Annotated in this window: 53 protein-coding genes, 1 tRNA gene and 2 pseudogenes (1 of these 56 running past the window's edge); 24 read left to right on the top strand and 32 right to left on the bottom strand. The window is 66.9% G+C overall.

The annotated features are described in order from the left end of the window. On the bottom strand, positions 1–14 hold the beginning of the coding sequence (locus AC5Y4D_RS21165; RefSeq protein WP_500038144.1) for an NAD-dependent epimerase/dehydratase family protein. 907 nt of this gene lie to the left of the window's left edge; 14 of the gene's 921 nt are visible here — the first part of the coding sequence; the start codon lies at positions 12–14; the stop codon falls past the left edge of the window. 9 nt (positions 15–23) lie between these two features. Continuing rightward, on the bottom strand, positions 24–1,010 hold the full coding sequence (locus tag AC5Y4D_RS21160; RefSeq protein ID WP_500038143.1) for an acetoacetate decarboxylase family protein: 987 nt from the start codon (positions 1,008–1,010) through the stop codon (positions 24–26). A gap of 143 nt (positions 1,011–1,153) precedes the next feature. On the opposite strand from AC5Y4D_RS21160, the gene AC5Y4D_RS21155 reads away from it, so the two are divergent. The 3 genes from AC5Y4D_RS21155 to AC5Y4D_RS21145 all read left to right on the top strand — a co-directional run bounded on the left by AC5Y4D_RS21155 (position 1,154) and on the right by AC5Y4D_RS21145 (position 3,545). Further along, positions 1,154–1,729 (top strand): TetR/AcrR family transcriptional regulator, encoded by a 576-nt coding sequence (locus AC5Y4D_RS21155; RefSeq protein WP_500038142.1) that lies wholly within the window; start codon positions 1,154–1,156, stop codon positions 1,727–1,729. Positions 1,730–1,836: 107 nt separating this feature from the next. Further along, on the top strand, positions 1,837–2,805 hold the full coding sequence (locus AC5Y4D_RS21150; RefSeq protein WP_500038141.1) for an alpha/beta hydrolase: 969 nt from the start codon (positions 1,837–1,839) through the stop codon (positions 2,803–2,805). A gap of 53 nt (positions 2,806–2,858) precedes the next feature. Continuing rightward, positions 2,859–3,545: a type 1 glutamine amidotransferase domain-containing protein gene (locus tag AC5Y4D_RS21145; protein WP_500038140.1), complete on the top strand. Its 687-nt coding sequence runs from the start codon at positions 2,859–2,861 to the stop codon at positions 3,543–3,545. Between the two features lie 131 nt (positions 3,546–3,676). Here AC5Y4D_RS21145 and AC5Y4D_RS21140 read toward each other — a convergent pair whose 3' ends face one another. Then, positions 3,677–4,240 carry a nuclear transport factor 2 family protein gene (locus AC5Y4D_RS21140; protein ID WP_500038139.1) on the bottom strand — a complete coding sequence of 188 codons (564 nt, stop codon included), beginning with the start codon at positions 4,238–4,240 and terminating at the stop codon, positions 3,677–3,679. Positions 4,241–4,354: 114 nt separating this feature from the next. On the opposite strand from AC5Y4D_RS21140, the gene AC5Y4D_RS21135 reads away from it, so the two are divergent. Then, a complete protein-coding gene (locus AC5Y4D_RS21135) occupies positions 4,355–5,002 on the top strand; it encodes a TetR/AcrR family transcriptional regulator (protein WP_500038163.1) in 648 nt (215 codons plus the stop codon). A 318-nt stretch (positions 5,003–5,320) separates the two neighbouring features. Here AC5Y4D_RS21135 and AC5Y4D_RS21130 read toward each other — a convergent pair whose 3' ends face one another. The 5 genes from AC5Y4D_RS21130 to AC5Y4D_RS21110 all read right to left on the bottom strand — a co-directional run bounded on the left by AC5Y4D_RS21130 (position 5,321) and on the right by AC5Y4D_RS21110 (position 9,479). Then, the gene (locus tag AC5Y4D_RS21130; protein WP_500038138.1) at positions 5,321–6,181 is read right to left on the bottom strand and encodes an SDR family NAD(P)-dependent oxidoreductase; all 861 of its coding nucleotides are present in this window, start codon (positions 6,179–6,181) and stop codon (positions 5,321–5,323) included. 33 nt (positions 6,182–6,214) lie between these two features. Continuing rightward, positions 6,215–7,573 (bottom strand): cytochrome P450, encoded by a 1,359-nt coding sequence (locus AC5Y4D_RS21125; RefSeq protein ID WP_500038162.1) that lies wholly within the window; start codon positions 7,571–7,573, stop codon positions 6,215–6,217. Between the two features lie 12 nt (positions 7,574–7,585). After that, the gene (locus AC5Y4D_RS21120) at positions 7,586–7,825 is read right to left on the bottom strand and encodes a ferredoxin (RefSeq protein WP_500038137.1); all 240 of its coding nucleotides are present in this window, start codon (positions 7,823–7,825) and stop codon (positions 7,586–7,588) included. Between the two features lie 42 nt (positions 7,826–7,867). Further along, positions 7,868–8,635: an SDR family NAD(P)-dependent oxidoreductase gene (locus AC5Y4D_RS21115; RefSeq protein WP_499946680.1), complete on the bottom strand. Its 768-nt coding sequence runs from the start codon at positions 8,633–8,635 to the stop codon at positions 7,868–7,870. A 73-nt stretch (positions 8,636–8,708) separates the two neighbouring features. Then, positions 8,709–9,479 carry an SDR family NAD(P)-dependent oxidoreductase gene (locus AC5Y4D_RS21110; protein WP_499946681.1) on the bottom strand — a complete coding sequence of 257 codons (771 nt, stop codon included), beginning with the start codon at positions 9,477–9,479 and terminating at the stop codon, positions 8,709–8,711. A 175-nt stretch (positions 9,480–9,654) separates the two neighbouring features. On the opposite strand from AC5Y4D_RS21110, the gene AC5Y4D_RS21105 reads away from it, so the two are divergent. Further along, a complete protein-coding gene (locus AC5Y4D_RS21105; protein ID WP_500038136.1) occupies positions 9,655–10,842 on the top strand; it encodes a cytochrome P450 in 1,188 nt (395 codons plus the stop codon). Positions 10,843–11,405: 563 nt separating this feature from the next. Here AC5Y4D_RS21105 and AC5Y4D_RS21100 read toward each other — a convergent pair. Then, positions 11,406–11,482, bottom strand: a tRNA-Met gene (locus tag AC5Y4D_RS21100). A gap of 179 nt (positions 11,483–11,661) precedes the next feature. On the opposite strand from AC5Y4D_RS21100, the gene AC5Y4D_RS21095 reads away from it, so the two are divergent. Further along, positions 11,662–12,867: an RtcB family protein gene (locus AC5Y4D_RS21095; RefSeq protein WP_499992970.1), complete on the top strand. Its 1,206-nt coding sequence runs from the start codon at positions 11,662–11,664 to the stop codon at positions 12,865–12,867. Between the two features lie 108 nt (positions 12,868–12,975). Here AC5Y4D_RS21095 and AC5Y4D_RS21090 read toward each other — a convergent pair whose 3' ends face one another. Together AC5Y4D_RS21090 and AC5Y4D_RS21085 are read right to left on the bottom strand one after the other, a co-directional pair. Continuing rightward, a complete protein-coding gene (locus tag AC5Y4D_RS21090; RefSeq protein ID WP_499992973.1) occupies positions 12,976–15,945 on the bottom strand; it encodes a UPF0182 family protein in 2,970 nt (989 codons plus the stop codon). 69 nt (positions 15,946–16,014) lie between these two features. After that, positions 16,015–17,037, bottom strand: a complete 1,023-nt coding sequence (locus AC5Y4D_RS21085; protein WP_499992974.1) for a YlbL family protein — start codon at positions 17,035–17,037, stop codon at positions 16,015–16,017. Between the two features lie 78 nt (positions 17,038–17,115). Between AC5Y4D_RS21085 and AC5Y4D_RS21080 the strand changes: the two genes are divergently transcribed. Then, a complete protein-coding gene (locus tag AC5Y4D_RS21080) occupies positions 17,116–18,501 on the top strand; it encodes a zinc-dependent metalloprotease (protein WP_499992976.1) in 1,386 nt (461 codons plus the stop codon). Between the two features lie 38 nt (positions 18,502–18,539). Here the strand turns inward: AC5Y4D_RS21080 and AC5Y4D_RS21075 are convergent. After that, positions 18,540–20,041: pseudogene (locus tag AC5Y4D_RS21075) on the bottom strand (PE family protein). Between the two features lie 219 nt (positions 20,042–20,260). On the opposite strand from AC5Y4D_RS21075, the gene AC5Y4D_RS21070 reads away from it, so the two are divergent. Further along, positions 20,261–21,091 (top strand): TOMM precursor leader peptide-binding protein, encoded by an 831-nt coding sequence (locus AC5Y4D_RS21070; RefSeq protein ID WP_499946170.1) that lies wholly within the window; start codon positions 20,261–20,263, stop codon positions 21,089–21,091. On the opposite strand, the gene AC5Y4D_RS21065 is transcribed toward AC5Y4D_RS21070, so the two are convergent. Next, positions 21,088–21,261: a hypothetical protein gene (locus tag AC5Y4D_RS21065; protein WP_499992978.1), complete on the bottom strand. Its 174-nt coding sequence runs from the start codon at positions 21,259–21,261 to the stop codon at positions 21,088–21,090. The two genes, AC5Y4D_RS21070 and AC5Y4D_RS21065, sit on opposite strands and share 4 nt — an antisense overlap. An 88-nt stretch (positions 21,262–21,349) precedes the next feature. On the opposite strand from AC5Y4D_RS21065, the gene AC5Y4D_RS21060 reads away from it, so the two are divergent. Further along, entirely contained in the window at positions 21,350–22,693 is a 1,344-nt protein-coding gene (locus tag AC5Y4D_RS21060; protein ID WP_499946172.1) for a macrolide-binding ATPase MABP-1, read from the top strand. 56 nt (positions 22,694–22,749) lie between these two features. Here the strand turns inward: AC5Y4D_RS21060 and AC5Y4D_RS21055 are convergent, their stop codons facing one another. The 3 genes and pseudogenes from AC5Y4D_RS21055 to AC5Y4D_RS21045 all read right to left on the bottom strand — a co-directional run bounded on the left by AC5Y4D_RS21055 (position 22,750) and on the right by AC5Y4D_RS21045 (position 25,505). After that, a complete protein-coding gene (locus AC5Y4D_RS21055; protein ID WP_499946173.1) occupies positions 22,750–23,013 on the bottom strand; it encodes a WhiB family transcriptional regulator in 264 nt (87 codons plus the stop codon). Further along, a pseudogene (locus tag AC5Y4D_RS21050) lies at positions 22,989–23,302 on the bottom strand (hypothetical protein). The gene AC5Y4D_RS21055 and the pseudogene AC5Y4D_RS21050 overlap by 25 nt, the downstream one beginning before the upstream one ends. A gap of 100 nt (positions 23,303–23,402) precedes the next feature. Beyond that, positions 23,403–25,505 carry an ATP-dependent DNA helicase UvrD2 gene (locus tag AC5Y4D_RS21045; RefSeq protein WP_500038135.1) on the bottom strand — a complete coding sequence of 701 codons (2,103 nt, stop codon included), beginning with the start codon at positions 25,503–25,505 and terminating at the stop codon, positions 23,403–23,405. A gap of 103 nt (positions 25,506–25,608) precedes the next feature. Between AC5Y4D_RS21045 and mrx1 the strand changes: the two genes are divergently transcribed. Continuing rightward, positions 25,609–25,851, top strand: coding sequence for a mycoredoxin Mrx1 (gene mrx1 / locus AC5Y4D_RS21040; protein WP_499946175.1), 243 nt, complete (start codon positions 25,609–25,611; stop codon positions 25,849–25,851). Positions 25,852–25,928: 77 nt separating this feature from the next. Beyond that, positions 25,929–26,567 carry a sensor domain-containing protein gene (locus tag AC5Y4D_RS21035; RefSeq protein WP_500038161.1) on the top strand — a complete coding sequence of 213 codons (639 nt, stop codon included), beginning with the start codon at positions 25,929–25,931 and terminating at the stop codon, positions 26,565–26,567. Here AC5Y4D_RS21035 and nudC read toward each other — a convergent pair. From nudC to AC5Y4D_RS21015, 4 genes are read right to left on the bottom strand one after another with little or no spacing between them, the layout of a single operon-like run. After that, positions 26,560–27,486 carry an NAD(+) diphosphatase gene (gene nudC / locus AC5Y4D_RS21030; protein WP_500038134.1) on the bottom strand — a complete coding sequence of 309 codons (927 nt, stop codon included), beginning with the start codon at positions 27,484–27,486 and terminating at the stop codon, positions 26,560–26,562. The two genes, AC5Y4D_RS21035 and nudC, sit on opposite strands and share 8 nt — an antisense overlap. Then, positions 27,486–28,553 (bottom strand): potassium channel family protein, encoded by a 1,068-nt coding sequence (locus AC5Y4D_RS21025; protein ID WP_499946178.1) that lies wholly within the window; start codon positions 28,551–28,553, stop codon positions 27,486–27,488. The genes nudC and AC5Y4D_RS21025 overlap by 1 nt, the downstream gene beginning before the upstream one ends. An 18-nt stretch (positions 28,554–28,571) precedes the next feature. Continuing rightward, positions 28,572–31,850 carry an ATP-dependent helicase gene (locus AC5Y4D_RS21020; protein WP_500038133.1) on the bottom strand — a complete coding sequence of 1,093 codons (3,279 nt, stop codon included), beginning with the start codon at positions 31,848–31,850 and terminating at the stop codon, positions 28,572–28,574. Next, positions 31,847–34,933, bottom strand: coding sequence for an ATP-dependent helicase (locus AC5Y4D_RS21015; RefSeq protein ID WP_500038132.1), 3,087 nt, complete (start codon positions 34,931–34,933; stop codon positions 31,847–31,849). Before AC5Y4D_RS21015 ends, AC5Y4D_RS21020 begins: the two co-directional genes overlap by 4 nt. Before the next feature lie 51 nt (positions 34,934–34,984). Here AC5Y4D_RS21015 and AC5Y4D_RS21010 point away from each other — a divergent pair, with 51 nt between their 5' ends. Both AC5Y4D_RS21010 and AC5Y4D_RS21005 read left to right on the top strand, forming a co-directional pair. Next, positions 34,985–35,770 (top strand): alpha/beta fold hydrolase, encoded by a 786-nt coding sequence (locus AC5Y4D_RS21010; RefSeq protein WP_500038131.1) that lies wholly within the window; start codon positions 34,985–34,987, stop codon positions 35,768–35,770. 2 nt (positions 35,771–35,772) lie between these two features. After that, entirely contained in the window at positions 35,773–36,081 is a 309-nt protein-coding gene (locus AC5Y4D_RS21005; RefSeq protein ID WP_500038130.1) for an MGMT family protein, read from the top strand. Here AC5Y4D_RS21005 and AC5Y4D_RS21000 read toward each other — a convergent pair. From AC5Y4D_RS21000 to AC5Y4D_RS20990, 3 genes are all read right to left on the bottom strand, one after another. Further along, entirely contained in the window at positions 36,078–36,932 is an 855-nt protein-coding gene (locus AC5Y4D_RS21000; RefSeq protein WP_500038129.1) for a TIGR02569 family protein, read from the bottom strand. The two genes, AC5Y4D_RS21005 and AC5Y4D_RS21000, sit on opposite strands and share 4 nt — an antisense overlap. Before the next feature lie 385 nt (positions 36,933–37,317). Further along, positions 37,318–38,484 carry an adenylyltransferase/sulfurtransferase MoeZ gene (gene moeZ / locus AC5Y4D_RS20995; protein WP_500038128.1) on the bottom strand — a complete coding sequence of 389 codons (1,167 nt, stop codon included), beginning with the start codon at positions 38,482–38,484 and terminating at the stop codon, positions 37,318–37,320. Between the two features lie 143 nt (positions 38,485–38,627). Beyond that, positions 38,628–39,653 (bottom strand): DUF3152 domain-containing protein, encoded by a 1,026-nt coding sequence (locus AC5Y4D_RS20990; protein ID WP_499946185.1) that lies wholly within the window; start codon positions 39,651–39,653, stop codon positions 38,628–38,630. A 191-nt stretch (positions 39,654–39,844) separates the two neighbouring features. On the opposite strand from AC5Y4D_RS20990, the gene fasR reads away from it, so the two are divergent. Further along, the gene (gene fasR / locus AC5Y4D_RS20985) at positions 39,845–40,531 is read left to right on the top strand and encodes an HTH-type transcriptional activator FasR (RefSeq protein ID WP_499946186.1); all 687 of its coding nucleotides are present in this window, start codon (positions 39,845–39,847) and stop codon (positions 40,529–40,531) included. Here the strand turns inward: fasR and AC5Y4D_RS20980 are convergent. Beyond that, positions 40,528–40,785, bottom strand: a complete 258-nt coding sequence (locus AC5Y4D_RS20980; RefSeq protein ID WP_499946187.1) for a DUF3107 domain-containing protein — start codon at positions 40,783–40,785, stop codon at positions 40,528–40,530. The two genes, fasR and AC5Y4D_RS20980, sit on opposite strands and share 4 nt — an antisense overlap. A 213-nt stretch (positions 40,786–40,998) precedes the next feature. On the opposite strand from AC5Y4D_RS20980, the gene AC5Y4D_RS20975 reads away from it, so the two are divergent. Then, a complete protein-coding gene (locus AC5Y4D_RS20975) occupies positions 40,999–41,694 on the top strand; it encodes an MmpS family transport accessory protein (RefSeq protein WP_500038127.1) in 696 nt (231 codons plus the stop codon). Positions 41,695–41,698: 4 nt separating this feature from the next. Here the strand turns inward: AC5Y4D_RS20975 and AC5Y4D_RS20970 are convergent, their stop codons facing one another. Continuing rightward, complete coding sequence (locus tag AC5Y4D_RS20970; protein ID WP_499946189.1) at positions 41,699–42,394, bottom strand: ferritin-like fold-containing protein; 696 nt, start codon at positions 42,392–42,394, stop codon at positions 41,699–41,701. A gap of 268 nt (positions 42,395–42,662) precedes the next feature. Here AC5Y4D_RS20970 and AC5Y4D_RS20965 point away from each other — a divergent pair, with 268 nt between their 5' ends. Next, the gene (locus AC5Y4D_RS20965) at positions 42,663–44,171 is read left to right on the top strand and encodes a DEAD/DEAH box helicase (protein ID WP_500038126.1); all 1,509 of its coding nucleotides are present in this window, start codon (positions 42,663–42,665) and stop codon (positions 44,169–44,171) included. 15 nt (positions 44,172–44,186) lie between these two features. Further along, positions 44,187–45,401, top strand: a complete 1,215-nt coding sequence (locus AC5Y4D_RS20960; protein ID WP_500038125.1) for an Rv3212 family protein — start codon at positions 44,187–44,189, stop codon at positions 45,399–45,401. 96 nt (positions 45,402–45,497) lie between these two features. On the opposite strand, the gene AC5Y4D_RS20955 is transcribed toward AC5Y4D_RS20960, so the two are convergent. Continuing rightward, positions 45,498–46,301, bottom strand: coding sequence for a ParA family protein (locus tag AC5Y4D_RS20955; RefSeq protein WP_499941851.1), 804 nt, complete (start codon positions 46,299–46,301; stop codon positions 45,498–45,500). Between the two features lie 85 nt (positions 46,302–46,386). On the opposite strand from AC5Y4D_RS20955, the gene AC5Y4D_RS20950 reads away from it, so the two are divergent. From AC5Y4D_RS20950 to AC5Y4D_RS20940, 3 genes are read left to right on the top strand one after another with little or no spacing between them, the layout of a single operon-like run. After that, positions 46,387–46,998: an acid phosphatase gene (locus tag AC5Y4D_RS20950; RefSeq protein ID WP_499941850.1), complete on the top strand. Its 612-nt coding sequence runs from the start codon at positions 46,387–46,389 to the stop codon at positions 46,996–46,998. Beyond that, positions 46,995–48,083, top strand: a complete 1,089-nt coding sequence (locus AC5Y4D_RS20945) for an isochorismate synthase (protein ID WP_500038124.1) — start codon at positions 46,995–46,997, stop codon at positions 48,081–48,083. Before AC5Y4D_RS20950 ends, AC5Y4D_RS20945 begins: the two co-directional genes overlap by 4 nt. 44 nt (positions 48,084–48,127) lie before the next feature. Continuing rightward, a complete protein-coding gene (locus AC5Y4D_RS20940) occupies positions 48,128–48,556 on the top strand; it encodes a GNAT family N-acetyltransferase (protein WP_500038160.1) in 429 nt (142 codons plus the stop codon). Here AC5Y4D_RS20940 and AC5Y4D_RS20935 read toward each other — a convergent pair. Further along, positions 48,508–48,939 carry a hypothetical protein gene (locus AC5Y4D_RS20935; protein WP_500038123.1) on the bottom strand — a complete coding sequence of 144 codons (432 nt, stop codon included), beginning with the start codon at positions 48,937–48,939 and terminating at the stop codon, positions 48,508–48,510. The genes AC5Y4D_RS20940 and AC5Y4D_RS20935 overlap by 49 nt on opposite strands. A 46-nt stretch (positions 48,940–48,985) precedes the next feature. Here AC5Y4D_RS20935 and AC5Y4D_RS20930 point away from each other — a divergent pair, with 46 nt between their 5' ends. Together AC5Y4D_RS20930 and whiB1 are read left to right on the top strand one after the other, a co-directional pair. Next, complete coding sequence (locus AC5Y4D_RS20930; RefSeq protein ID WP_500038122.1) at positions 48,986–49,951, top strand: diacylglycerol/lipid kinase family protein; 966 nt, start codon at positions 48,986–48,988, stop codon at positions 49,949–49,951. Positions 49,952–50,233: 282 nt separating this feature from the next. Further along, on the top strand, positions 50,234–50,488 hold the full coding sequence (whiB1, locus tag AC5Y4D_RS20925) for a transcriptional regulator WhiB1 (RefSeq protein WP_036353357.1): 255 nt from the start codon (positions 50,234–50,236) through the stop codon (positions 50,486–50,488). 65 nt (positions 50,489–50,553) lie between these two features. Here whiB1 and AC5Y4D_RS20920 read toward each other — a convergent pair whose 3' ends face one another. Then, complete coding sequence (locus AC5Y4D_RS20920) at positions 50,554–52,056, bottom strand: sensor histidine kinase (protein WP_499941842.1); 1,503 nt, start codon at positions 52,054–52,056, stop codon at positions 50,554–50,556. A 15-nt stretch (positions 52,057–52,071) separates the two neighbouring features. Beyond that, on the bottom strand, positions 52,072–52,287 hold the full coding sequence (locus tag AC5Y4D_RS20915; protein ID WP_499941919.1) for a biotin/lipoyl-binding carrier protein: 216 nt from the start codon (positions 52,285–52,287) through the stop codon (positions 52,072–52,074). A 184-nt stretch (positions 52,288–52,471) separates the two neighbouring features. On the opposite strand from AC5Y4D_RS20915, the gene AC5Y4D_RS20910 reads away from it, so the two are divergent. Continuing rightward, on the top strand, positions 52,472–52,546 hold the full coding sequence (locus tag AC5Y4D_RS20910; protein ID WP_089025046.1) for a 50S ribosomal protein bL37: 75 nt from the start codon (positions 52,472–52,474) through the stop codon (positions 52,544–52,546). 3 nt (positions 52,547–52,549) lie between these two features. On the opposite strand, the gene rsrA is transcribed toward AC5Y4D_RS20910, so the two are convergent. After that, positions 52,550–52,855 (bottom strand): mycothiol system anti-sigma-R factor, encoded by a 306-nt coding sequence (gene rsrA / locus AC5Y4D_RS20905; protein ID WP_499941840.1) that lies wholly within the window; start codon positions 52,853–52,855, stop codon positions 52,550–52,552. After that, a complete protein-coding gene (locus tag AC5Y4D_RS20900) occupies positions 52,852–53,502 on the bottom strand; it encodes a sigma-70 family RNA polymerase sigma factor (RefSeq protein WP_499941917.1) in 651 nt (216 codons plus the stop codon). The genes rsrA and AC5Y4D_RS20900 overlap by 4 nt, the downstream gene beginning before the upstream one ends. Positions 53,503–53,792: 290 nt before the next feature. Here AC5Y4D_RS20900 and AC5Y4D_RS20895 point away from each other — a divergent pair, with 290 nt between their 5' ends. Then, positions 53,793–54,641, top strand: coding sequence for an SDR family oxidoreductase (locus AC5Y4D_RS20895; RefSeq protein WP_499941838.1), 849 nt, complete (start codon positions 53,793–53,795; stop codon positions 54,639–54,641). On the opposite strand, the gene AC5Y4D_RS20890 is transcribed toward AC5Y4D_RS20895, so the two are convergent. Further along, positions 54,626–56,149, bottom strand: a complete 1,524-nt coding sequence (locus tag AC5Y4D_RS20890) for a long-chain-fatty-acid--CoA ligase (RefSeq protein WP_500038159.1) — start codon at positions 56,147–56,149, stop codon at positions 54,626–54,628. The genes AC5Y4D_RS20895 and AC5Y4D_RS20890 overlap by 16 nt on opposite strands. Between the last annotated feature and the right edge of the window lie 70 nt (positions 56,150–56,219).

Raw genomic sequence — 56,219 nt, 5'->3', positions numbered from 1 at the left:
AGGACGGTCTGCATTGCGTATTCCTACTGGTTCGGGTCGGGCTGCTCGACGTCGGTCGCCGAACCGGCGTGTCGTCTCGTCGCGGGAAACGACACGGGCACCGGGATGTGCAGGGCGTTTTGGCACTCGGTGAAGACGTCGAACCGGACGGGTCTGATCGGCTTGAGTGAGCGGACGTCGTCGGCCAGCCGCCCCGAGTTCAACTCCAGCGGGACGTCTCTCGGCAGCAGCATGCTGCCGACGGCAAGGGTGTTGGTCTGGCTCAGCGTCGCGTGCCAGCCGCCGTTCAATTCCGTGTACGAGATCAGCGTGGAGATCTTGGTACCGCTGGCTACCCGCTTCTGCCGGGGGGTGGCGACGTCGATCGCGATGTCGGTGCCGCCGCCGTCGTTGGCCACCCGCGCCCTGGTCCGTCGCTCGTCGATCTCGACGTCGATGTCGGTGACCCATTTCGGGAAGCCGTAGCCGTCGCGGCCGCGGACTCGGGCAATTTCGGTGTTCACCGGCAGCGACAGGACGTAGGCGTGCAGCGAGTCGTTGGCCAGGGACGAGAAAAGGTCGGCGACACCGAGGCTGCCGTGTCGCGCGGGTCGGACCGCGATGCCGACGGTGGCCTCGGTGTAGAAGTCGATGTCGCACACGTCGTAACGGAAGAACACCACGGAGAACAGCCCGATCCCCGGAGCGATCTGCAGGGGATCCAGCTCACCGGGTAGTCGGGACCGCAGCGTCTTGGTCGGAGCGAGGTAGGTGATCTGGGCCTTCGACATCGTATAGTAGAAGTTCGGCGTTCGAGTCGGTCCGATCTGGGATTGGACTTGCGTCTTGGGCAGCGTCCGGAAGAAGTCGACACTGCGCACGCGCGGATCTGCGCTGACGGCGTCCAGGTCGGTGTCCATGCGGTAGCGGTCGTACAGCCCGCCCTTGGGCACGGTGACCCTGCACTCTCCGAGATCGACTTCGACCAGGTCCTCGACCGTGCCGTCATCACGTCCTGTGCTCGACGCCATCATCACCCCTTCCCCTATGTGTGCATTGCATACATAGGAACGATAGAATCCCATGTGAGCGGTGTCAACATCGCCGTTTGGGGCGCGGCGGTACGACACGCCATGCTTGAGGTCGGGCAGGGCGAGGAGGTACGAACACAGCCATGACGACGACCGCGAAGCGCAGCTACCATCACGGCGACCTGCGCGCCGCGCTGCTGACGACGGCGATGGGCATGCTGGAGCGGGGCGAGCAGTTCTCCATTCGCGCTGTAGCCCGCGAGGCCGGCGTCTCCCCCACCGCCCCGTACCGGCACTTCCCCGATCGCGAGGCGCTGGAATCCGCACTGGCGGCGCAAGGCCTGCGCGACTTGCGGGCCGACCTGACGCGCGACCGCGAATTGCCTTGCACCACTGACGAACTGGCCGACTTAGGCGTCGCCTACGTCGAGTTCGCGATCCGCCGACCCGCACTGTTCCGGCTGATGTTCGGCAACGAGTGCGACCACGAGAGCGACGAGCGGGTGCAGGCGGCGGCCGCGGTGCACGAGCTGCTCGCGACGGCGATCACGCGCGTGTTCCCGGATTCCGATCCCATCGACCTCGCCCTGGGGGGCTGGGGACTGGTACACGGTCTGGCCTACCTCTATCTGGACCGCAAGCTCACCAGTCCGTCGATCGAGGACATCGCCGCGCAGGTTCGCTCGTCGTTCATCGCCGTACTCACTGCGCGGCCCTGATTTCGACCGGGCCTCTCGTTGACTCCCCTGCGCACCCGCGCTACCTTGATGTAAGCAATGCATACATTCGGCGTCGAACCTCGGAGCCGCAGAAGTGGAGGGACGCCGTGACTGATCTCCCGCCGTCCGTGACGCCCTACCTCGAACACGAGGCCAGGAAGCTGTGCGAGCAGACCGACCCGCACCCCCGGATCTACGAGGTTCCGCCAGAGCAGGGGCGAAAGATCCTCTCCGACTTGCAAAGTGGCGAGGGCATCGCGCGTCCCGAGGTCGATGAGGAATGGGTCGAGGTGGATGCCGGCGAGTGGGGCATCGTCCGCACCCGCATCATCCGGCCCAAGGGCGTCGAGGGCTCGCTGCCGGTCGTGTTCTACATCCACGGCGCCGGATGGGTTTTCGGCGACGAACACACCCACGACCGGATCTTCCGCGAGCTCACCGTCGGCGCGGACGCCGCCGGCGTCTTCCCGGTCTACGATCGCGCTCCGGAGAAGGGATATCCCACCCAAGTCGAGCAGAACTACGCCGTCGGCCAATGGGTCCTCGAGCACGGAGCCGACCACGGACTCGACACGTCACGCATCGCGGTCACCGGTGAATCCGTCGGCGGCTGCATGTCCGCGGTTTTCGCGCTGATGAACAAGGACCGCGGCGGCATCGACCTCAAGGCGCAGGTGCTGCTCTACCCGGTCACCAATGCGAACTTCGACACCCCTTCCTACCTGCAATTCGCCGAGGGCTACTACCTCACCCGCGATGGCATGCAGTGGTTCTGGGACGCCTACACCACCGACGAAATACAGCGTGCCGAGAAGTACGCCTCACCCCTACATGCCTCGCTCGACGACCTCAAAGGGCTGCCGACCACACTGGTCATCACCGACGAAGCCGACGTGCTACGCGACGAGGGCGAGCAGTACGCCAACAAGCTCCGCGAAGCCGGCGTCGACGTCACTTCCGTCCGCGTCGCCGGCATGGTCCACGACTTCCTGCTCCTGGACAGCCTCCGCGCCACCAAAGCCGCCATCGTCGCCCGCGGCCTGGCGATCGACGCACTGAAAAAGGCGCTGCACTAGCGAGTCCCCGATCAGAGCCAGCCGCCATCACTCCACGAGAAAGCCGCCGCTCAATGACCAAGCGCATCCTGAACGTCGTCAGCAACGTCGCCCACTACGACGACCCCGATCACCCAACGGGCCTATGGCTCTCAGAACTCACCCACGCCTGGCACATATTCGACGAGCACGGCTTCGAGCAGGATCTCGTCAGCCCCGCCGGCGGTGAGGTGCCGCTGGAACCACGAGCGCTGAAGTTTCCCAACTACGACAAGACCGCCAAAGCCTGGCGCGCCGACCCCGCCAAAATGGCGCTCTTGAGCAACACCAAGAGCCCGAGCGAGATCAACTCCTCCGACTACGACGCCATCTACTTCACCGGCGGCCACGCCGTCATGTACGACTTCCCCAATAGTGAAGGCCTGCAGCGCATCACCCGGGAAATATACGAACGCGGTGATATCGTTTCGTCGGTCTGCCACGGCTACTGCGGACTGCTCAACACCAAACTGTCCGATGGCTCCTACCTCATCGCCGGCAAGGAGATGACGGGCTTCGCCTGGAAGGAAGAAGTCCTTGCACGCGTCGACAAGCTCGTCCCCTACAACGCCGAGGAGCGCGCCAAGGAGCGAGGCGCGCTCTACAAGAAGGCCTTGATTCCCTTCGTGTCCCACACCGTCGTCGACGGCAATCTCGTCACCGGACAGAATCCAGGCTCAGCCAAGGCCACAGCCAAGAAAGTCGCTTCGCTTCTCCGCTAGACCGCCGGCAGCAAGGTGCTTCTCGGGCGGCCAGGGAGGGTCCACCGACAAATTGCTGGGGCTCATTGGGTCGGCGCCTCGATCACCGGCCCACACAACTTTCCGGGGTCCCTTCTCCCCGACCCGTGCGACTACCACCGTGCTGGTGCTGCAGTGTCCATCGACAGCGGTCGCTCGTAGGAAAGGTCTGTGCGATCGCGCGTGCCTACGAGATATCCCTTGTCAGTGAAGAACGATGACTGTAAAACCCGAGCGTCAGCCAGGAACATTCCCTCGACTGTGGATCTACGAACGGCGATGCGCCAGTTGCCTTCTCGCCGTTCCAGGCGGTCAATGTAACGGCCCGTTATGAACTGGGCGCTCTTTCCGTCTGGTCCGATCAGCACCACGAGTACGTAGCTTTCCGCATGCGCGGTAGCGCCATCAATTTCACACGTGTGGGTAGTGATGTTGTGGGTGTGCACCCGCGAAGTTTCGGCATGGGTTTTGTTGGCCCACTCACTGTAATCAGGTCCTGAGTTCACCGCGTGGCCGTGCTCGTCGACGCCATCACTGTGATAAGCCGAGGTGATCAGGTCGACGTCGTGACGGTCGCAGCCGCGGGCATGACGCGAGATGCAGTCAAGAATTTGCGTGCGATCCATCAGATAGCGAACGTCTCGTCGGAGGGTGTCGGTCTGGACATACATGGTCATGATTTACACCTCTCACGTCGTCGGACATCGACGCAGCAGACGATCCATGGCACTGTACAAGTGTACAGCACCTCGCGGGTGGGAGAATACAAGTATTCGAACGATCGGAAGCTGATGACGACATCCTCGCGGCGAGTTGGCGCCGAAACGTCCAAGACTCGGGACACCCTTCTTGACTGCGTCGAGAAGATGATGCTCGAGGAGGGTTACGCGAGCGTCACATATAGGGCGCTGGCTGCGAAGGCTGGTGTCACATCGAGCCTGGTGCAGTATTACTTCCCGAGTGTCGACGACATCTTCATCGCTGCGATTCGGCGCTACGCGGAACGCAATCTGGCATACCTCACGAGTGAGCTGCAGCGCCGCGCCGATGAACCTCTTCGCACCGTGTGGGAGTACTCGTGGGAAGAAGCCACTGGCGCTTTGATGACCGAGTTCATGGCGCTTGGCAATCACCGCAAGTCCATTCGCAACGAAATCGCCGCAGTGACAGAGGGTGTGCGCAAAGTGCAGTTGGACGCGCTAGTCGCAAAGTTTGGTCGCAAAGCCCGTCCGATCGGCGATCTTTCACTACCGGCGCTGCAATTGCTGATGTCCGGGCTGCCGAAATTCATCAACCTTGAAGAGGGCATCGGCGTGAAGTCGGCGCACCGCGAGGTTACCAAGGCGTTCGAGCGTTACATCGATTCCGTGGAACCGCGTGCTAATCCGTCGAGGAAGAAGACGCCGTCGCGACGGCGAGGGAGCGTGCGTCAGAAATAGTGTGGCCGGCGGGATCCGAGAAGGCCGGTCCGGTTTGCATGCGCCGCAGCAACTCCCAGTCATCTACCGCAAAACATGCCGCGGTACTAAGTCGTTGATCACCGAATCCGGGTGGGCAGCCACGGTGCAACCAGCCATGCTCCAACATCAGGCGCTGCCACTGGCGCGCCCATGGCGGTATGTCGGCGCTCGACCGTGGACGCGTAGCCGCCGCCTCAGCTCCCGAAGGGACATGTTCGTCCAAGAAGACCGTCAACTTGTTCCGAAAGTCTTTACTTCGGTGTCGAATTTGAGTTGCACAATTGTCCCGTCGTGCACTCAACGCATCACATGCGCGCACTGCTGCCGGGGGTGCACGTCAAAGAGGTCGCGATAGGACGGTGGCTGACGGTGACCCTCGTCGACAATGCCATACGTCGCCGCAAGTTCGGCGCCGATCAGCGTCTGGCCACTCAGCGTCATCAGTTCCGGGTCGTTGAAAAGTGCCCAGATGACGTTGCCGGTCAGTTCCGGGGTTTCCGCGGTCTCGAGAATGTGGCCGAACTTCTCAGGGTTGCTTGCAATGATCTTGCGGACCCTGTCGGTGAGCAGTGAGCCCATCCATATCGAAATAGCCGCGATGTCAAATTCTTTGAGGTCGAAGGCCATGTCAGCGGCCATCTTGTCGGTGCCGGCCTTCGGCACTCCGTAAGCGGGTCCGAACGCGTAGTGCACCGCACCCGAAGACGACGAGAACACCACCAGGCCTTTGCGCTGGGGAAGCATGAGTGGAACAGCAAGAACGGTAGCGACGTAGCTGCTGCGGAGACCGACATCGAGTGTGTCGATGACGTTGAGAGGCTCCTGCCAGAATTTCGTCCGCCCCATCATCTCGTCGCGGATGATGGCCGCGTTGTTGACCAAAATGTCGACGCGGCCCACCTCGTTGCGTATGCGTTCAAACAAGTCGCTTACTTGAGCGTCGTCACCGTGGTCGACACCGACCGCGATCCCGTTGCCGCCCGCCGCGGTGACTTGCGCTGCTGTCTCGTCAATACTGCCCCTGCGCGGCGACTCGTCACCGCTGCGGGTGCGACCTGTCACATAAACGGTGCAACCGTGGCTACCCAACGCGCGCGCGATGCCCGCGCCGGCGCCTCGGCTGGCACCCGTCACCACTGCAATCGGGTTGTCCGACATCGGATTCTCCTCTATTGAGCCGGACATCGGCCCTCAGTCCTCGATCTTTGCGGCTTCTTTGAGTTCGGTGATGGGCCGCGCCAGGCCCTGCTGGTCGCAGATACGTTGAAGCCGTTGCACCGTTTCGTCCACCCCGGGGCCGGACCGCGGACTGGGCGTGAAGGTGGCGTGCAAATGTCGCATTCCTTGAATCACGCCAATGCTGTCGTAGTGGACAGTCCCTTCAGGCACACACTGGTAGTCCGGCATTCGGTCCAGTACCGCTGTGAGCATTGACTTGAACACTGCACGCGCCACGTTGGACCCTATGCACCGATGAACGCCTAATCCGAAGCTGAAGTGACGGTTGCCTTTTCGATCCAGGACGACACTGTCGGGATCGGTGAACAATGCCGGATCACGGTTCGCCATCGCCCACGACAACCACAGGCGTTCACCCTCCTTGAGTGCGGCACCGGAGATTTCGACGTCCTGGGAGATGGTGCGGGCATCACCCGGCGCGGGGGTGAAATAGCGCAGGAACTCCTCGGTGGCGGGATTGAGCAGGGTTTCGCGGTCCCGGCTGAGTCGGGTGCGCTCGGAGGGGTGCTGCGCCAACCATTCCAGCGCGTGAGCGGTCAAAGCGGTCGTGGTATCGAAGCCACCGCCGATCAACAGGTTCAGCATGCCGAGCAACTCGATATCCGGCGGTGCTTCGCCGTCGAGCTGAATTCTGACTAGCGCATCGATGATGCCCGGTCGGGGGTTCTCTCGAATCTGCGCAAGGTTGGTGAAAAGGTCGACGCCCATTGCCATATACAGCTCACGCATGCGGGGGGCCTCTGGCGAGTCGGGCCGTGTGTAGACCAATGCATGCGCGGGTTCGTTGTAGAGAGTCCACTTCTCTAACGGAACTCCGAGCATTGCCAGGGTGAGTACTGCCGGGACTACATTGGCGAGATCGTCGACGAAGTCGATTCGTCCCGCTTCGATGTGGTCGTCGATGCAAGCGCGAGTGATCTCGTCGACGAAGGGCTCCCAGCGCTTAACCGCCGCCGGCGACAAATAGGGGTTGAGCACCGTTCGGTAGTAGCGGTGTTCGGGATCATCCATTTCGAGCATCCCGCCGCGGTAATTTTCCGCTTCGACCGTCAACGGTATTGAAATACCTTTGTATCCTCGGCGTTCGTTGTGGACGTCATGATCATTGGAGACATGCGGGCAGCGCGCAAGTTCGAAGACTTCTCGGCCCCCTGCGGCAACCCAGTGGCCGTCGTAGGTGTCCGTCCAGGCGATCGGACACCGCCGATGCATATCGTGGGTGATGTCAAGAAAGTTCTCGCGGTAATTGTCGGCGTGACGGTCGAAGTGAAACGTGGCTCCCTTGGTTGCACTGGCGGGACCCTCGTGAATTGAGCTCACTCGTCACACCCGTCGTTGGCCGTGCGCGGCGCGCGCAACGATCACGCGGTCGATCATGATCGAAATGGCTTGCTCTGGGCAGGAACTAACGGCTTCGCGTGCCGCGGCCTGCTGATCTTCTGGAACGTCCTCGACGGTGGCATGCGCGTGCCCATCGACATCATCCAGCTCGAACGATTCGGGTGCGATCATGGCGCACAGGGTGTGACCTTGGCATCGTGATGGATCGACGTGGACTCGCACGTTACCTCCTCGTATTGCGCGACAACGGTTTACGTATCTCAGTCAAATGACAGCGCCACCGTTTACTCCGATTACCTGCCCGTTGACGTAGCCGGCCCCTTCGGAGCACAGAAAGGAGCAGACCGCCGCTACTTCCTCGGCCACGCCAAGGCGACCGGCAGGGATGGCTTGTACGAGCGTCTCCGTGCCGGGAAGTTTGCCCTCATCTTGTTGCTGTCGAAGCATTGGTGAATCAATGACGAACGGTGGCACGGTGTTGGCTGTAATGCCTTTGCGGGCGTAATCCAAGGCGATCGTCTTTGTCATAGCGATGACCCCGCCCTTGGTGGCCGAATAGTGCCCTTGTCGAGGAGCGCCCTGCTGCCCTGCTGCGGAGGAAATGGTCACAATGCGGCCCCATCTGGCGGCCACCATGTCAGATAGGGCATTACGGATACACAGGAAGGTGCCGGTGAGATTGACCGCTAGGTATCGGTTCCACTCCTCGAGAGTGATCCTGTCGAAACGTGTGAAACCCGCAATCGCCGCGCTGGTCACAAGGATCTCGACCGGCCCGAGTGAGTTGCGGACGTCGGCGAACGCGGCCTCTACCGCAAGCTCATCAGACACGTCAGCATCCCGGGGAAAAGCCTTGCCTCCCAGATCATTTATCTCGATGGCGACTTTCTCAGCACTTTCTGGATTTACGTCCACCAAGCCCACACGATGCCCGTCGGCCGCTAGTTTCAGGCTGATCGACCGACCCAGCCCAGACCCCGCGCCAGTCACTATGGCTGTTCGGCTCACCGCACCACTTTCTGAAGAGATCATTACTCGATGCTGTACGAATGTATAGCGTGCCTGCCGGGAAACACAAGCGCGTGTCCGCGACGCACCCGCAGGCCTAGACGCCCGCCGGACCCGGCGCTCCGTGCATATAGAGCGTTTGACCCGAACAGAAGCTCGATGCGTCGGATGCAAAAAACAGCACCCCGTAACCGATCTCATCGGGTTCACCGAGCCGGCCCAACCCGTTGGTCATCGCGATAGCCTCCGGATCCAGGCCATAGCGCGCCGCGTCGTCGGTCAAGGTAGCGGCCCGCACCGCTCCGACCGCAATAGCGTTGACCCTTATGCCCTTCTTGGCCCAAGCGGCAGCCATTGACCCCGTCAGGTTGTTGACGGCCGCCTTTGCTGCGCCGTAGGGCGCAGCCTGCGGCATCGCCAGCAAGCTTGCCCCAGAAGAGATATTGACGATCGCTCCTTTGCCCTGAGTCATCATCTGCCCGGCGGCCGCTTTGGACAGGTGCCAGACCGCTTTGAAATTGAGGTCCAGCACTGTCTCGAAATCGTCATCGGGCCACTTCATGATCGACTTCGTTTCCGCCCCACCAGCACAATTGACCAGCACGTCAAGACGGCCAAACTCGGCTACTGCCGCATCGACCAGGCCGCGACACGCCTCTGCAGTAGTGACATCCGTGGAAACCGCAAGCGCACGGCGACCCATCGCCACCACTTCCTGCGCCGTCGATTCGAGCGGCTCGGGCCGACGGCCGGCCAATACCAAATTGGCGCCATACTCGGCTAGAACGAGGGCGGCGCCCCGCCCGATGCCAGTACCTCCGCCGGTTACGACCGCGACGCGGCCATCAAGTGAAAACCGATTGCCCATCGAGCTCCCTAAGTCCGGTGAGTCGAACGTTTCGTGCGTCCGCCCGAATCGTACGACCGTATAGCATTGCGCGGCCTCCTGCACGAATCCGCTGTTGCCGGTCCACTATTCGTCCTGTACGTTCGTACAGCAGTCACTATACGCGATTGATGCTTCTATCGTCGAGGAGTCGATGTTGAGCGACTTGTACTACGACCCATGGGACTTCGACATTGACCTCGATCCCTATCCCACCTACCGCCGCCTACGCGACGAACAACCGGTCTACTACAACGAACGGCATGACTTCTGGGCTGTAAGTCGCTACGCGGACGTCGACGCCGCGCTGCGGGATACCGCACGGTTGAGCTCGGCCAAGGGCGACATCCTCGAAGTGGTCATGACAGACCCAGTGATGCCGCCAGGCATCTTTATCAACGAGGACCCGCCCCTGCACACCATCCATCGCGCGATCGTTTCGAGGGCATTCACGCCGAAGAAGATGCGCGCGATCGAGGACAAGATCCGTGCATTCTGTGTCGCCTGCCTCGATCCCCTCGTCGGTGGCGACCGGTTCGATTTCGTCGAGGACCTCGGCGCCGAACTCCCCATGCGCACAATCGGAATGCTCGCAGGCATCCCCGACGCCGAACAGCCCGCGGTGCGTCAGCACGCCAACGACGTGTTGCGCAATGAACCGGGAAAGCCAATGGCAATCAAGAAAGACCGGTATTTCACCGGAGAAATGTTTGGTGAGTACGTCGAATGGCGGGAGAAAAATCCTTCGGACGATCTGATCACCGAACTACTCAACGTCGAGTTCGAAGACGAAACCGGCACCACGCGGAAGCTGACCAAGCAGGAGCTCACTGTGTTCCTTGCCGTCGTTGCCGGTGCGGGGGTCGAGACGACCGGCCGACTATTCGGTTGGATGGGCAAGGTTCTTGCCGAACATTCCGATCAACGGAAGGAACTCGCGCAGGACCACAAGCTGATTCCGGTAGCGATCGAGGAACTCCTGCGCTTCGAACCACCGGGGCCGCACGTGGCACGCTTCGTTGCTTCTGACGATGTGACCTTCCAGCAGCAGACGATTCCTGCAGGCAGCGCGCTACTGATGATGCTGGCGTCAGCCAACCGCGATGAGCGTCATTTCGACGATCCGGACAGGTTCGACATCCACCGAAAGCCGGGTGGACATCTGACTTTTGGGCGCGGGGCGCACTTCTGCGTAGGTTCTCCACTGGCTCGCCTAGAGGGCCGCGTGGCGCTCGAAGAGGTGCTCAAACGTTGGCCCGAATGGGATGTGGATATGGCCCAAGCGCGGCGATCGCGCACGTCTACTGTGCGCGGATGGGACAGCATGCCGGCTGTCGTAGCCTGATTTGTCTTGCTGACGAGATTCGGGTGGCAACAGCCGCTGGTTGCCTTTCACGGCAGAAAAGTAGCGGGTGTCGTTGGCGCCGGAGGCGTGTATTCGATCCTGATTTGCACTGACGTGCTTCGGTCGCCCTGGCTGCACCACAACAGGGAAGCAATATCTACGAAATCGATCATTGCGGAGAACCGCAGGAGCGCAGGCGATTGCTTAGCCACTGCCTGAATCGTCGCTCGCTTTGGCTTGCCTAGACGGGTTCTTTCTTCCAGAGCCTCACGTGGCACGTGGGACACGTTACTTACCTCGTAACCCGTTGCCAGGCCCTCACTACGGGACTGAGCGCCCTACGTGTCGGCTTCGGTCGAAAAGTGAGCAGGTAGTTCCGGTCGGCGGGCGAGCCTGTCGGTGCAGCCCACCTCTCCGGCGAACGACCTATCAGCAGGTTGAGCCGGCTGAAACTTGCACGTTGCGCGTTCTCAATTCACTCGTTACCCACGCGAATGTTCCCGGAAGTGTTCCCAACGGACATGAAAATGGCCCCCAGGCTGCTGCCTGAGGGCCATTTCCGCTGGTAGCGGGGACAGGATTCGAACCTGCGACCTCTGGGTTATGAGCCCAGCGAGCTACCGAGCTGCTCCACCCCGCGTCGGTAGACGCAAGGTTACCCAACGCGTGCGAACCTCTCCAAATCGCGCGGTCAGTAGTGTGCCGGCGCCGAGGGGAGCAGCGAAAATCCGTTGCGGCAGCCCATTCGCTTTCGATAGCCTCGCCTTTCAGTCGCCCCCCTCGGCGCCCCCCACAACCACACGCGCCAAGGAGTTCATCATGTCTCAGCGTCTCGCGCCGAAGCTGCTCAGCTTCGCCACCGAGATCGCCGGCAACACCGTCGAGCAGGCCAAGACCACCGCGTCCATGCCGTTCGTGCACCCGCACATCGCGCTGATGCCCGACGCGCACCTGGGCAAGGGTTCGGCCGTCGGGACCGTTATCCCCACCAAGGGGGCGGTGATCCCTGCAGCGGTGGGCGTGGATATCGGCTGCGGCATGGTGGCAGCCAAGACGCGGTTCACCGAGAACGACCTGTCCGTCCGTTTCGGCGGAGACTACGTGCCGGAGCTGTCGGCGCTGCGGCGCCGCGTCGAAGACGCGATTCCGCTGTCGCCGGGCAATTACAACAAGTCCCTGCAACGGTTTCCGTTCACCAAGCGCAAGCACGACGAGCTGCTCAAGCTACAGACCGACCTGGATGTCGACCTGTCGCACAGCCCGAAGTGGATGCAGCAGTTGGGATCTCTCGGTGGCGGCAACCACTTCATCGAACTCTGCCTGGACACTGACGACAACGTCTGGCTGTTCCTGCACAGTGGCTCGCGCGGGGTCGGAAACAAGATCGCGCAACGCCACATCAAGATTGCACTGGAGCAGAGCGCAAATGATCCGCTGGTCAAGCTACCGAACCGTGATCTGGCCTTCCTGACCGAGGGCAGCGCCGAATTCGACCGCTACATCAAGGATTTGGAGTGGGCGCAGCGCTTTGCACTGCTCAACCGTGCCGAGATGATGGACCGTTTCATCCACGTCTTCGCCGACTGGCTGGGAGTACAAGCGCAACGTGTCGAGGTGGAACGGATCAACACCCACCACAACTACACGGTCCGCACCCAAATCGACGGGGAGACGGTGTGGCTCACCCGAAAGGGTGCGATCGACGCCACCGAGGGCAAGCTGGGAATCATCCCCGGCTCGATGGGTACCCGCTCCTACATCGTGCGGGGCAAGGGCAACCTGGACGGCCTGTGGTCGGCCCCGCACGGGGCTGGCCGCCGCTACAGCCGGACCAAGGCCAAGGAACTGTTCACCGAGCAGGACCTGGCCGCGGCGATGGCAGGCATCGAATACCGGCACGGCAAGGAGTGGATCGACGAGATCCCGCAGGCCTATAAGGACATCGACCAGGTCATGGTCGATGCCGCACCGCTCGTTGACGTGGTGACCTCGCTGCGGCAGATCTTGAACGTCAAGGGGCAGTAGGCCTGGCGCGAGGGTCCGCAAAATGACGCCGTTTGCGGCGTGTCAGCGTACATTTGCGGACCCTCGCGGCCGAGGCGGAAGCCGGGGGCGGAAAGCGCCCAGCGACCGCTACCTGGTGTTGTTGAACTTGGTGATCGCCTCGTCGAGTCGCTGCAGCGCCGACCCGTACCCCGCGAAGTCGCCCTTCTTCTGCGCCTCCCGGGCCGCGCCGATCGCAGCCTGAATCTCTTGCAGCGCAGCGGATTTCGCCGGAGACAACGCCGCGTCGGGAGGCGGCACCGCGGCCGTGGGTGGCGGCACGCCAGGACCGGCCGCCGGGGGCGGACTCGCGGGCGGATTAGCCGGCATGCCCGCATCGGTGGGCTGGATGCCGGTCGCGGCAGCACCCGCACCCGGTCCGAACAGCGCGGTCAGCGCATCGCCCACGGTGGGGCCGTAGCCGACCTTGTCGTTGTACATCATCGCGACCCGGATGAGCCTCGGATACGACGAGGCCGCGTCGCTGGCTCCCGGCGACGCGTAGACGGGCTCGACATAGAGCAGCCCGCCCTGCCCGACCGGAAGCGTGAGCAGGTTGCCCCAGCGGATGCGGTTCTGGTTGTCCCGTCCGATCACACCCAGGTCCTGGGACACCGCCGGATCGGTGGTGATCGCATTGTTGGCGAGCTTGGGGCCGTTGACCTGACCCGGAATGGTCAGCACCGTGAGCTTGCCGTAGGTGGCGGGGTCCGAACTGGCACTGATGTAGGCGGCCAGATAGTCGCGTTTGAACCTGTTCATCGCGCTGATCAACTGGTAAGACGCCGAGTTGTCGTTCTTGGCAATGTTTTTCGCGACGATGTAATACGGCGGCTGGTAGCTGCTGGCCGTCGGATTCGGGTCCAGTGGCACGTCCCAGAAGTCCGAGGTGGAGAAGAACGTCACCGGATCGTTGACGTGGTATTTGGCCAACAGCATGCGCTGCACCTTGAACAGGTCTTCGGGATACCGCAGATGCTCGGCAAGTTCAGGTGTGATGTCACTCTTGGGCTTCACCGTGCCGGGGAACACCCGCATCCAGGCCTTCAGCACCGGGTCGTTCTCGTCCTGCTGGTACAGCGAGACGGTGCCGTCGTAGGCATCGACGACGGCTTTGACCGAGTTGCGGATGTAGGAGACGCGCTTGTCGGGCGCCAGCCGGTTGAACGCCACCTCCGTGGAGTCCGCCGTCGCCGACGACAGCGAGGTGAGTTCGGAGTACGGGTAGTTGTCCAGCGTGGTGTAGCCGTCGATGATCCACACCAGGCGCTTGTTGACGATGGCCGGGTACACCGCGCTGTCGGTGGTCAGCCACGGCGCCACCGCCTCGACCCGCTGCGCCGGATCCCGGTTGAACAGGATCCTGCTGTTGGAGCCGATCACGTTGGAGAACAAGAAGTTTCGCTCGGCGAACTTAGCGGCGAACACGCTGCGCGCCAGCCAGTTGCCGATCGGGACCCCACCGCCACCGGTGTAGGTGTAGTTCTTGGTCTCGGTGCTGGTCTCGTAGTCGTATTCACGGTCGGCCCCGGTCTTGCCGACGATCGCGTAATCAGCGGTCGCGCCGGCGATGACGGGCCCGAAGTAGATTCGGGGCTGGTCCAGCTGGGCCGGACCGTCGGACACGACGGTGCCGTTGGCGCCGACGACGTTGACCAGGAACTGCGGGTAGCCCCCGTTCTGGTTGGGTTCGTTGGCGATACCGCGCACGGTGTTGGCCGGCGACGCGATGAAACCGTTGCCGTGCGTGTAGACCGTGTGCCGGTTGATCCAGTCTCGCTGGTTGTCGATCAGCCGGTCCGGGTTGAGTTCGCGTGCGGCGACGACGTAGTCGCGCAGGTTCCCGGCGCGGTCCTGGTAGCGGTCGATGGACAACTGGTCGGGGAAGTAATAGAAGTTCTTGCCCTGCTGGAACTGGGTGAACGCCGGGCTCACAATCGTCGGGTCGAGCAGCCGGATATTGGAAGTGGTCGCCCGATCGGCTGCGACCTGCTGTGCGGTGGCCTGCCCGTCGCCGCTGTAATTGCGGTAGGTCACCACGTCCGGCGTCAACCCGTAGGCTTGCCGCGTCGCGGTGATACTCCGGCTGATGTATTCGCTTTCCTTCTGCGCGGCATTGGGTTTGACGCTGATCTGTTCGACGATCAGCGGCCAGCCGGCACCCACGATCAGCGACGACAACAGCAACAACACCAAACCGATGGCAGGAATCCGCAAGTCGCGCAACGTGATCGCGGAGAACACCGCCGCAGCGCAGATCAGTGCGATCGCCATCAGGATCAGCTTGGCCGGCAGGACGGCGTTGATGTCGGTGTAACCCGCCCCGGTGAACGGCTTGCCGCCGCGGGTGTGCGACAGCAGCTCGTAGCGATCCAGCCAGTAGGCAACGGCTTTGAGCACAACCAGGACGCCGACCAGAGTGATCAGCTGAATCCGCGCCGACCGGCTCAGCGCGCCGGCGCGCCCGGTCAGCCGGATGCCGCCAAATAAATAGTGCGCCACCAGGTTTGCCAGAAACGCCAGGAAGACGGCGACGAACAGGTAGCTGAGCACCAGCCGGTAGAAGGGCAACTCGAATGCGTAGTAGCCGAGGTCCTTGCCGAATTGCGGGTCGGTGATGCCGAAGTCGCCGCCATGCAGGAAAAGCTGGACCCGCACCCAGTAGCTCTGCGCGACGACGCCGGCCAGCACGCCGATCCCCACCGGGACCCCGATGCCCACCAGTCGCAGTCGCCCCAGCACCGCGGCGCGATAGCGCGCGACCGGGTCGTTTTCGCTGCTGGGGACAAACACCGGGCGGCTGCGATAGGCCACCAGGAGGGCGGCGAACACGATGCCGCCGACCAGCAGCCCCGCCACCAGGAACACCACGATGCGGGTGACCAGCACGGTGGTGAACACCGAGCGATAGCCGAGCTCACCGAACCACAACCAGTCGACGTAGGCGTCGATCAACCGCGGGCCGGCCAGCAGCAACACGATCACACCCAGTGCGATCAGGATCAGAATCCGGCTACGCCGAGTCAGCTTCGGCATCCTTGCGGTGGGCCGCATTCCCACTAGCTACGCTCCCTGTTCTGTTTCCCCGATGGCCCCAACTGTACGCATCACCCCGGCCCCACAACCCGGCTAGCAGCTCGGGGTGGGCGCCCCGGCCGTCATCGCATGCAGCGCGTCCACCGCCGAACTGAGCGTCTCGACCTTCATCAGCTGCAACCCGGACGGAATGTCGGAGACCGCCTCATAGCAGTTCTTCGCCGGCACCAAGAACACCGTGGCACCCGCAGCGCGGGCGGCCGCCATCTTGTGGGTGATCCCCCCGATCGGCCCGACCTTGCCGTCGACGCTGATGGTCCCGGTGCCCGCGACGAACCTCGAACCCGCCAAGTCGCCGGTGGTGAGCTTGTCGACGACGGCCAAACTGAACATCAACCCGGCGGAGGGACCACCGATGTTGGCCAGGTTGAACTCCACGCTGAACGGCGCCCACGGCGCATCCATCACTTCCACGCCCATGAACCCGTAGTCCCGGTCCTTGTTCGTGCCCAGGGTCACCTGCACGACGCCGGCGGGTTCGTTCTTGCGGCGGTAGTCGATGGTCACGACCTGACCCGGCTTGGTGTTCTTCAGCAACGTGGTGAACTGATCGACCGTGGCCACCGGATTGCGGTCGACAGCGTCGATCGCGTCACCGGGTTTGAGTTTGCCCGCTGACGGGCTGTCGTCGGGCACCCTGGCCACGGTCACCGCCTCGGGGTATTTCAGGTAACCCAACGCTGCGTATTCGGCGCTGTCTTCGGACTTTTTGAAGTCGGCGTTGTTGGCGCTGTCCACCTCTTCACGCGACTTGCCGGGCGGGTAGACGAGGTCGCGCGGAACCAACTGCTCCTGGCCGGAGATCCACAGGGTGATGGCTTCACCGAGGGTCAGGTCGTCCCGCTGGGACACCGTCGTCATGTTCAGGTGGCCCGTCGTCGGGTGCGTCTGGGTGCCCTCGATCTGCACCACCTGCTTGCCGTCGACCTCCCCGAGCGTGTCGAAGGTGGGCCCCGGACCCAGTGACACAAACGGCACCGTCACCACCGCCAGCAGGACGCCGAACACCACGATCGGGACGAGCGCGACCATCAAGGTCAAAATCCGCCTGTTCACGCAGAACACACTAATCGGCACCCCAGGCGACCCATTCAGCTGCGAGCGTGACGCCACACCGCGCTTTCCGATTCCCCGGTGGGTACCGTTGACGTCATGGCTGACCTGCCCTTCGGCTTCTCCGCTGGAGACGACCCCGACCGTGAGAAGCGCGGGAAGAACGATCCCGACTCCGGACCGGGCGCGAACCCGTTCGGTTTCGGCGGCGACTTCGACATGGCCAACCTCGGGCAGTTGTTCACCCGTCTCGGTGAGATGTTCGGTGGTGTCGGCAGCGCGATGACGTCGGGCACGGCCGGACCCGGCGCCGGCCCGGTGAACTACGACCTGGCCCGCCAGGTCGCGTCCAGTTCGATCGGGTTCGTCGCGCCGATCCCGGCCACCACGAACTCGGCGATCTCCGACGCCGTGCATCTGGCCGAGACCTGGCTGAACGGTGCCACGGCGCTGCCGGCCGGGACGACGAGGGCCACCGGCTGGAGTCCCACCGACTGGGTCGACAACACCCTGAAGACCTGGAAGCGGCTGTGCGATCCGATGGCGCAGCAGATCTCGTCGGTCTGGGTGTCCTCACTGCCCGAGGAAGCCAAAGGCATGGCGGGTCCGTTGCTGCAGATGATGTCGCAGATGGGTGGCATCGCGTTCGGGTCGCAGCTGGGTCAGGCGCTGGGCCGGCTGTCCAAAGAAGTACTGACGTCGACCGACATCGGGCTGCCGCTGGGACCGCAGGGAGTGGCCGCGATCCTGCCGGACGCCGTGGAATCCTTCGCTTCCGGGCTCGAGCAGCCGCGCAGCGAGATCATGACGTTCCTGGCCACCCGCGAGGCCGCCCATCACCGCCTGTTCAGCCATGTTCCCTGGTTGTCCAGTCAGCTGCTGGGCGCCGTCGAGGCATACGCGCAAGGCATGCAGATCGACATGAGCGGGATCGAGGAACTGGCCAGGGACTTCAACCCGGCGTCGCTGGCCGACCCCGCCGCCATGGAACAACTGCTGAGTCAGGGCGTCTTCGAGCCCAAGGCGACACCGGCGCAGACCCAGGCTCTGGAGCGGCTGGAGACCCTGCTGGCGCTGATCGAGGGCTGGGTGCAGACGGTGGTGACCGCGGCCGTGGGCGACCGACTGCCCGGTGAAGCGGCGCTCAGCGAGACGCTGCGCCGGCGTCGGGCCAGCGGCGGTCCCGCCGAGCAGACCTTCGCCACCCTGGTCGGGCTCGAGTTGCGGCCCCGCAAGCTGCGCGAGGCGGGGGCGCTGTGGCAACGCTTGACGGAGGCGGCCGGGATGGACGCGCGCGACGCGGTCTGGCAACACCCGGACCTGTTGCCCAGCGCCGACGACCTCGACGACCCGGCGGCGTTCATCGACGGGGTGATCGGTGGCGACACCAGCGGCATCGACGAAGCGATCGCGAAGCTGGACCGCGAGATCCGCGAGACCGACGATCCCGGCGCTGTGGATAACTGAGCGTGGCAGGTGCCCAGACGCGGCACCGTGATCCGGTACTAAGACCCGCCGTCACCGCCCCTGCCTCCCTGACCGAGGGTGCCGACGCCGACGGCCTGACCGTTGCCGCCGCCACCGCCCCCGCCGTAGGCGCCGGCGGTGCCACCCTGACCACCTGCGGCGGAACCGCCGCCTTGGGCGAAGATGGCACCGGGGCTGCCGGGCTGGCCGGCGGTGCCGCCGACGCCGCCCGCGATGCCTCCGCCCCCGCCCCCACCGCCGACGCCGCCGGCGAAGCCGTGGACGCTCGTGACGACTCCGGAGGCGCCCCCACCGCCCAGGCCGCCGCCTGTGCCCAGGCCGCCCCGGCCACTGGCGCCGAAGGACGCAATCTGACCAGATGACGCAGCGCCGCCACCGCCGCCGCCACCACCGGGACCACCTGTGGTTCCGGCCGGGCCGCCGCCCTGGCCCCCGCCGCCACCGTAGGAATAGTCGAAGCCGGCGGGCCCGGACCCGTTGGTGTTGGCAAACGACCCGGCTTGACCGCCGGTGCCCCCGGTGCCGCCGGTACCGCCGTGGCCGCCGCCAGTGCTGATGCCGCCCTGGCCGCCGCCTCCGCCACCACCGCCGGAGGCCCCGGCGGCGGTGCCCTGGGTGATGAGCTCGACTCGTCCACCGGCGCCGCCGGTGCCGCCGTCGCCGCCGTTGTAACCGGCGCCGCCCTGGCCGCCGGAGCCGCCGTAGCCGCCGGTGCCGCTGACGACGCCATTGCCATTGAAGTCGACCGCGCCGCCGGAGCCGCCAGTGCCGCCGGAGCCGCCGTCGCCGTCATGGCCGCCGATGAATCTGGCCAACCCCTGAGCTTGGCCGCCGGATCCGCCGGAGCCGCCGGGGCCGCCTTGCCGGCGGTGCCGCCGGTGGTGATTGCCCCGCCCGTCCCACCCACGCCACCGGTACCGCCGGTGCCGCCGTTGCCGAACAACATGCCGCCGTTGCCACCGGTTCCCCCGGTTCCGGCCAGACCACCGGCGACACCGGGCATGCCACTAATGCCGGCGCCGCCGGCCCCACCTTGGCCGCCGTTGCCGAACAACCAGGCGTTACCGCCTTTGCCACCGGGCTGCCCAGGCCGCCCCGATCCGCCGTCGCCGCCGTCGCCCCACAGCAGCCCGCCCGGACCCCCGTTCTGCCCGGTTCCCGGCGCACCATTGGCGCCCTTGCCGATCAGCGGGGTCCCCAGCAACAAGTTTGTGGGCGCATTGATCACTCCCAGCACTTGTTGTCCGAGCACATCCAACGGCGCGGCGTTGGCCGCCTCTGCCAGCGAATAGGCGCCCCCGGCGGCGCTCAGGGCCTGTACGAACTGGTTGTGAAACGTCGCCGCCCGAGCACTGAGCGCCTGAAAGTCTTGTGCGTGGCCGGAAAAGAGCCTCGCGATCGCCACCGAAATTTCGTCAGCCCCGGCAGCCAGCACTTGTGTCGTCGAGGTTGTCGCCGTCACGCGGGCTGCGCCGAGGATCGACTCGATGCGGCCCAACTCCGCTGCCGCCGCCGCCATCGTCTCTGGTAACGCGATCACAAAAGACACGTTTGTACACCTCCGAGCAAACCTTTGACTGTCACTTGGCCGGTGGTCTCGGCCCGTCAGGTAGGTGCAACGTAAGCGAGGTGCCCGCAGGGAACTTGAGTAGTCAACTACCTAATTTCTGCTGTGGTCGCTTACCGCTGTGGATAGCTGAATACGGCGCTACGGCCAGGCGTGGCAGCGTGACACGTCATGAGCCGGCCCGGCGCTTGCCTGTATTCGCTGAATCCGGCGATGCCAGTGTTGATGCGGCCAGACGGTGTGGTGCAGGTGGGCTGGGATCCGCGGCGCGCGGTGCTGGTGCGGCCCACGGCGGGTCTGACCGCGACGGGGTTGGCCGCGGTGCTGCGGTCCATGCGCTCACCGGTGCCGATGATCGAACTGCAGCGTCAAGCCGGCGGAGCGGACCTGACCGACCTGGTCACCCAGCTGGTCAGCCATGGTGTCGCGACGAGCCGGCCCCGCAAGGCCGCCGGTCGAGCGGCGTCGATCCGAGTGCACGGACGGGGGCCGCTGTCGGATCTGCTGGTGCCGGCGCTGCGCAGCTCGGGCGCGCGCATCGGGCACAGCAGCCAACCCCACGCGACGATGTCCACCACCACCGTCGACCTGGTGGTGCTCGCCGACTACCTGGTGGCCGATCCGCGCATCGTGCGTGACCTGCACACCTCGGGCGTCCCGCACCTGCCGGTCCGGGTGCGCGACGGCACCGGGCTGGTCGGACCGCTCGTCATCCCCGGCGTCACCAGCTGCCTGAGCTGCGCCGATCTGCACCGTCGCGACCGGGACGCGGCGTGGCCGGCGATCGCCGCGCAGCTACGCGACACCGTCGGGGTGGCCGACCGGGCCACCCTGCTGGCGACCGCGGCGCTGGCGCTGAGCCAGGTCAACCAGGTGATAGCCGCCGTGCGCGGCCAGCAAGCCGCCGCGCCGTCGGCGCTGAACGCCACGTTGGAGTTCGACCTGAACGCCAGCGCGATCGTGGCCCGCCAGTGGACGCGCCATCCGCTGTGCTCGTGTTAACCCAGTCGGCCCTGCTCGGGGACGTTCGTGCAGACCGACGCATACGCCCGGGACAACGTGTCCAGCACGTCCTCGGTCAGGGTGCGCTCGTTGCGGTGCTTGTCCAGGGTCTCGATGATCGCCCGGAACAGGGCCTCGGCGGTGTCGTGCTGGGTTTGCTTGGCTGACATGGGACGCTCCACTCCTTGGCGCAGTGACTACATAGGTCTGTGCTGGCGGGGACGATGCGCAATCAATGCAACGAATGCCCTGAGCGTCATGGATGATAGTTACGTGTCAGAAATCAAGCGTGGCCGCGCGGCCCGCAATGCGAAGCTCGCCAGCCTGCCGGTCGGCATGGCCGGCCGGGCGGCTCTGGGCTTCGGAAAGCGGCTAACCGGAAAGTCGAAGGACGAAGTCAACGCCGAGCTGATGGAGAAGGCCGCCAACCAGCTGTTCACCGTCCTGGGCGAACTCAAGGGCGGCGCGATGAAGGTCGGTCAGGCGCTGTCGGTGATGGAAGCCGCCATCCCCGAGCAGTTCGGTGAGCCGTATCGCGACGCTCTGACCAAGCTGCAAAAGGACGCCCCACCGCTGCCCGCGGCCAAGGTGCACCGGGTGCTCGACGCCCAACTGGGCACCAAGTGGCGCGACCGGTTCAGTTCGTTCAACGACACCCCGGTGGCCTCCGCCAGCATCGGTCAGGTGCACAAGGCCGTCTGGGCCGACGGGCGCGAGGTCGCCGTCAAGATCCAATACCCGGGCGCCGACGAGGCGCTGCGGGCGGACTTGAAGACCATGCAGCGGCTGGTCGGTGTGTTCAAGCAACTCGCGCCGGGCGCCGACGTCCAAGGCGTGGTCGACGAATTGATCGAACGCACCGAGATGGAGCTGGACTACCGGTTGGAAGCCGATAATCAGCGTGCATTCGCCAAGGCTTACGAGGACCACCCGCATTTCGCGGTGCCGCACGTGGTGGCCAGCGCACCCAAAGTGGTGATCCAGGAGTGGATCGACGGCCTGCACATGGCCGAGATCATCCGCAACGGAACGCGCGAACAACGCGACCTGATCGGCATCCGGCTGCTGGAGCTCACCTTCGACGCGCCGCGCCGGCTGGAGATGCTGCACGGCGACGCGCACCCCGGAAACTTCATGCTGCTGCCCGACGGGCGGTTGGGCGTCATCGACTTCGGTGCCGTGGCGCCGCTGCCGGGGGGTTACCCGATCGAACTCGGGATGACGATCCGGCTGGCCCGGGACAAGAACTACGACCTGTTGTTGCCGACCATGGAGAAGGTCGGGTTCATCCAGCCCGGTCAGGATGTGTCGGTTCGCGACATCGACGAGATGCTGCGCCAGTATGTCGAGCCCATCCAGGTGGAGGTGTTCCACTACAACCGAAAGTGGTTGCAGCGGATGACGGTGAGCCAGTTCGACCGGTCGGTTGCGCAGATCAAGACGGCGCGGCAGATGGACCTGCCGCCCAAGCTGGCGATCCCGATGCGGGTGATCGCCTCGGTCGCCGCGATCCTGTGCCAGCTGGACGCGCGGGTTCCGATCAAGGCGCTGTCGGAGGAACTGATTCCCGGCTTCAACGAGCCGGACACCGTAATGGTCTGAGTCACGGGTGACGCCACCGCGAAATCTGTGAAATCGCGGCGGCGTCACACGTTCGGCTACGCGGCTTGCTTGCGCGGGCGTCCGCGGGGACGCTTGCGGCTGACGATCGAGCCTCGCTCGAAGATCTCACCGCCCCACACACCCCACGGTTCGGCCCGGTCGAGCGCGGCGGTCAGGCACTGCCGCCGGACGGGACAGTCCGTGCACAGCGTCTTGGCACGCTCGAGGTCGGCCGGGGTTTCGGCGAACCACAGGTCGGGATCGCCGGCATGACATGGCAGGGCCGGCCGCGTCTTTATTGGGACCGTCGATGCCGACATGTCCTCTTCACCTGCTTCCTGGTCGGTTGGCTGTCTAAATCGGCGATCCGGACCAGGTCGGGAAGTGTTTCCCAAAAGCTATGGCCACGGATCCTGGTGACGTCGGGTCCGTGGCCATTTGGCGAAACTGGGCTCTACTTTGCTATGCGAGGCCCCAATCCACGGACGCGTCAGTCGCGGCGGCGACACGGTGCTTACCCGCGGCCGCCGACGCGGCGGCATGTGCGGTGCTCGGTACACGGGTAGCCGCGCCTACGCCGAACGCATTTACGTCGATCGTGTTGAACATCGCGGGCCACCCTCCTTTCATGTCGCCTGAGCGCCAATACCGAGATTCGAGGGTAATGCGTCGCGGCCCGTCGCCACAAACGATTTTCTGACCTGCGGTTTCATGCTTGCCGCATCATTTCGAGCAAGTCGGGCCCATACTGGGCCAGCTTGGTGGCGCCGATGCCGGGAATCGCGATCAGGGCGTCGTCGTCGGCGGGCCGCATCTCGGCGATCGCGACCAGGGTGTTGTCACTGAACACCATGAACGGGGCGATCTTGTGTTCCTTGGCCTGCTCGGTTCGCCACGCCTTGAGTTTGAGCAGCAGCTCCTCGTCGACGTCGCCGGCGCAGGTGGTGCAGCGCCGCAGCATGATGGCCGCCGGTGTGGTCAGGTCCTTGTTGCAGATCCGGCAGCGCGACGGGCCGCGGTTACGGCGCTTGGTTGGCGCCGGGTCGGCGCGCGAGTGGGGCGCGACGCCGTTGAGGAACCGCGACGGCTTGCGGCTCTGCCGTCCGCCCTGGGCCCGCGCCAACGCCCAGCTGAGCGTCAAATGGACTCTGGCCCTGGTGATTCCGACATAGAGCAGGCGGCGTTCCTCTTCGACCGGCTCGCTGTCGGGGCCGTGCGCCAGCGCGTGCGAGATGGGCAGCGTCCCATCGGCCAACCCGACCAGGAACACCGCGTCCCATTCCAGGCCCTTGGCCGCGTGCAGCGAAGCCAGCGTGACGCCCTGCACCACCGGCGGGTGGCGGGCATCTGCCCGGGTCCGCAGCTCGGCCACCAGGCCGGGCAACTGCAGATCGGGACGCTGCGCGACCTCGTCGTCGACCAGTTCGGCCAGCGCCGCCAGCGCCTCCCAACGCTCGCGTGCCCGGGTGCCGGTCGGCTCCTGGGCCGTCAGACCCAGCGGTTCCAGGATCTCGCGGACCACCTCGGGCAGCGGAGCTTCGGCCATCTCGGACCCGCGCTGCGCGGCTCGTTGCAGGGCCAGCAGCGCCTGCTTGATTTCCTGACGGTTGAAGAATCCCTCCCCGCCGCGGACCTGGTAGGCGATGCCGGCTTCGGTCAGCGCTTCCTCATAGGCCTCGGATTGGGCGTTGACCCGGTACAGAATCGCGATTTCGGATGGCGCCGTGCCGGATTCGATGAGCCGCGCGATCGACGACGCGACCGCGGCGGCCTCGTTGGCCTCGTCCGGGTGCTCCCGGAAGGACGGCACCGGCCCCGGCGCGCGCTGGCCGACCAGTTGCAGTTTGCTGCCCGCCACCCGGCCCCGGGCGGCGGCGATCACCTGGTTGGCCAGGGACACGACCTGCGGGGTGGACCGGTAGTCGCGTTCCAGCCGCACCACGGTGGCATCCGGGAAGCGCCGGGAGAAGTCGAGCAGGAACCGCGGCGAGGCTCCGGTGAACGAGTAGATGGTCTGGTTGGCGTCGCCGACGACGGTGAGGTCGTCCCGGTCACCCAGCCAGGCGCAGAGCACCCGCTGCTGCAGCGGCGTGACGTCCTGATATTCGTCGACGACGAAGCAGCGGTAGCGATCCCGGAACTCGCCGGCCACGGCGGGATCGTTTTCGATGGCCGCGGCGGTGTGCAGCAGCAGGTCGTCGAAGTCGAGCAGGGTGACGTCCTCGTCGCGGACCTTGAGCGCCTCGTAGGCGGTGTAGACGGCCGCGACCTTCTCGACGTCAAGCGGGGTGTCGCGGCCGGCGGCTGCCACAACGCCGGCGTAGTCCTCGGGGCCGATCAACGACGCCTTGGCCCACTCGATCTCGCCGGCGAGGTCGCGCACGTCGTCGGTGCCGACGTTGAGGCGGCACCGGCTGGCCGCGCGGGCGACGACGGCGAACTTGGTGTCCAGCAGCTCCCAACGGGTGTTGCCGACCACCCGCGGCCAGAAGTAGCGCAGCTGGCGATGCGCGGCGGCGTGGAAGGTCAGTGCCTGCACCGAGCCGACGCCCGCGCCGACCTGAGCGGCGGCGTCCAACGAGCGCAACCGCGAGCGCATCTCCCCTGCGGCGCGCTGGGTGAAGGTCACCGCCAGCACCTGCCCCGCGGCGACGTGACCGCTGGCGACGAGCTGGGCAATGCGGTGGGTGATGGTGCGGGTCTTACCGGTTCCGGCGCCGGCCAGCACGCACACCGGACCGCGCGGCGCCAGCACGGCTTCGCGCTGCTCGTCGTCCAGGTCCGCGATCAAGGGGTCGGCTACTACCGGCATGGCGTCCATCTTGGCTTCGATCATGGCAGGGCCGGCAGACAAAAGCGGTTCGCGGCGGGGGCCGCGCCCGGAATGGTTCATCGCCCGGTTACGTTAACGAGTCATGACCAACGCTGCGCTCACTGTCTACTCGACCACCTGGTGTGGCTACTGCTTCCGGCTCAAGACCGCGCTCAAGGCCCAGGGCATCGCCTACGACGAGGTGGATATCGAGCGCGACGCTGCGGCAGCGGAGTTCGTGAGCTCCGTCAACGGTGGCAACCGCACGGTGCCGACGGTCAAGTTCGCCGACGGGTCGACGCTGACCAACCCCAGCGTTGCCGAGGTCAAGGCAAAGCTGGGCTAGGCCACAAGCTGGACACGGCCGGTTGTCCGCGTAATTGGTGCCCCGGCCCGGGCCTGTCGGACCTTACGATGAGCACCATGGCATTGGCGCTGGTCGGGCGGGCGACCTTGGTCGTTTGCTGCGTGGTCTCCGCGCTGACGGGATGCTCGCAGCACAGCACATCAGCGGCGCCGAGGCCTACCGCGACCGGAGCGGACGCGTTGATCGTCAGCGTCGAAGAGGTGCGGCGTATCGCCAATTACGAAGAACTCAACGCCCATGCCCACAACGACCTGCGACACCCGCCGGTCGGTGACGTCAGCGCGCCGGGGCCGTGCCGGGCCGCGGGGACCAGCGACCTCACCTTCGCCGGCGGCTGGACGGAATTCCGCAGCGCCGGCTACAGCGGGGTCACCGACGACATCGACCCGGGTGGGCTGGCGCTGGTCGACTCGGTGAGTCAGGCCGTCGCGATCTACCCCGACGAGCATGCCGCGCGCGGCGCGCTCGATCAGCTCGAAGCCTCGCTGAACGCCTGCGTCGCCCTGCACGACCCCAAGTACGACTTCACGCTGGACAAGCCGACGCCGTTGTCATTGCGGATCACCGACAACGGCTGGAGTCACCAGTACCGGGCCAAGAATTCGGTGTTGATGTCGGTGGGGGTCCTGGGAATCGAACCCGCCGAGCGGATCGCGTCCACGATCATGGACGAGATCGCCGACCGCGTCAGGTAGCGGCCCAGGATTCGATGATCACCCGGGCGATCGAAATCGACCCGGGCAGAAGCAGTTTCGAGTCCGTCGAGCTCGTCCAGTCGCCGGCCTCGAGTGCGGCACGCACCTCGTCGCGGGTGAACCAGGCCGCCTCGGCGATCTCGCCGTCGTTGAACGAGAACTCCTCGTCCGGATCACCCAGCGCGTGGAACCCGACCATCAGGGAACGCGGAAACGGCCAGGGCTGGCTGCCAAGATAACGGACGTCGCGGACGGTCAGACCGATCTCCTCGCGGATCTCACGCGCGACGCACACCTCGAACGACTCGCCGGCCTCGACGAAACCGGCCAGCAGCGAGAACATCCGTTGTGGCCAGACCGCCTGGCGGGCCAACACGGCCCGGTCGCCGCCGTCGTGCACCAAGCAGATCACCGCGGGGTCGACCCGCGGGAACTCCTCGTGCCCGGTGAGCGGGTTCACCCGCGACCAGCCGGCGCGGGCGGGTTTGGTCGGAGTGCCGTCGACAGAGCTGAACCGGGCACTGTCATGCCAGTTCAGCAACGCCAACGCGGCCGACACCAACTGGCTGCTGGTGTCGTCGATGATGCGGCCCAGACGGCGCAGATCAAGCACCTCTACTTCGCCGGACCCGTCGTCGGGGGGTTCCAGCGCGGCACGGATCGCCCAGACGTGGCGGCCGCCTTCGATCCGGCCCAGGAACACCGCGTCGGCTGGCGGCCTGTCGCCCAGCGCCGCGGCAGGTCCGAGCACGACCTGGCCGTTGGCCGCCAGCACCTGATTGCGTGCGTCGACGCGAAGCAGCGCCGCTTGCGCCCATCCGGCGATCGCGGCGTCGACGTCGGTGCGCAGCTGGTCGGCCCGGTCGGCGCCGACCCGAGACAGTAGCGGGACTTCGCGCAGTCGGAAATCCAGCGACATCAGTGCCCCGCGTGACGGACGTAGAGCAGGCGGTCGCCGCCCTCGATCGCGTCCACTTCGGGTGCGTCGATGCGCAACAGTTGCCCGTCGCGAACCACGCCCAGCACGATGTCGCGCAAGTGCCGCGGCGACCCGCCGACTTCGGCCTGCTCCACCTCGCGCTCGGCGATCGCCAGACCCGCGTCGGGAGTCAGCAGGTCCTCGATCATCTGCACGACGCTGGGCGTGGTGGTGGCCAGGCCGAGCAGCCGGCCGGCGGTCTCGGAGGAGACCACCACCGAGTCAGCGCCGGACTGCTGCAGCAGATGCTGGTTCTCGGCCTCACGGATGGACGCGACGATCTTGGCCTTCGGGGACAGCTCCCGCGCGGTCAGCGTCACCAGCACGGCGGTGTCGTCGCGGCTGGTGGCCACGACGATCGAGGCCGCATGCTGGGCACCGGCCAAGCGCAGCACGTCGGACTTGGTGGCGTCGCCGTGCACGGTGACCAGGCCGGCGGATGCGGCGCGGTCCAGAGCGGTGCGGTCGGTGTCGACGACGACGATCTCGCCGGGGGCCACCTCGTCACCGAGCATCGCGGCGATCGCGGTCTTGCCCTTGGTCCCGTAGCCGATGACGATGGTGTGGTTGCGCACTCTGCTCCTCCAACGCTGGATTTTCAGTGCCTGCCGCGACGTTTCGGTGACGACCTCGAGTGTGGTACCGACCAACAAGATCAGGAACGCGATGCGCAGCGGCGTGATGATCAGGACGTTCGCCGCGCGCGCGAACTCTGAGATCGGGGTGATGTCGCCGTAGCCGGTCGTGGACAGCGTCACTGCCGAGTAGTACAGGCAGTCCAGGAAGGTCAGACGGTCGCCTTGGGAGTCGTGGTATCCGTCCCGGTCGAGGTAGACGGTGACGGCACCGAGCAGCAGCGCCGCCAGCGCAATCGCGATGCGGCGGGAGATGATGCGCACCGGGCTGGCCTGTCCCTGCGGGATACGCAGGACGCCGACGAGCGCGTAACTGGGCTGGGCGGTCAATCTCTCGTCGAGACGTCTCAGCCGCCAGCTGCCTTTCGCCACGGAGTCATGTAACCACGATCAGGCGGGACGGGGGCGACTGGAGTCGGTCAGCAGTACGGCCAGTTCGTCGGCGCCGGGCAGCACGTCGGGGACCACGGTGGTGCCGCTGCGCACGTAGTGGAAGGCGGTGCGCACCGAGGATTCCGGGCAACCGTGCAGGGCAGCCCACGCCAACCGGTAGACCGCCAGCTGGATCGCTGCCTGCCGCTTGGCTTCCGGCCCCCGCGGCGGCTCACCGGTTTTCCAGTCCACGACGGTGGTGCCGCCGTCGTCGTCGGCGAACACCGCGTCGATGCGGCCGCGCACGACGATGCCGGCGATCGGCATCTCGAACGGCACCTCGACCGCGATCGGCGCGCGGGCCGCCCACGGCGAAGCGGCGAACTTGTCCTGCAGCGCGGCCAGTTCCGCCGAGTCGCCGACGTCCGAGTCGGCCGCGCCCGGCAGATCGCCGAGGTCGAACAGCAGCTCGGCGCCGTAGAATCGCTGCACCCAGGCGTGAAAAGCGTTGCCCAGCAACGCGTGCGGATCGGGTCGCGAAGGCAGCCGGTGGATCAACCGCACCGCGGCGCCCTCGGGGTCACGCGCGAGTTCCACCAGTCCGCTGACCGACACCTGGCCCGGCAGGGCGTGCTCGACTGCCTGCGTTGCGCGTGCCCGTTCGGCCAGCAACGCGTCGACGTCGGCGACCCAGCCTTCGACGTCGGCCGGCTCGGCCTCGGGGGGCTCGACCTCGCCGGGCTCGACCGACGTCGCCGCGGCCACCAAAGCCGCCCCGCGTTCGGTGTCCCCACGCCGTCCGGACAGCGGATCGACCGGCCAGATAGCCTCGACAACGTTGTCCCGCAACGGGTTTAGCTCGCCGTCGGCGGGTGCGGGCGCCCAGTGGTCCACCACTCCGCAGGGTTGACCCGCCTGCGCCGAGGCATCGATGACGGCCTTGAGTTCAGCCAGGAACTCCGAGGGGCCGCGCGGCTTGAGGCCGGTAGCTCCCCAGTGGTGACCGGACACCAATAGCGTGTCCTCAGCTCTGGTGACAGCGACGTACAACAGTCGGCGCTCCTCGTCGATGCGTCGCCGATCGAGTTCTTGGCGGTGCTCGAAGATGATGTCCGACAACTGTTTCCGGTTCGTGACGTTCGACGTGTCCAGCACCGGCACGCCCAGGGCGCCGGGTTGGGCGCGATCTCCGCGCAGCAGCGGCGGCAGTTCCCCGGGGTCGCTCAGCCAGCTGCTGCGCGACGCGGTCGACGGGAAGATCCCGCCCGAGAGGTGCGCCACGGCCACCACTTGCCATTCCAGACCCTTGGCGGCGTGCACGGAAAGTATCTGGACCCGGTCGCGGGCCACCACCGGTTGGGCGGCGGCCAGGCCGTTCTCGACCTGCGTTGCCGCATCGAGGTAGGCCAGCAGGCCGGTCACCGAGGCACCGGAGTCACCGGCGCGCTCGGCGTAGCCTGCGACCTCGTCGGCGAACGCGTCCAGGTGCTCGGTGCCCGACCACTCCCCCGCGGCCTTGGCACGGACCTCGCAGTCGAGGCCCAACACGCGACGGACCTCGGCGACCAGATCAGGCAGCGAATATCCCAGATGGCCGCGCAGCGCGGTCAGCTCGCCGGCGAGGGCGTTGACGCGCTGGTATCCGGCGGCGGAGTAGCCCTCGGCGGGGCCGGGATCGCAGATGGCATCGGCCAGGCAGGGGGTGTCGGCGTCCGGGCCGCACGATTTCGCGATCGCCTCGGCCGTGGCCGGTTGCGCCGTCGACGGCGAGCCGTTCAAGTCTTGCGCGCGCCGCCACAGTGCGGCGATGTCGCGGCCGCCGAGCCGCCAGCGCGGACCGGACAGCACCCGCATGGCCGCGGCACCGGCCGTCGGGTCGGCGACCAACCGCAGCATCGCCACCAGGTCGGCGACCTCCGGGACCGCGAGCAGCCCGGCCAGGCCGACGACCTCGACCGGAATCCCGCGCAGCCGCAACGCGTCCGCGATGGGTGCGGCGTCGGCGTTGCGGCGCACCAGCACCGCCGCGGTGGGTGGGGCGGCGTCATCCTCGCGGGCCTGCCGGTAGCGGTGCTGCAGCTGGTCGGCGATCCAGTCGCGTTCGGCCTGTACGTCGGGCAGCAATGCGCAACGCACTGTTCCGGGTGGGGCGTCCGGGCGGGGACGCAGTGGGCGCACCGCAACCGAACGGCGCCTCGCCTCGGCCGAGATCGCGTTGGCCAGGTGCAGCGTGGTGGGCGGGTTGCGCCAGCTGGTGCGCAATTCCAGGGTCGGTGCGGGCGATCCGTCGGCCAGCGGGAAGTCGGTGGTGAACCGGGGCAGGTTGGTCGCCGAGGCGCCACGCCATCCGTAGATCGACTGGATCGGGTCGCCGACCGCGGTCAAGGCCAAACCGTCGTCGCGCCCGCCGCCGAACAGCGACGACAGCGCAACACGCTGCGAGTACCCGGTGTCCTGGTATTCGTCTAGCAGTACCACCCGGTAGCGGCTCCGTAGGTCTTCGCCGACCTGTGGAAACTGCGCGGCGAGCCGGGCCGCGGAAGCCATCTGCATCCCGAAGTCCATCGCCTTTTCGGCCCGCAAGCGTTCCTGCAGCGCGTCCAGCAGCGGTACCAGTTCGGCGCGGGCGGTCTGGGTGGCCAGCATGCGCAGCAACTGTTGGTTGGGTCCGCTTTCGCGTTGCCGCGGACCGGCCGGCAGCGTGTGCACCAGCCGTTCCAGCTCGACGTGGGTATCGCGGAGTTGGTCGGTGTCGACGAGGTGTTCGGCGAGCTGGCCTGATAACCGCAGCACCAACGAGGTGACGGCGGCCGGGGTTTTGTCGGTGCGCAGTTCGCCGCGGTATCCGGTGACGACGTCGAATGCCAGCTGCCACAGCTCGGTCTGGGTGAGCAGCCGGGTGTCGGGCTCGACGGGCAGCAGCAGGCCGTAGTCGCGCAGCAACGAGCCTGCGAACGCGTGATAGGTGCTGACCGCGGGTGCGCCCGCCGGTTCGGCCACCCCGCCCGGGCTGAGGTCGAGGCTCGACAGCCGGGCCAGGCGGGTCCGGACCCGGCGCAGCAATTGGCCCGCGGCCTTGCGGGTGAAGGTCAGCCCGAGCACCTGGCCGGGTTCGGCGTAGCCGTTGGCGATCAACCACACCACCCGGGCGGCCATGGTCTCGGTCTTGCCGGCGCCGGCTCCGGCGATCACCACCAGCGGACCCGGGGGTGCGGCGATCACCGCGGCCTGTTCCTCGGTCGGCGGGAAAATGCCCAGCGCAGTTGCCAATTCGGCGGGACTGTAGCGCGGCTTCATTGTGCCGGCCCGTCGGCGTGGGCCGGGCACGACGGCCGGATCGGGCAGTGTGCGCAGCCGTCGTTGCGGCGGGCGACGAACTGCGGGCCGGCGGTCGCCTCGGCTGCCCGGCGGACCAGGTCGCGCCAGTGCTCGCGGGCCTGTGCGGTCAGCGGATCCTGTTCGCGCTGAGTTGCCCCCGCGGCTCCGGTCTTGCCGGGATAGACGAGCCGGGCACCGCCGGGCTCGGCACCGGCGGGCATCATGCCCTCGGCGACGGCCAGCTGATACATCGCCAGCTGGGCGTGCTGCTGAGCGTCGTCCTTGGTGACCGGCGTTTTGCCGGTCTTGACGTCGACGATGACCAACCGACCGGCGGCGTCGCGCTCGAGACGGTCGATGCGGCCGCGCAGCCGGACCTGTCGTCCGTCCCCGCTGGATGCTTCGAGCGTCCCGTCGACCGCGACCTCGACGCCTACCTCGGTCAGCTCACCGCGGGTCTGCGCACGCCACTCGACGAAGGCCTGGATCATGGCGCGGTGCCGGTCCAGCTCGTTGGCCGAGTGCCAGTCGGCGTCGAACGGCAGGTGCTGCCACACCCTGTCCAGCGCGGCCAGCAGTTGCGTTTCGGTGCGGTGCGGTTCGGCGATCAGCGCGTGCAGCATCGAGCCGACCGTGGAGCGCAACTCGCGGGGGTTGGTCCCGCCGTGCCGTTCGACCAGCCAGCGCAGCGGACAGTCGTTGAGGGTCTGCAGGGTCGAGGGCGTCAACGTCACCACATCCCCGGCGCCGCACAGCGGTGCTGCGGTACTGGTCGGGACCAACCCGTGCCAGCTCGACGGATCCGCGCCCGGCACACCGGCCTTGGCCAGCCGCGCCAATTGTGTTGCCGCACAAGCACGGGTGGCTTCATCGACCGCGCCGTCCGCCGCGCATACCACGGCCCGCAGCCGACCGACCACCGCCGCGGTCGACAACACCCGGGGTGTCGAGACAGGCTGCGCCGCAGCACTTTCATCGTCAGCGAATTGGGCGATCTCGGCGAAGAACGGCGACGGCAGTGCGGCGTCGTGGCCGTCGGCGTCGCTGTCGACCGCCGTCACCACCAGCCGGGTCCGCGCGCGGCCCATCGCGGCCACCAGCAACCGGCGTTCCTCGGCCAACAGCGGCGCCCGAACGGAAGCGTCGTCGCTGATCCCGTCGAGTTGATCCAGCAGCCGTTGGGTGGCCAGCACGCCACCACGCGGAATCGTGTTGGGCCACAACCCGTCCTGCAATCCGGCAATGACCACCAGGTCCCATTCGTGTCCCAGGGCGGCATGCGCACTGAGCACCCGGACCTGCTCGGCCGGCGACGCCGCATCGCGGTTGGGCCGTGGCAGCTGCCACGCTGTCACGTGTTCAATGAGTCCGGGCAGTGACGCACCGGCCGTGCTGGACACGTAGCCGTCGGTGAGATCGAACAACGCGGTCACGGTTTCGAGGTCCCGCGCGGCCTGGACGGCCGCCGGACCGCCGCGTTCGATAGCGGTCAACCAGCGTCGTTGCAGACCCGACCGGTGCCATGCTGCCCACAGCGTGTAGCGCGGATCCAGCCCGGCGCGATGGGACCGTGCTGCCGCCGCCAGCACGGCACGCAGCCGTCGCAGCGCGCCGGCCTGCGGACCGGACACCGGCTGGTCAGAGGTGAGTGTCTGCACCAACCGTTCGGTGAACGTGCCGGGGTGGTCTCGTCGCAATGTCCTGCGTAGCTGCCGCAGCGACACCGGATCGACGCGACCGATAGGCCCGGTGACCAGCGCCAGGGCCTGGTCGCCGTCGAGTCCGTCAGCGGTGGCGGCCAGGACGGTGAGCAGCGCACGCACCGCGGGTTCCTCAGCCGGCGACCCACCCGCCGCCGGTATCGCTACCGGAACACCGGCGGCGGCCAGGGCTCGCGGCAGGCGCGCACCGGCGCGAGGCACCGACCTGACGATCACGGCCATCTGCGACCACGGCACGCCGTCGACGAGGTGAGCGCGGCGCAGGGTGTCGGCGATCAGCGCGGTCTCGGCGTGTGCCGAGGCGGCCCGGCGCACCGTCACCGAGCCGTCGTCGGTTCCGGTGCCCTCGATCCGCCGGCCGGCACCGGCACCGGGCAACCGCATCGCGATCCCGCTCACCGCGCGGGCCACGGCGGGCGCGCAGCGATGCGACACCGTCAGCGTCACCGATGCGCCGTCGTCATCGAGCAGCAGGGCGGGCTCGCCACCGCGGAATCCGAACACGGCCTGATTCGGGTCGCCGGCGATCAGCGCGACCTCGGCGCCGACCGCCAGTGCGCGCACCAGACGCGCCGCCTGCGGGTCGAGTTGTTGTGCGTCGTCGACCAAAAGCACACGGAGACGGGCACGTTCGGCGGCCAGCAGGTCGGGATCCACGGCAAAGGCCTCCAGAGCCGCGCCGACGAGTTCGGCGGCACTCAGTGCCGGTGCGGTGGCCTGCGGGGCCGCGGTGCCCACGGCCGCACGCAACAGCATCACCTGCTCGTACTGCTTGGCGAACCGGCCGGCCGCGACCCACTCCGGCCGACCGATGCGGCGGCCCAGCCGTTCGAGCTGGTAGGGGTCCACACCGCGTTCGGCGCAGCGCGCCAACAGGTTTCGCAGTTCGGTGGCGAAACCGGCGGTGGTCAGCGCGGGCAGCAGGTGAGCGGGCCACGATGCGCCGTCTTCGAGATCGCCGGCCAGCAGTTCCCGGATGATGGCGTCCTGCTCGGCGCTGGTCAGCAATCGGGGCGGGGCGTCGCCGGCGCGTTCAGCGGCCCGCCGCAACACCGCGTAGGCATAGCTGTGCACGGTGCGCACCAAGGGTTCGCGCACCACCGGACGACCGGGGCTCGAGCGCAGCAACGCCTCCGTCAGCGCGCTGCGTTCGCGTGTTCCGAGCCGACCCGAACCGGTAAGCAACAGAATGGATTCCGGCTCGGCACCACCAGCCAGCCGGGTGATCGCCGCCTCGACCAGCAGACGGCTCTTTCCCGTTCCCGGGCCGCCCAGGACACGCACCAGGCCTCCCAACCCCGGCTGCAGAACCTGCTGCGCCGCGCCCCAGCTGTGTGTCATGTCAGGGATGCAACCACGAGGGTCTGACAAGTCGCCTGGCATCATCGACGCGTGACCGCCGACCTGCACATACACCGCTTCGGACCGCCCGGCCCGATCAAGCTGCTGGCGCTGCACGGGCTGACCGGCCACGGCCGGCGGTGGCAACACTTCACCGACTACATACCCGAAATCGCCACCGCGGCGCCCGATCTGATCGGCCACGGCAGGTCGTCGTGGGCGGCGCCCTGGACCATCGACGCCAACGTCGCGGCGTTGAGCGCGTTGCTGGATGCCGGGGCGGACGGTCCGGTGCAGGTGGTCGGCCATTCCTTCGGCGCCGCGGTGGCGCTGCATCTGGCCGCGGCCCGCCCCGATCTGGTGGCCGCATTGTTGCTGCTCGACCCCGCGATCGGGTTGGACGGTCAATGGATGGCAGAGATCGCCGAGGCCATGCTGTCGTCGCCGTACTACCCGGACCGCGCGGAGGCCTTCGCAGAGAAGTCGACCGGGTCGTGGGCAGATGTGGACCCGGCGGTGCTCGCAGCCGACCTCGACGAGCACCTGGTGCAGATGCCGAATGGACAGTACGGCTGGCGCATGAGCCTTCCGGCGATCACTTCGTACTGGAGCGAGCTCGCGCGGGAAATCGTCGTGCCGCCCCAGGGCATATCGACGACGTTGGTGCGAGCCACGTGGACGTCACCGCCCTACGTCAGCGACCGGCTGATCACGGAACTGCGGGATCAGTTGGGTGACGACTTCCAGTTGCTTGACTACGAATGCGATCACATGGTGCCGCACGCCAAACCCGACGACGTGGCGACGCTGGTGCGCAATATGTTGAAGTCGCGGTAGCCGTGGCGCAGATCACCGACGAACAGGTCGAGCGCGTTCGCGCGCTGGTCGCGGCCATACCCGCGGGCCGGGTCGCCACTTACGGCGACATCGCCTCTGTCGCAGGGCTTTCCAGTCCACGCATCGTCGGCTGGATCATGCGCACCGATTCCGCGGACCTGCCCTGGCACCGGGTGATCACCGCGTCCGGCCGCCCCGCTGCGCATCTGACCGCCCGGCAGTTGGAGCTGTTGCGCGCAGAGGGCGTGCTGTCGGTGGACGGCCGGATCGCGCTGAGTCACGTCCGCTACGAGTTCGGCTCCGAGGACTAGAGATTGAGCCGGACCAGTGCCGCGGTGCGGGCCAGTCCGGGAAACGCCTCCGCGGTGGAACGTGGATGCAGCGCGTGCACGGCGAGGCGAAATATCAAGGCGCGCAACAACATCTGTGGCCACTCGGGTAGCGCATTCCAGCGCTCGATGAGACCGTCGTCAGCCTCTCCCCACGACAACGCATCGACGACCACCACCCCGGCAGCCCATGAGGCGGGGCGCCAGTACGGCGTGATGTCGGTGATGCCCGGCGGTGCGGTGCCGGCGAAAAGCACTGTGCCGTACAGGTCGCCGTGCACCAGCTGGTTGGGACTGCGGGTCGGCTTGCGCAGCGTCGCGAGTTCGTTGATCAGTTCGACCGATCGTTCGGCGTCGGCGGACGGCGGCGCGGTCCGCGCTCCCGGCGGGACCGACTGCAGCGGGCGCTCCTCCCACGCGGCGCGGTCCGCGGCGATGAAGACGTCGACGTCGGCCCAGGGCGCGGTGGGGCCCTGAGTCAGGAATCGGGGACGCTCCAGCTTGCCGGTGGCCTCGTGCAGCCGGACCGCCGCCGAGACCACCTCGTCGTGCCGGGCCTCCGGGGTCCCGGCGACGAATGTGTCTGCCCGCCAGCCGGAAACCACGTAGCGGCCGTCGGTCGACCGCACCGGGCGGGCCAGGCGCACGCCGTCGACGAACAACGTCTCCCGCACCCGCGCCGACCAGGCGGCACGCGCGTTGTCGGCGACCATCGACAAGACGACCTCACCGCAGCGCCAGCCGTTCTCCCACGCGGCGCCCAGGGCAGCGGGCTGCACACCGGTCAAGCCGAACGCCGCCAGCACGTGCTCCGGCGGTGGCTCGACACTCACGGGAGTCAGCCTATCTGGGTGGCGATGCGCGTCGGCACGACGCGCTGGGGAGCCGGACTTTCGGTTCCCATATCGGGCGAATGCGCCCGGCGATCAGCACGCGGCTTGCGGGGTCCCACCCAACAATTTGTCCAGCTCATGAGCTCGTGGCCAGCCGCCGTATTTCAGCGGGTGCGGCCCGAGTCGTTGCAGGCGTTGTGCATCGCGCTGGATCCACAACGCTGCACCTCGCCTTTGACAGCTGAGCAGCGCTGATATCAGCCTGGCTGGCCCGGCTTGCCGAGCGCGCCAGACAGCCCTGCTGGGCGCCTTGGCCAGCGGCACCGCCGACGCCGCAGCTCAATACCCGGATTTTGCAGCCGACCCGACGGCACCGCGGGCAGGCTCAGTACATGACCATGTCGGGCTGAATTTGCTTGGCCCAGGCCATGATTCCGCCCCGCAGATGCACCGCGTCAGAGAAACCGGCTTGCTGCACCGCCGCCAGCGCCTGGGCCGAACGCACGCCGCTCTTGCAGTACAGCACCGCTTTGCCGGCTCGGGGCAGCCGCGTCAACCCGTCCCCCGACGTGATCGTCGACAGCGGGACCAGCTTGGCGCCGTCGATGTGCACGATGTCCCACTCGGCTTGCTCGCGGACGTCGATCAGGGCCACATCTGTGCCGGAATCCATCAGCCGGCGCAACTCCTGCGGAGTAATCGTGGAATCGGCCGGGTCCGAGGGCACCGCCCCGCAGAAGTACTCGTAGTCGACGAGCTCGGTGATCCTGGGGGTGGCGGGGTCCTTGCGGATCCGAATCGTGCGGTAGCTCATTTCCAGTGCGTCGTAGATCATCAGCCGGCCCAGCAGCGTTTCCCCGAGCCCGGTGATCAGCTTGATCGCTTCCGTGCCCATCACCGAGGCGATCGAGGCGCAGATGACGCCGAGCACACCGCCTTCGGCACACGAGGGCACCAGCCCGGGTGGCGGCGGTTCGGGGTACAGGTCGCGGTAGTTCAGGCCGCGGCCGTCGGGTGCGTCCTCCCAGAACACCGAGACCTGACCTTCGAACCGGAAGATCGATCCCCAGACGTAGGGCTTGCCGGCCAGCACCGCTGCGTCGTTGACCAGGTATCTGGTCGCGAAATTGTCGGTTCCGTCCAGGATCAGGTCGTACTCACCGAACAACTCGACCGCGTTGTCGGGCCCGAGCCGGAACTCGTGCAGGCGCACGTCGACCAGCGGGTTGATCGCCGCGATCGAGTCTCGGGCCGACTGTGCTTTGGGCCGCCCGACGTCGGCGACGCCGTGAATGATCTGGCGCTGCAGGTTGGACTCGTCGACGACATCGAAGTCGACGATCCCGATGGTGCCGACACCCGCGGCGGCCAGGTACAGCAATGTCGGTGCGCCCAGCCCACCCGCGCCGATCACCAGCACCCGCGCGTTCTTGAGCCGCTTCTGCCCGTCCGGTCCCATCTCGGGAATGACGAGGTGACGGCTGTAGCGGGCCACTTCGTCGCGGGTGAGCGCGGTCGCGGGCGCGACCAGAGGCGGCAGCGATGGTGTCACAAAGACGAGGTTAGGCGATCCAGCACACCCGCGAGCGCACCCGCGAGCACACCCGCCAACGCACCCGCCAGCGCACCCGCGAACAGACGCAAAAGCCCCCGTTTCGGCACGAAACTGGGGGCTTTTGCGTCTGTTCGCGCTACTTAGGCGATCGGGAACGGCCAGGGGTTGAACCGGCAGGTCTTGCCGTCGGCCTTGACCTGATCGGGGTCGAATTTCGCCCCGTCGTTGTTGGCGGTGGAGAACGTCTGCTGCATCATCACCGGGGCAAGCCCACCCTGCTGGTCACAGGGCTCGTGGCGCACATAGCCGATGGCGTGGCCGACTTCGTGGTTCACCACGTATTGCCGGTAGGAACCCACGTCGCCCTCGAACGGCACCGCGCCGCGCACCCACCTCGCTTCGTTGATGAACACCCGCGACTCGCGGTCCGAGCCGAAGGACGGGTTATAGCAGGAGGTTTCCAGCGGGAATTCGTAGCCGCATCCCACCCGAACCGTCATCGGCGAGACCAGCGAGATCCGGAAGTCGGGCTTGCCGCTGTCGACCCGGACGAAAGCCAGTTGCGGATTGTGCGTCCAGCCCTTCGGATTGTTCAGCGTCAGGTCGACCATCTGGGCGAAAGCGTCGTCGCCGCCGTACATCGTGGGGTCCAGGCCGTTCTCGACCTCGACGGTGTAGCGGAACACCTTGGCGGTGCCTTGCCCGACCTGCGGGGTGGTACCGGGGACCACGCGCCACGTCTTGTCCCCGGCCGGGGTGAACGGACCGCCCTCGGGCAGGATGCCGGTGGGCAGGTTGGCGTCGAACGCAGACAGTCCGCGTGGCGGCGTGTCCAGGATCGAGGTGCCGACCGCACCGATCGTCGGCGGGTCTTTGTGGATCGAACTCGCCGCCGGCTTGGGTGTGTTGGTGCCCGTCACCGTCTGGTAGGCCACCACCACGGTGAGCACCGTCAGAAACGGCAAGGCGTACGCGCGCCAGCCGTAGGTCGATACGAACCGTCCGAGCCAGGATTGTTTGCGCCATTGGCGCGGGCGGTCGCGGTCGGCACGGACCCGTCCCGCGTTCTGCCCGAGCGGGTCGCGCTGAGCCCGCAGCGGCTCCCGCCACTCGTCGCGCAGCACCGGCGCACGACCAGTCGGCCGGGCAGGTGGCGGGGACGTCATTTCCCCAGGATTGCACAGCGACGGGCGCCGTCCCGTCCTGGCGCGCCCGAAAACGGGCCTGCGACAGACCCGGCCACGCGGGATAACGCCGGTTCGGATCGGCGGGACGCCGCAGGTAGTAGTCTTCTTGCGACATACGGTGCGACTTCGGGGATGGCAAAATAGGCGCACCAGCAACGGATTGAGGACCGATGAGCGATCTCGCCAAGGCGGCGCCGCGACGCGCTGTCAGGTCGGCCGACGGCGTTCGGCCCGGCGACGGCGCCGTCCCGTCCAACCGGCGCGGCAACCGGCTGCCGCGCGATGAGCGTCGCGGCCAGTTACTTATCGTCGCCAGCGACGTGTTCGTCGATCGCGGCTACCACGCCGCCGGGATGGACGAGATCGCCGACCGGGCCGGCGTCAGCAAACCTGTTCTGTACCAACACTTTTCCAGCAAGCTGGAACTGTATCTGGCGGTGCTGAACCGGCACGTGGACAACCTGGTGTCCGGCGTGCAACAGGCCCTGGACCGGACCACCGACAACCGCCAGCGACTGCACTCCGCGGTCCAGGCGTTCTTCGACTTCATCGAGCACGACAGCCAGGGCTATCGGCTGATCTTCGAGAACGACTACGTCACCGAGCCCGAGGTCGCCGCGCAGGTGCGGGTCGCGACCGAATCGTGCATCGACGCGGTGTTCGCGCTGATCGCCGAGGACTCGGGGCTGGATCCGCACCGCGCCCGGATGATCGCTGTCGGGCTGGTCGGCATGAGCGTGGACAGCGCCCGGTACTGGCTGGACTCCGACCGTCCGATCTCGAAGTCAGCCGCGGTCGACGGCACCGTGCAGTTCGCCTGGGGCGGCCTGTCGCACGTGCCGCTGACCCGCTCCTAACTCTTCCCCGCGACTTCCGCACCGACTGCGCCGACACCGAATCCGACGCGCCGCGCGTCGGCGACCCCGATCTCGACGTAGGCGATCTTGGCCGCATTGACCAGGAAGCGACGGCCGCGCTCGTCGTTGAGGGCCAGCAGCCCCGATTCGTCGCGCAACGCGGCGCCGACGAGTTCTTCCACCTCCGCGGGCGTCTGCCCACTGGAGAACACCAACTCGCGCGGGCTGTCCGTGATACCGATCTTGACCTCCACGGGTCCCCTTCCGTTGGCGTTGCGTCGTAAACGTCTCAGCAGCAGGCTAATCGACAAGTCCGACCGCCAGCGCGCCGCGCCCCCTGACCGGCAGTTCGCGGTTAGCGAACGAACCCGTCACGATTCGGTCTAGCCGCCGCCGGGCCCGCCCCCGCTGATCGGACCGTCGATACCATCGGCATCATCAGTAACACGCGTAACACCCTCTACGACATGGACCGGGAGACCGAGGACTACCCGGACGATGACGGCTGGGCCGGCTACGACGCCGACGACGAGAGTTGGGACGACGACGACGGCGAGGAGTGGGGCTGGCCGGCAGACCACCGCTGGCGCCCGGTCGCCTTGTTCATCGGCGTCGTGGTGGCTATCGGCGCCGTCGCAACCGCGGTCATCATCAACAGCGGCGACAGCGCGACGACCAAGGCCACCGTGGGTGCGCCGACCCCGCGCACGGTGATTTCCACCACATCGCGCCAGCCGGCCCCGCCGAGCCTGTCACCGACGCCGACCACCACTGCGCCCAGCGCCAAACAGCTGCCGCCGGAAACGGTCACCACCTTGACACCCTCCAACACCGCGCCCACCAGGACCGCGGCACCGGCACCCACCGCTGCCCCGCCCGGTGCGGCGCTGAACCCGCGCACCGTCGTCTACAGCGTGACCGGGACCAAGCAACTCTTCGACATGGTGAACATCGTCTACACCGACGCGCGGGGCTTTCCCGTGACCGAGTTCAACGTCGCACTGCCGTGGTCGAAAATGGTCGTCCTCAACCCCGGCGTGCAGACCGAGTCGGTGATCGCGACCAGCATCTACGGTCAGCTGAACTGCTCGATCGTCAACGCCCAGGGCCAGCTGGTCAAAGCCTCCGCCAACAACTCGGCGCTGACGACCTGCACCCGTTGACCCGTCAGCTCAACCCCAGTTCGCGCATCCGCTGGTTGTGCGTCTGCTGCAGGCGATCGAAGAACGCACCGAGCTGACCCAGCCCGCCACCCCCGGAAAGCACCAGGTCGACCAGCTCGTCGTGGTCGGCCAGCAGGAACTGCGCCTGGGTGATGGCTTCGCCGAGCAACCGGCGGGACCACAACGCCAACCGGCTGCGCTGCTTGCCGCTGGAAGTCACCGCGGCGCGCACTTCGGCGACGACGAACTGCGAGTGCCCGGTTTCCGACAGCGCCGCGCGGACCACGTCAGCGACTTCGTCGGGCAGACCGCCGGCGATCTCCAGATACAGGTCGGCGGCCAGAGCATCGCCGACGTAGGTCTTGACCAACGCTTCCAGCCACGTGCTCGGAGTGGTCAGCCGGTGATAGTTCTCCAGCGCCGAAACGTACTTCGACATCGCCGCAACCACGTCCACGCCACGCTTTTCCAGCGCGTCGTGCAACAACTCGTAATGCCCCATCTCGGCGGCGGCCATGCTGGCCATCGAGATCCGGCCACGCAGATCCGGTGCCATCCGCGCCTCGTCGGTCAACCGGTAGAACGCGGCCACTTCGCCGTAGGCGAGCAGTGCGAATAGTTCGTTGACGCCGGGATGGTCCGCCGACAGCCGGGGACTGGGCGAATCCGCCACTTCGTCGGCAGCTGAGGGCGGGGGCATGGCAACACTGTAGTAGGCAGCCGGGGAACAGGACGGGCCCCGCTGGGCGACCAGGTATGATGACTGATTGGTAGTGGCTGAATCTGTGCTGCCACCACCGAGGAAATGTGCGTGCACGTAGCCGCCCGCCCAAATTTTTCGATATCACCGAGCGGGCCCGGCGAAGTAGTCGAGTCGGAACTGGTGCGCGCGTGAACCGCGACACAGAACAGCACGAACTAGTCCGATTCAAGTTCGATTACTTCACCGGAAGGCATTCCACCCGCGTATGACCGCACTCAAAAGCACCTCTGGACTCACCTTTGCCAAACTCGGAGTTCGCGACGAAATCGTCCGCGCTCTGGCCGAGAAGGGCATTGAAACCCCCTTTGCCATCCAAGAATTGACCCTGCCGCTTGCCCTGGCCGGCGAGGATGTGATCGGCCAGGCCCGCACCGGTATGGGCAAGACCTTCGGCTTCGGTGTGCCGCTGCTGCAGCGCATCACCTCCGACACCGCCACCCGCCCGCTGACCGGTGCCCCGCGCGCCCTGATCGTCGTGCCGACGCGGGAGTTGTGCCTGCAGGTCAACGGTGACCTGGCGACCGCCGCCAAGTACCTGACCGCAGCCAAAGACGACGGCGGCGAGCGCCCGTTGTCGGTGGTGGCCATCTACGGTGGCCGCGCCTACGAACCGCAGATCGAGGCCTTGCACAAGGGCGCCGACGTCGTGGTGGGCACCCCGGGCCGGCTGCTCGACCTGTGCCAGCAGGGCCACCTGCAGCTGGGCGGTTTGTCGGTGCTGGTGCTCGACGAGGCCGACGAGATGCTCGACCTGGGCTTCCTGCCCGACATCGAGCGCATCCTGCGGCAAATCCCCGGCGACCGCCAGTCGATGTTGTTCTCGGCGACCATGCCCGATCCGATCATCACCCTGGCCCGCACGTTCATGGTCCAGCCCACCCACATCCGGGCCGAGGCCCCGCATTCCCTGGCCGTGCACGACACCACCGAGCAATTCGTCTACCGCGCGCACGCGCTGGACAAGGTCGAGCTGGTCAGCCGCATCCTGCAGGCCGACGGGCGCGGCGCGACCATGATCTTCACCCGCACCAAGCGCACCGCCCAGAAGGTGTCCGACGAGTTGCACGAGCGCGGCTTCGCCGTCGGCGCCGTCCACGGCGATCTCGGTCAGATCGCGCGCGAGAAGGCTCTCAAGGCGTTCCGTTCCGGCGACATCAACGTTTTGGTCGCCACCGACGTGGCCGCTCGCGGCATCGACATCGACGACGTCACCCACGTCATCAACTACCAGTGCCCCGAGGACGACAAGATGTACGTCCACCGCATCGGTCGCACCGGCCGCGCCGGTCGCACCGGCGTCGCGGTGACGCTGGTGGACTGGGACGAGCTGGAGCGTTGGGGGACGATCGACAAGGCACTCGGACTGGACTCGCCCGACCCGGCCGAGACCTACTCCAATTCCCCGCATCTGTACTCCGAGCTGTCCATCCCGACGGAGGCCGGCGGCGCCGTCGGCGCGCCGCGTAAGGCGCCGGCCAAGCGCCGCGAGACCGGCAACGACGGTTCGGCCCGTCCCGCTCGTCGCACCACCAAACAACGCAAGCGCACCCGAGGCGGCAAGCCGGTCACCGGTCACCCCGTCAGCCCCAACGGTGAAGCCGCGGCCGAAGCCCCGCCCGCCGCTGGTGCCACCTCGGCTACCCCGTCCAGCTCGTCTGCCCGGCGGCGCCGTCGTCGGCGCAAGCCGGCGGATGCCGCTGCTGCGACGAACTGAGCCATACTCACTTCCGTGGTCCGACCCGAGCGCCGCACCAAGGCCGACATCGTGGGCGCCGCGACAATCGCGCTCGTCGTCGCCGTCGTGGCGGGCCTGATCTGGTGGACTAGCGACGCCCGGGCCACCATCAGCCGGCCGGCGGCCGTTCCGGCCCCGACCCCGACTCCGGCTCGGGAAGTGCCTGCCGCGCTGCGTCAGCTGTGGGCCGCACCCAGTCCGGCCACTCGGGTGCCGGTGGTGGCCGGCGGAACCGTGGCAACCGGAAACGGCCGTCTGGTGGAGGGGCGCGACCCCAACACCGGTCAACCGCTGTGGAGCTACTCGCGCGACGCCGACCTGTGCGGGGTGACGTGGATCTACCACTACGCCGTCGCGGTCTACCGTGACGACCGCGGATGCGGGCAGGTCAGCACCATCGACGGGTCGACGGGCCGGCGTGGACCCGCCCGCACCAGCTACGCCGATCCGCGGGTGCGGCTGTCGTCCGATGGCACCACGGTGTTGTCGGCGGGCAGCACCCGGCTGGAGATGTGGCGGTCGGACATGGTCCGAATGCTCGCCTACGGCGAGACCGACGCGCGGGTGAAGCCGTCGGCGCGCGGACTGCACTCGGGCTGCACCCTGGAATCGGCCGCCGCCAGCTCGTCGGCGGTGTCGGTGCTCGAGTCCTGCGCCAACCAGGCCGACATGCGCCTGCTGCTACTGCGCCCGGGCAAGGAGGACGACGAACCGGTGCAGCAGGTTGTGCAGGAACCCGGCGTGCGACCGGGCACCGGCGCGCGGGTGCTGGTGGTCTCGCAGAACCGCACCGCGGTGTATCTGCCGACACCACAGCCCCGGGTCGACGTCGTCGACGACACCGGCACCCCGGTGTCGAGCACGCTGGTGGCCGGCCCGCCGGCCGAATCGGCGGTCGTGTCGCAGAGCGGCGGGGTGGTCACCTGGTGGACCGGGGACGCGCTGCTGGTGTTCGATTCGAGCAGCTTGGCGCTGCGTTACACGATCGCCGCTGGTGAGACGGCTGTTCCGCTGGGGCCGGGAGTGATGATGGCGGGGCAGATGTTGGTGCCGGTGACCGGCGCGATCGGGGTGTACGACCCGGTGAGCGGTGAGCCCAGCCGATACATTCCGGTGGAACGACAACCCGGCAATTCGGCTGTCATCCCGGTGGTGTCGGGTTCGCGGGTGTTCGAGCAGCGCGGCGAGACCCTGGTCGCGCTCGGTTAAGGCGCGCTAAGGCGCGCTGAGGGGCCGCGAGCAGACGCAGAATCGCACAAAATCGCCTGATTTCGTGCGATTCTGCGTCTGCTCGCCCGGGCGAGGCTAGCTGTATTCGACGGTGAAGGTCGGCAGCGGCTTGCCGGTCTTCCAGTGCTTGAGCAGCGCCTGCGCCAACTCGCGATAGGCCAGCGCGCCCTTGTTCTTGCGTCCGGCCAGCACCGACGACCCCGACGCGCTTGCTTCGGCGAAGCGCACCGTGCGCGGGATCGGCGGCGCCAACACCGGCAGCTCGTAGCGGTCGGCGACATCGAGCAGCACGTCACGGGTGTGGGTGGTGCGCGAGTCGTACAGCGTCGGCAACGCGCCGACCAACCGCAGGTTGGGGTTGGTGATCTGCTGGACGTCGGAGACGGTCCGCAGGAACTGACCCACCCCTCGATGCGCCAACGTCTCGCATTGCAGCGGCACCATGACCTCGTCGGCCGCGGTGAGCCCGTTGAGGGTGAGCACGCCCAGCGACGGCGGACAGTCGATGATCACCACGTCGAAATCGTCGGCGAGTTTGGCCAGCGCCCGCTTCAGCGCGTACTCGCGCCCGGCCCGCATCAGCAACATCGCTTCGGCGCCCGCGAGGTCGATGTTGGCCGGTAGCAGCGTCATGCCCTCGGCGGTGGACACCAGAGCCGCGCTCGGCTCGACGTCGCCGAGCAGTACCTCGTGCACCGAGACGGGAAGTTTGTCGGGGTCCTGGCCCAGCGAGAACGTCAGGCATCCCTGTGGGTCCAGGTCGACGAGCAGCACCCGCTTGCCCTTGTCCACCATCGCCGCCCCGAGCGAGGCGACCGTGGTCGTTTTGGCCACCCCGCCCTTCTGGTTGGCCACCGCCAGCACGCGCATGTCAGTCACAGTGCCCATCCTGGCACGTACCGGCGCGACTGGTCGGGGTGGCAGCCCGCCGAGGTGCTGGCGTGTCTCGGGCAGAATCGCTGGCATGGGCGTGCACGACCACCGGTTGCTGTTGTTGCGACACGGCGAGACCGAGTGGTCCAGATCCGGGCAGCACACCGGCCGCACCGACATCGAGCTGACGGCTCCCGGGCGGGAGCAGGCCGAGTTCGCCGGAGTCGTCCTCGGCGAGCTCGATCTGCAGCACCCGTTCGTGTTCTGCAGCCCGCGTCGCCGCACCCTGGCGACCGCCGATCTGGCCGGGCTCATCATCGATCAGGTCACCCCGCTGCTCGCGGAATGGGATTACGGCGAGTACGAAGGTCTGACGACTCCGCAGATCCACGAGTTCGACCCGGATTGGCTGGTCTGGACGCACGGCTGCCCCGGCGGGGAAAGTGTCGAGCAGGTCAGCGAACGCGCCGACCGAGCCATCGCGCTGGCACTGGAGAACATGGAGTCGCGCGACGTGTTGTTCGTCAGCCACGGCCACTTCTCCCGCGCGGTGATCACCCGTTGGGTCCAACAACCGCTGACCGCGGGCAGCCGCTTCGGTATGCCCACCGCGACGATCGCGGTCTGCGGGTTCGAACACGGCCTGCGCCAGCTCAGCCAGCTCGGGCTCAGCTGTCATCCCCGTCCGAGCGCAGTGGCGTGAGCCCCGAACCGTCGTTCGCGCTGACCGGACCGCGCGGAACGTGGGTAGCCGACGGTGTGCGGTCCCGCTACGACGACGTGCGGGACGCCCAGGCCGCGCTGCGTTCCGGAGCGGTGCCAATAGTGTTGGGCGCGTTGCCTTTCGACGTGTCCCGGTCGGCTGCGTTGCTGACGCCGGAGCGCGTCGGCGCGCGCTCCGCCTGGCCGACGGGACCGGCACCGTCGGTGCGCGTCGACGCGGCCGTGCCCCCGCCCGCCGAGCACCGGTCCCGGATCAGCCGGGCGCGGGATCGGCTGGCCGATCCGGGCAATTCGTTGCACAAGGTGGTGCTGGCCAGATCGTTGCGGTTGGTCGCCGAGGCGCCACTGGACGTCCGCGTGGTCCTGGGCAGACTCGCCGCCGCCGACCCGACCGCCTACAGCTACCTGGTCGACCTGACCGCTGCCGGCGCGGACTACGCCGGGGCCGCCCTGGTGGGCGCCAGCCCCGAACTCCTGGTGGCGCGCTCCGGTGAGCAGGTGGTGTGCCGGCCGTTCGCCGGGTCGGCGCCCCGCTCCTCTGACCCCGACGCCGACGCCGCGAACGGGACCGCGCTGGCCGAATCGGACAAGAACCGCCACGAGCATCGACTGGTCATCGACACCATGCGCGCGGCCCTGGAACCGTTGTGCGCCGACCTCACCATCGCCGCCGAGCCGCAGTTGAGTCGCACCGCGGCGGTCTGGCACCTGTGCACCCCGATCGTCGGCCGCTTGCGCGACACGTCAACGACCGCAATCGATTTGGCGCTGGCCCTGCATCCCACCCCGGCCGTCGGCGGGGTACCGACAGCTGCGGCCACCGAGCTGATCGCCGAACTGGAAGGTGACCGCGGCTTCTACGCCGGTGCGGTGGGCTGGTGCGATGCCCGGGGCGACGGCGACTGGGTGGTGTCTATCCGGTGCGCGCAACTCTCGGCCGACCGTCGCACCGCACTGGCACACGCGGGCGGCGGCATCGTCGCCGAGTCCGATCCCGACGACGAAGTAGTCGAAACCACAACGAAATTCGCGACCATCCTGAACGCATTGGGAGTCGAGCAGTGAACATCCGCCGCGCCACGCCCGACGACGTCGCCGACATCACCGCCATGATCCACGAACTCGCCGAGTTCGAGCATGCCGCCGAACACTGCGCAGCGACCGAAAAGCAGTTAGCGACAGCACTTTTCGAGACTGATCCGACTGTGCACGGGCACGTGGCCGAGGTCGACGGGCGGGTCGCCGCGATGGCGCTGTGGTTCCTCAACTTCTCCACCTGGGACGGCGCGGCCGGCATCTATTTGGAAGACCTCTACGTGCGTCCGGGGTATCGGCGCCGCGGCCTGGCCCGTGGGTTGCTGGCGACGTTGGCCGGTGAATGCGTCGCCAACGGCTACACGCGACTGGCGTGGGCGGTGCTCAACTGGAACGTCGACGCGATCGCCCTGTACGACGGGGTCGGCGCGGTTCCGCAGCGAGAATGGACTACCTATCGGTTGTCCGGTCCGGAACTGACCGCGCTGGCCGAGCCCCGCTGATCGTCGCCGGCGGCCCAGCGCACGGCCGTCGGGCTGAACAGCAGGGCGAGCGTGGCCAGCGCCAACAATCCGAGCGGGATACCGAATTGCAGCCGGTGTGAACCCACCGCCACATACCAGGCCACCGGTAGCAGCAGCAGCTGGGTGAACACAGCCAGTCCGCGGCCCCACCGCCGACCGGTGATCAGCGCCCATCCCCCCGCCAGCACCGCAACCCCGACCACCACGAACCAGGCCGCAGTGCCCAGGCCGTTGACCACGTGCTGGTCGGCTCCCGCCACCGCACGGATCACCAGAATGATCGCTACCGCCAGCGCCGCCACGCCCTGCGCCGCCACGAGCAAACCGGCACGACGAATGGTGGGCGGGGCGGGGTTGGTCACAGACGCCAGCGTAAAGCGTGACCTCACATCCGTAAGCTCAAGCGTCATGCGTGCCATGTTGATCGCCAACCCGATCGCCACCAGCATCACCCCGGCCGCCCGCGAACTGGTGACGCACGCTCTGGAGAGCCGGGTGCAGCTCACCGTCGCGAATACCGAACACGCCGGCCACGCCGAGGAACTCGGCCGGTCCGCCGTCGCCGAGGGATACGACTTGGTGGTGGTGCACGGCGGAGACGGGACCGTGAGTGCGGTGGTCAACGGCATGCTGGGCCGTCCCGGATCGACGCCGGCCGGCCCGGTGCCGGCGGTGGCGATCGTCCCCGGGGGCTCGGCGAATGTGCTGGCGCGGGCGCTCGGCATCCACCGGGATCCGACCGAGGCGACCAACCAGCTCATCGAGCTGCTCGACGCATACGAGCGGCACCGCCAGTGGCGCCGCATCTCGCTGATCGACTGCGGCGAGCTGTGGGCGATCGTCAACGCCGGGCTGGGTGTCGATGCGGAGGTGCTGGAGGCGGTCGAAGCGGCCCGCGAGCGGGGCGTGAAGGTGACGCCGATGAATTACTGGCGGATCGCGGTGCCCGTCTCGGTGAAATTCAGTCGCCGCCCGCCGAACCTCATCCTGCAGCAGCCCGAGCAGCAGCCGGTATCGGGCGTGCACTTCGTCTGGGTGTGCAACACCAACGTCTGGACCTACAGCGACGACAAGCCCATGGTCACCAACCCCGGGGCCAGCTTCGAATCGGATCTGGGCATCTTCGCGCTCACCAAGATGAAGCTGATCCCTACCGTGCGCGTACTTCGCCAACTCCTCGCAAAGCGACCCGATCCGAAGGCCGAGCAACTGATCCGCAATGACGACGTCGGTTACGTCACCGTCACGAAGATGGACGCCCCGGCCGCATTTCAGTGCGACGGCGAATACCTAGGTCTGCGTGATTCGATCACGTTCCGATCGGTCCGGAACGCCTTGTCGGTGGTCGCCCCGCTGCCGGCTTCAACCCGCTGACCTGCGCGATCCAAGCTGTGACTGGCCCGCGACAAAACTGTGGGGCGAAATTCGCCGAGTAGTGTAGTACAACTGGTTAAGGGCATGGGTAAGAGTTCGTTGAAGTGAGATAGCCCACGAGCCCGCGTAACGCTATTGACATCTGTTGAGCCTGTGAAACGATCAAAAGGTTGCATGCGTCAGATATGCAGAGGTACGGAACCCCTTTCTTGTGCACGGTTCAACAGCCAAGAAGAAAATGCCCGTGCGCAGTGCTGCGCACATAGTGAGGAGTAGCAACTAATGGATTGGCGCCATAGGGCGGTCTGTCGCGACGAAGATCCGGAACTGTTCTTCCCGGTTGGGAACAGCGGACCGGCACTTGCGCAGATCGCTGACGCGAAACTGGTCTGTAATCGGTGTCCGGTGACCACCGAGTGCCTCGGCTGGGCTCTGAACACCGGCCAGGACTCCGGCGTCTGGGGCGGAATGAGTGAAGACGAGCGGCGCGCACTCAAGCGTCGCAACGCCCGGACGAAGGCTCGCAGCGGAGTCTGATACCAACGTTCGACCAACAGGTGCGGTCCCGGCAATTGCCGGGGCCGCACTGTTTTGCGCACCCGTCATGCCAGAAGCCGGCCCCGTCGACCGATCGGCACCCGCAGTACCACGTCGGTGCCCCGATCGAGGCCGTCCCGCATGCTCAGCGACCCGTCCAATTCCGCCGAGACCAGCGTCCGCACGATCTGTAGCCCCAGGCTGTCGGACTTCTCCAGGCTGAATCCCTCGGGCAATCCGCGCCCGTCATCGTGCACCACGACGTCCAGCCAGCGCGCCGAGCGCTCGGCCCGGATCGTCACCGATCCGACCGCGGCCGTCGGGTCGAACGCGTGCTCGATCGCGTTCTGCACCAGTTCGGTGATGACCATGATCAGTGCCGTCGCGCGGTCGGAGTCCAGCACTCCCAGGTCGCCGACGCGGTTGATCCGGATGGGGCGGTCGACGGAGGCCACGTCGTTCATGATCGGCAGGATCCGGTCGATCACCTCGTCGAGGTTGACCTGCTCGTCCACCGACATCGACAACGCGTCGTGGACCAGCGCGATCGACGACACCCGGCGCACCGATTCGATCAGCGCTTCGCGCCCCTCGGCGTTGACGGTCCGCCGGGCCTGCAGACGCAGCAACGCCGCGACCGTCTGCAGATTGTTCTTCACCCGGTGGTGAATCTCGCGGATGGTCGCGTCCTTGGAGATCAGGGCGCGGTCGCGGCGTTTGACCTCGGTGACGTCGCGGATCAGGATCGCCGCTCCGGCGTTCTCCCCGTGCACCACCAGCGGCAGTGTGCGCAGCAGCACGGTGGCGCCGCCGGCGTCGACCTCCATACGCATGCTGGATCCGCCGGCCAGCAGGTTGAGGATGTGCTCGGCCACCTCCTGCGCCTCGAACGGGTCCGAGATCAACGGGCGGGTCACCTTGATCAGGTTGTGCCCCTCCAACTCGCTGGTCAGGCCCATCCGGTGGTAGGCCGACAAAGCGTTGGGACTGGCATAGGCGACGATGCCGTCGACGTCGAGGCGGATGAAGCCGTCGCCCGCGCGCGGGGTGGACCGTGACATGGCGACGTCGCCGACGTCGGGGAAAGTGCCCTCGGCGATCATGTGCAGCAGATCGGTCGCGCAGTCCCGGTAGGCGGTTTCCAAGCCGCCGGACATGCGCTCGGCCGCCGAATCGGTCTGGTGCTGGGTCAGCACGGCCACCACCTGGTCGCGGTAGCGCACCGGGGACGCGGCGACGTTGGGACCGGGCAGTTGCCACGAATGTTGCTCGCCCGCTTCGCTTTCCAGTGCCGGGGAGCCGGCGGCGAAGGTGTCGGCGACCAGCGGCAGCCGATCGGCGGACACGACGCTGCCCACCGCGTCGGTCTGCAGGACCGTCGCGGCGGTATTGGGCCGGCACTGCGCCACGCACACCAGGACTTCGTCGTCGCGGCGGACCCACATCAGGTAGTCGGCGAACGACAGGTCGGCGAGCAACTGCCACTCCCCTACGACGGCGTGGAGGTGGTCGACGGCGTTTCCGGGCAGCACCGTGTGTTCGGCGAGCAGATCACCGAGCGTGGACATGGACCTGGTAGCGGGCTAGCTGATGACGGCGATGAGGTCGCCGGCCTGGATGACGTCGCCGACCGAAACACTCACCTTGCTGACGGTTCCGGCCACTTCGGCCAGGACCGGGATCTCCATCTTCATGGACTCGAGCAGCACCACGGTGTCACCCTGCCCGATTTGGTCGCCCTCGCTGACCACGACTTCGAGCACGCTGGCCACGATTTCGGCGCGAACCTCCTCGGACATCATCACCCCACTCGTCTCGGCCACTGCGCATGCTGGTCTGTCAGGCTCTGTATATCGAACCATAAGGCCGTTCGCGACCGCGGCGCGCGGGCTGTTGACGGCGCATTGCCTGGACCATGAGACACTGGAGGCCAACTGAGCGGCGTGCTGCCGCCTTGAGAGCTTGACGAAATGAGGTTCAGAGATGGCCAAGCGTGGCCGGAAGAAGCGCGACCGCAAGTACAGCAAGGCCAACCACGGCAAGCGGCCCAACGCTTAAGGACTAGAACTCGCCCCGGATGATCGTGGTCCGGCTGATTTGGATCCGCAGCCGTTCCCGCAGGCCGTCGGGGGCTCGTTCACCACTGCATTTGACGGCGATCAGCTCTTTGATCCGTTCCTCCAGCCCGTAATGCTGAAGACAGCCCGGGCAGTTGTCGAGGTGGCTCTGCAGGATCTGCCGTTCGTCGGGCTGGCATTCGCCGTCCAGCAAGGTCCAGATCTGGGCGATCACCTGCGCGCAGCCCAGGTGACTGTCGGCGTCGTGGCTGAGCGGGCAGGAGTCGGCGGAGCCAAGCTGATCACTCATGACGACACCTCCTCGTGTTGTCCGCGGATGAAGCCACGGTCCTTGGCGACATCGGCCAGCAGTTCACGCAGCTGACGCCGTCCGCGGTGCAGCCGAGACATCACGGTACCGATCGGGGTGCCCATGATCTCGGCGATCTCTTTATACGGAAATCCTTCGACGTCGGCGTAGTAAACGGCCATCCGGAACTCTTCGGGCAGGGCCTGCAGCGCCGCTTTGATCTCGGTGTCCGGCAGCGCTTCCAGCGCCTCGACCTCGGCCGACCGCAGCCCGGTCGAGGAATGCTCAGCGTTCGCGGCCAGCTGCCAGTCGGTGATCTCCTCGGTCGGGTATTCCGCCGGTTGCCGCTGCTTCTTGCGGTAGCTGTTGATGTAGGTGTTCGTCAGAATGCGGTACAGCCACGCCTTGAGGTTGGTGCCGGCCCGGAACGACCGGAACCCGGCGTAGGCCTTGACCATCGTTTCCTGCAGCAGGTCCTCGGCGTCGGCGGGATTGCGCGTCATGCGCAGCGCACCACCGTAGAGCTGGTCGAGCAGCGGAATCGCGTCGCGCTCGAAGCGCGCCGTCAGCTCGGCGTCGCTCTCCTGATGCTCGGGCGGCCCGTTCTCGGCGACCGCGGGCCCGGTCTCGCCATCGGTGTCGGCCATCTTGGTCAGCACGGTCCCTTCGGTTGCGGTGTGACCGGACAGCGCAACCAGCGCCGCCGGACTCGCAAGGAAGCGATCCAACCGCTCGTCGCGCAACACGCTCGTCGCAGTTGACACCAGGCTTCCTCCTCCCAATCTAAAGGCCGCGACCGACAACTGCCCGCCCCGGTCGCTCATTGCGTCGGCGACGTCTCAATCAACGGCTTTGCTCGGCGTGGTATTTCCGGGCTGCCCGGCTCAGCCGACGAACCCGGGTCAGCGCAGCTGGGAGCGGGCGTTAGTGTGACGCCATGTCGCTTCAAGGTAAAACCATGTTCATTTCCGGTGCCAGCCGCGGTATCGGGCTGGCGATCGCCAAGCGGGCCGCGCAGGACGGCGCCAACATCGCGCTGATCGCCAAGACCGCCGAGCCGCACCCGAAGCTGCCGGGCACGGTGTACACCGCCGCCAAGGAACTCGAAGAGGCCGGCGGGCAGGCGCTGCCGATCGTGGGTGACGTGCGCGACCCGGAATCCGTCGAATCGGCGGTGGCCAAGACGGTCGAGCAGTTCGGCGGCATCGACATCTGCGTGAACAACGCCTCGGCGATCAACCTCGGATCCATCACCGAGGTGCCGATGAAGCGCTTCGACCTGATGAACGGCATCCAGGTGCGTGGCACCTACGCGGTCTCGCAGGCCTGCATTCCGCACCTCAAGGGCCGCGAGAACCCGCACATCCTGACGCTCTCGCCGCCGGTGCTGCTCGACAAGCAGTGGCTGAAGCCGACCGCGTACATGATGGCCAAGTTCGGTATGACGTTGTGCGCGTTGGGCATTGCCGAGGAGCTGCGCGCCGACGGCATCGCCTCGAACACGTTGTGGCCGCGCACGATGGTGGCCACCGCCGCGGTGCAGAACCTGCTCGGCGGCGACGAGGCGATGGCCCGGTCCCGCAAGCCCGAGGTGTACTCCGACGCCGCCTACGTGATCCTGAACAAGCCGTCGCGGGAGTACACCGGCAACACGCTGCTGTGCGAGGACGTGCTCGTCGAGTCCGGTGTCAGCGACCTGTCGGTCTACGACTGCGTGCCGGGTTCGGAACTGGGCGTGGACTTCTGGGTCGAGGGAGCCAACCCCCCGGGTTACACCGGGTCCTGAGTCTCGGTGTCCTGAGTGGCCGGAACCTCGATTTCGCGCTTGAGGACCTTGCCGGTCGGCCCTTTGGGCAGCGCATCCACCAACCAGATCCGGCGCGGGTACTTGTAGGCCGCCACCCGGGCCTTGACGTAGTCACGCAGTTCGTCGGGTTCGACGGTGGCGTCTTTCTTGAGCGCGACGGCGGCGCCGACGTCCTCACCGAGTTCGTCGTGCGGCACGCCGACCACGGCGGCTTCGGCCACGGCGGGGTGTTCGTAGAGCACCTCTTCGATCTCACGGGGATACACGTTGTAGCCGCCGCGGATGATCATGTCCTTGGTGCGGTCGACGATGTAGAAGTAGCCGTCCTCGTCGACACGCCCGACGTCGCCGGTGGCGAACCAGCCGTGTTCGGAGATGGCGGCAGCGGTGGCGTCGGGCAGGTTCCAGTAACCCCTCATCACGTTGTGGCCGCGGATCTGGATCTCGCCCGGTTCGCCTTGCGGCACCTCGTCGCCGGCGGTGTCCACCACCCGCATCTCGACGTCTTCGACCGGGGTGCCGATGGACCCGGCCTTGCGGGGGCGGTCCGGATGGTTGAACGAGGCCACCGGTGACGTCTCCGACAGTCCGTAGCCCTCCAAAATCATGCAGCCGTAGGCCTTTTCGAAGTCGGTGAGGACCTGGACCGGCAACGACGCACCGCCTGATGCGCAGACCCGCAGGCTTCGGGTGGCCCGCTGTGCGGCCTCGTCGGCGAGGCTGAGCAGCGCCGAATACATCGTCGGCACACCTTCGAAGAGCGTGACACCGTCGCGTTCGATGACCTCGAGGGCCTTGCGCGGGTCGAACCGGGGGATCAGGGTCAGCGTGGCGCCCGCCAGGACTGAGCTGTTCAGTCCGCAGGTCAGGCCGAACACGTGAAACAGCGGTAGGCAACCCATCACCACGTCCTGCGGCCCGATCTGCAGCAGGGTACGGACGCTCAAGTCGACATTGCGGCGCAGGTTGGCGTGAGTCAGCATGGCGCCCTTGGGTTTTCCGGTGGTGCCGGACGTGTGCAGGATGACCGCGACGTCGTCGTCGGCGCGCTCCACCGGCGGGTGGGCGGGCAGGCCCTCGGTCAGCTCGGTCAGCGCCGCGTCGTCGACCAGCCAGCACTGGGCGCCCACCTCGTCGGCGCCGGCGGTGGCCTCGTCGGCGAACAACGGCGTCGCGAAGATCGCTTTGGCACCGCTGTTGGACAGGTAGAAGGCCACCTCGCGCGACTTCAGCAGCGGGTTCATCGGGACCGCGACCGCACCGCGGTACATGATCCCGTAGAACGCGACGGCGAAGGCGGGCGTGTTGGGCAGCATCACCCCCACCCGGTCACCGGGCTCGATACCCGCGCGTTCCAGCAGGGTTGCCACCCGGCCCGCGGCGGCGTCGAACTCGGCGTAGGTGAATTGCAGGTCGTCGAGGCGCAGCGCGACGTGGTCTGGGTAGCGGTCCTTGGCGGCGACGAGGTTGGCGCTCAGAGCTGTCACTTTTCGACTCCCCATCGAGTGGGCGAGCAGACGCAAAAGCCCCTGCAGGCTCGGCGTGTCGGGCGCCTTT

The sequence above is a fragment of the Mycobacterium sp. NGS67 genome (assembly GCF_059812185.1).
Note: the sequence above shows the minus strand (reverse complement) of the source record. Positions and strands in the feature narration are given on the sequence as shown.

Excerpts from the sequence above, each read along its gene's own strand:
- AC5Y4D_RS21055 (WP_499946173.1), bottom strand. The coding sequence starts at position 23,013 with ATGTCGGCATCGACGGTCCCAATAAAGACGCGGCCGGCCCTGCCATGT.
- AC5Y4D_RS21015 (WP_500038132.1), bottom strand. The coding sequence starts at position 34,933 with ATGACACACAGCTGGGGCGCGGCGCAGCAGGTTCTGCAGCCGGGGTTG.
- AC5Y4D_RS20920 (WP_499941842.1), bottom strand. The coding sequence starts at position 52,056 with ATGTCCACGCTCGGTGATCTGCTCGCCGAACACACGGTGCTGCCCGGA.
- rsrA (WP_499941840.1), bottom strand. The coding sequence starts at position 52,855 with ATGAGTGATCAGCTTGGCTCCGCCGACTCCTGCCCGCTCAGCCACGAC.
- AC5Y4D_RS20965 (WP_500038126.1), top strand. The coding sequence starts at position 42,663 with ATGACCGCACTCAAAAGCACCTCTGGACTCACCTTTGCCAAACTCGGA.
- AC5Y4D_RS21110 (WP_499946681.1), bottom strand. The coding sequence starts at position 9,479 with ATGGGCAATCGGTTTTCACTTGATGGCCGCGTCGCGGTCGTAACCGGC.
- AC5Y4D_RS21115 (WP_499946680.1), bottom strand. The coding sequence starts at position 8,635 with ATGATCTCTTCAGAAAGTGGTGCGGTGAGCCGAACAGCCATAGTGACT.
- AC5Y4D_RS21065 (WP_499992978.1), bottom strand. The coding sequence starts at position 21,261 with ATGTCAGCCAAGCAAACCCAGCACGACACCGCCGAGGCCCTGTTCCGG.
- AC5Y4D_RS20915 (WP_499941919.1), bottom strand. The coding sequence starts at position 52,287 with ATGTCCGAGGAGGTTCGCGCCGAAATCGTGGCCAGCGTGCTCGAAGTC.
- AC5Y4D_RS20975 (WP_500038127.1), top strand. The coding sequence starts at position 40,999 with ATGGACCGGGAGACCGAGGACTACCCGGACGATGACGGCTGGGCCGGC.
- AC5Y4D_RS21060 (WP_499946172.1), top strand. The coding sequence starts at position 21,350 with ATGGATGATAGTTACGTGTCAGAAATCAAGCGTGGCCGCGCGGCCCGC.
- fasR (WP_499946186.1), top strand. The coding sequence starts at position 39,845 with ATGAGCGATCTCGCCAAGGCGGCGCCGCGACGCGCTGTCAGGTCGGCC.
- AC5Y4D_RS21130 (WP_500038138.1), bottom strand. The coding sequence starts at position 6,181 with ATGTCGGACAACCCGATTGCAGTGGTGACGGGTGCCAGCCGAGGCGCC.
- AC5Y4D_RS21160 (WP_500038143.1), bottom strand. The coding sequence starts at position 1,010 with ATGGCGTCGAGCACAGGACGTGATGACGGCACGGTCGAGGACCTGGTC.
- AC5Y4D_RS20950 (WP_499941850.1), top strand. The coding sequence starts at position 46,387 with ATGGGCGTGCACGACCACCGGTTGCTGTTGTTGCGACACGGCGAGACC.
- AC5Y4D_RS21140 (WP_500038139.1), bottom strand. The coding sequence starts at position 4,240 with ATGACCATGTATGTCCAGACCGACACCCTCCGACGAGACGTTCGCTAT.
- whiB1 (WP_036353357.1), top strand. The coding sequence starts at position 50,234 with ATGGATTGGCGCCATAGGGCGGTCTGTCGCGACGAAGATCCGGAACTG.
- AC5Y4D_RS20940 (WP_500038160.1), top strand. The coding sequence starts at position 48,128 with ATGATCCACGAACTCGCCGAGTTCGAGCATGCCGCCGAACACTGCGCA.
- AC5Y4D_RS21035 (WP_500038161.1), top strand. The coding sequence starts at position 25,929 with ATGGCATTGGCGCTGGTCGGGCGGGCGACCTTGGTCGTTTGCTGCGTG.
- AC5Y4D_RS21045 (WP_500038135.1), bottom strand. The coding sequence starts at position 25,505 with ATGCCGGTAGTAGCCGACCCCTTGATCGCGGACCTGGACGACGAGCAG.
- nudC (WP_500038134.1), bottom strand. The coding sequence starts at position 27,486 with ATGTCGCTGGATTTCCGACTGCGCGAAGTCCCGCTACTGTCTCGGGTC.
- AC5Y4D_RS20970 (WP_499946189.1), bottom strand. The coding sequence starts at position 42,394 with ATGCCCCCGCCCTCAGCTGCCGACGAAGTGGCGGATTCGCCCAGTCCC.
- AC5Y4D_RS21070 (WP_499946170.1), top strand. The coding sequence starts at position 20,261 with ATGAGCCGGCCCGGCGCTTGCCTGTATTCGCTGAATCCGGCGATGCCA.
- AC5Y4D_RS20900 (WP_499941917.1), bottom strand. The coding sequence starts at position 53,502 with ATGGCCGACACCGATGGCGAGACCGGGCCCGCGGTCGCCGAGAACGGG.
- mrx1 (WP_499946175.1), top strand. The coding sequence starts at position 25,609 with ATGACCAACGCTGCGCTCACTGTCTACTCGACCACCTGGTGTGGCTAC.
- AC5Y4D_RS20895 (WP_499941838.1), top strand. The coding sequence starts at position 53,793 with ATGTCGCTTCAAGGTAAAACCATGTTCATTTCCGGTGCCAGCCGCGGT.
- AC5Y4D_RS20930 (WP_500038122.1), top strand. The coding sequence starts at position 48,986 with ATGCGTGCCATGTTGATCGCCAACCCGATCGCCACCAGCATCACCCCG.
- AC5Y4D_RS20990 (WP_499946185.1), bottom strand. The coding sequence starts at position 39,653 with ATGACGTCCCCGCCACCTGCCCGGCCGACTGGTCGTGCGCCGGTGCTG.
- AC5Y4D_RS21135 (WP_500038163.1), top strand. The coding sequence starts at position 4,355 with ATGACGACATCCTCGCGGCGAGTTGGCGCCGAAACGTCCAAGACTCGG.
- AC5Y4D_RS21095 (WP_499992970.1), top strand. The coding sequence starts at position 11,662 with ATGTCTCAGCGTCTCGCGCCGAAGCTGCTCAGCTTCGCCACCGAGATC.
- AC5Y4D_RS21155 (WP_500038142.1), top strand. The coding sequence starts at position 1,154 with ATGACGACGACCGCGAAGCGCAGCTACCATCACGGCGACCTGCGCGCC.
- AC5Y4D_RS21020 (WP_500038133.1), bottom strand. The coding sequence starts at position 31,850 with ATGAAGCCGCGCTACAGTCCCGCCGAATTGGCAACTGCGCTGGGCATT.
- AC5Y4D_RS21145 (WP_500038140.1), top strand. The coding sequence starts at position 2,859 with ATGACCAAGCGCATCCTGAACGTCGTCAGCAACGTCGCCCACTACGAC.